This window comes from Flavobacterium notoginsengisoli, assembly GCF_042686225.1.
Lineage (GTDB): Bacteria > Bacteroidota > Bacteroidia > Flavobacteriales > Flavobacteriaceae > Flavobacterium > Flavobacterium notoginsengisoli.
In genome coordinates this window covers 519043-575859 of record NZ_JBHUOT010000002.1, presented here as the reverse complement: position 1 = coordinate 575859, position 56817 = coordinate 519043, and the positions used below count along the sequence as shown (strand labels likewise).

Here is a 56817-nt window from a genome sequence, read left to right as displayed (position 1 = left end):
GAATTAATAAAATAGATTGTAAAATTGTAATAATAGAAAGCAATATCCATAAACGGAATCTTGTTTTCGAGCATCTTATTCACTTTTTCAGAAACGTCAATAACGATTCCGATTGGCGCAAATAAAAGCAACATCACAGAGAAAGTCCCCAGATATCTTTTTAAGATGTATTTATCTATTATTGTAAGCATATAGTTTTTTGTATCAAGTTTTTTAGTTTCAGGTTTCAAGTTTTCGGATTCTAGTGAACTTGAAACCTGTAACTTGAAACTTTAAACCCTTAAAGACGCTGACTCATATTTTTAACCATCATTTCTTTCCATGGTCTAAAATCTCCGGCTAAGATATGTTTTCTTGCTTCACGAACCAACCACATATAGAATCCAAGATTATGAATTGTGGCAATTTGTTTTCCTAAATATTCATTTGCAGCGAATAAGTGACGCAGATAAGCTTTAGAGTATTCTGTATCTACAAAAGTGTGTGCCATTTCGTCGATTGGAGAAAAATCTGCTTCCCATTTTTTGTTTTTGATATTGATTGTTCCGTTTGCTGTAAACAGCATTCCGTTTCTGGCATTACGCGTTGGCATAACACAGTCGAACATATCAATTCCTAACGCAATATTTTCCAGAATATTTATTGGAGTTCCAACTCCCATTAAGTAACGAGGTTTGTCTTCAGGAAGAATTTCACAAACCACTTCTGTCATGGCATACATTTCTTCTGCAGGCTCACCAACCGAAAGTCCACCAATTGCATTTCCTTGTTGTCCGGAATTAGCAATATATTCAGCCGACTGACGACGTAAATCTTTATAAGTACTTCCTTGAACAATTGGAAAAAAGGTTTGTTCGTAACCGTATTTATAAGGTACCTTTTCCAAATGATTAATACAACGATCCAACCAACGGTGTGTCATGTGCATCGAACGCTGCGCATATCTGTAATCGCAAGGATAAGGCGTACATTCATCAAAAGCCATAATAATATCGGCTCCAATGGTACGCTGGATTTCCATTACATTTTCAGGAGTAAAAAAGTGATAAGAACCATCAATATGTGATTTGAACTTCACCCCTTCTTCTTTAATTTTTCTGTTTGAAGAAAGAGAATATACCTGATATCCTCCGGAATCGGTCAAAATATTACGATCCCAGTTCATGAATTTATGCAATCCGCCTGCTTTTTCCAAAATTTCAGTCTGCGGACGCAAATATAAATGGTAGGTATTTCCAAGAATGATATCCGGGTTTATTTCTTCTTTAAGCTCACGCTGGTGCACCCCTTTCACAGATGCAACCGTTCCAACCGGCATAAAAATAGGCGTTTCAATTACGCCGTGATCAGTAGTTATACTTCCCGCTCTTGCTTTAGACTGCGGATCTTTTTGTAATAAATCGAACTTCATTTGTTTCTTTTTTCAGTCGGCAAAGATAAGTTAATTTCAGGGAAATTTAATTAATTAGATAATTTGTGAATTAGAAAATTAGCTAATGTTTTCTTAATGCTTCATTTTCGCTTTTGAAATTAAACTTATTCAGGCGTTTCCCAATCCCGATAACTATCTGGAGGGATCCGCTATTTTCCCGATTAACAAAAACTACGACTAAAAAGCCTTGTTTTTCTAAATCGGGAGATGTCGCTTCAAACGAAGTTCACTGAACTCCAATAAAAAATAAAATATTGTGAAGTAATCTCTAACGCAAACAGTTTTCCAAGAAAATTCATCTATTAAGAGAGAATGTAAAAACTGCAACAATCCTATTAGTAAAGTATAACAAACTCATTCATTTCTTTCGTAATTTTAATATTCAACTAAAATTTTAGAAATCATGATAAACTCAGAAGATAAATTAGATGACATCAAGGACGATCAAATTGAAAAAAACCTTGAAAACATGGATTATCCGGCAAATGAAGATATTTACAATCAGGAAGAAAGACTAGAAGACATTGATCCTCAAGATATTTCCGGAGAAAGAATAGTTAACAATGACAATCACGAATGGAAACAAAACAGTGACAAAATAGGAAATGATTTAGATGTACCTGGTTCTGAGCTAGATGACACACAAGAAGATATTGGTTCTGAAGACGAAGAAAATAATTACTACAGCGAAAGCGACACAAACTAACGGTTTGTCTGATCTTTTTTTGCCACTGATTATACCGATTTAATAGATTTTAAAATCATTATATCCGTATAATCAGTGGCAAAACTTTTATATACAATTATCATATTTTTGCTTTTCTTCCGATTTTAATGAAAAAAGAACAAAAAAATTTAACAATTGGAACCAACTAAAGCAGAAAATCATTTGTCTCCCCACAAAATATCCGTTACTTTTGCTTCAGTTTAAAATTTTACATATAAAATGAAGCCTAACACACAACAATTAAGCGATTTAACGATCCAAGTAAGAAGAGATATTCTTAGAATGGTACATGCTGTAAACTCTGGACACCCAGGTGGTTCATTAGGTTGTACTGAATTTTTGGTAACACTATATCAAAATATTATGGACCGCAAAGAAGGTTTTGATATGGACGGAATTGGAGAAGATTTATTTTTTCTTTCAAACGGACACATCTCACCTGTATTCTATAGCGTATTAGCAAGAAGCGGTTATTTTCCGGTTTCAGAATTAGCGACATTCAGATTATTAGACTCTCGTTTACAAGGACACCCAACAACTCACGAAGGTTTACCTGGAGTTCGTATTGCATCTGGTTCATTAGGACAAGGTTTATCTGTAGCTCTTGGAGCAGCTCAAGCTAAAAAATTAAACAAAGACAATCATATTGTATATAGCTTACACGGAGACGGAGAATTACAAGAAGGCCAAAACTGGGAAGCTATTATGTATGCTTCTGCTAAAAAAGTAGACAATATCATCGCGACAATTGACCTTAACGGTAAACAAATTGATGGAACTACAGACGAAGTTCTTCCAATGGGAAGTATTCGCGCTAAATTTGAAGCTTTTGGCTGGGATGTTTTAGATATTGAAGAAGGAAATAATATTGATGCTATTCTTGCTGGTTTAACTGATGCTAAATCAAGAACAGGAAAAGGAAAACCAGTTTGCATCTTATTACATACAGAAATGGGTAATGGTGTAGACTTCATGATGCACACTCACGCTTGGCACGGTAAAGCACCAAACAACGATCAATTAGCTAGTGCTTTAGCTCAAAACATTTCAACTTTAGCAGACTATTAAAAAAGTGTTCAGTCTCAGTATATAGTTTTCAGTTTAGAAACTAAAACTATCAGAGACCCAACATCTCAAAAGAAATAAAATGAAAAAATACGAAAATACAGGAAGTAAAGATACTCGTTCCGGTTTTGGAGCGGGAATGACTGAACTAGGTCAAAAAAATGAAAATGTTGTAGCATTATGTGCTGACTTAATTGGATCATTAAAATTTGATGAATTCAAAAAGAATCATCCAGAACGTTTTTTCCAAATCGGAATCGCTGAAGCTAACATGATCGGAATTGCTGCAGGTTTAACAATTGGAGGAAAAATTCCTTTTACAGGAACTTTCGCTAACTTCTCTACAGGAAGAGTTTACGATCAAATTCGTCAATCTGTTGCTTATTCAGACAAAAACGTAAAAATCTGTGCTTCTCACGCTGGTTTAACTTTAGGAGAAGACGGTGCAACTCACCAAATCTTAGAAGACATCGGATTAATGAAAATGTTGCCTGGAATGACAGTAATCAATACTTGCGATTACAACCAAACTAAAGCCGCAACTTTAGCACTAGCAGATCACCATGGCCCGGCTTATTTACGTTTCGGACGTCCGGTTGTAGCTAACTTCACTCCTGCTGACGAACCATTCGTAATTGGGAAAGCAATCATGTTAAACGAAGGAACTGATGTTACTATTATTGCAACAGGTCACTTAGTTTGGGAAGCGCTTATCGCTGCTGAAAAATTAGAAGAAAAAGGAATCTCTGCTGAAGTAATCAACATTCACACTATTAAACCACTTGACGAAGAAGCTATCTTAAAATCAATTGCTAAAACTAAATGTGTTGTAACAGCAGAAGAACACAATTACCTTGGAGGTCTTGGAGAAAGCGTTTCAGGAGTATTAGCCTTAAACAATCCGGCTCCACAAGAATTTGTTGCTGTAAAAGATAGTTTTGGTGAATCCGGAACTCCGGAGCAATTAATGGAAAAATACAAATTGAACAATCAGGCAATTGTTGAAGCTGTAGAAAGAGTTATTAAAAGAAAATAATTTTTAGATTTTCTTACTTTATAAAAAACCCTCGAAATATTAATTTCGAGGGTTTTCTTTTTCCCCTTTACACAACAAACAACTTCAAAAGACAAGGATAAAATTAAATCTCTTTTATTTACACATAAAAAAAACCTCGAAAATAACTTTTTCGAGGTTTTTAATTTTATATCACCATTTTTTATTACTTAATAGCGTGATGGTCTTTATCTACATGAAGTCTTAATCTTCCTAATCTTCCCGGAGTAGTATAATCAACTGTTCCATCTGGCAAAACTGCTGGAATACCCCATGTTTCACTTTCATCTACGTTTGGCGTATCAGGGTTATCCGGAATAGGATCATAAGGATAATATTTACTAATTCCTGTAAATGTAGCGTCTGTTGGTTTTGTAATCTCAAATCTTGTAGTATAACCATCACCATCATCATCAAAATCAAGAAAATCAGGAATTCCATCCTTATCGGTATCATCAATTAAGTCTGGCGGCATATTAGGAAATCTTACCTTATCTCTATGATCATATACATAACCATCACCGTTTACATCTTCCAGATATGTTGGCACACCATCACCAACTATAACATTTGCAGAACCATTAAAACTATACTCACTATCCACTCTTCTTAAGCCGAATAATTTAAAGCTAAAAACCAATGGAGAATAGGCTGGTATATTCGCCTGAGTATTTGCATAATACCCCAATCCTGAAGGCAAAAACATTACTCCTGCCCCATAATTACTATAACTAACAGCTCCGTCTGTAGAGGACACACTACGAACTCCTGTTTTAAACTTTGGCATAATCTCTCCCCATCCATCAATAATCCCCTGATAAACATCTAAACTGAAGTCTCGCCCTAATCCATAAGAGTTATCAAACTCAGTTCCATTAAGAAGGTTTCCTTTATAAGCTACATTAATATTGTCAAAATTACATGGTGCTTCACCGGCACCTTGTCTTAATATCAAATAATACACTTTATAATTAACGTCACGGTTATATACATCTCTGTGCTGTAAAGGATAAGTCTGCTGATCCCAAATAGAAACTTGTGTTGCAGGATCTGTAATTTTCTCAAATGTTATATCAAAATCTGCCGAAACACTTTTAATGTAATTATTCTTTAAATATTTCTCAATCGAATCATTATCTGCTTTATACTGCTCTGCATAATCTCTTACAGGTGTAACCTCTATATCATCATCACCTTTTTTACTACAAGAAATGATAGCCAGACCAGCAAGTAATAAAACAAAATAATATTTAAATTTATTCATTATTATGATTTTTTTAGGTGCGCAAGATACAATATTGATTTATTTTTGTAAAGAATTTAACTTGGATTTTAGAAAAATTATGAGAGTAGATAAATACTTATGGTGCGTTCGATATTACAAAACAAGAAACATGGTTACTGAAGCCTGTAAAAAGAACCATATTACTGTCAACGGGCAAGTTGCAAAACCATCCAAAGAAGTTTTTCCTACTGACCGAATCACCTTCAGAAAAGATCAAATTACACAGATAATAACCGTATTGGATATTCCCGAAAATCGTGTCGGCGCAAAATTAGTCGATATCTATCGCAAAAATGAAACACCACCGGAAGCCTACGCACATTTAGAACTTTTAAAACTTTCAAAAGAACATTACCGAAAGAGTGGCACCGGAAGACCAACTAAAAAAGACCGTAGAGATATTGATGAATATGGAAATGAAATTTTTGATGAGGAAGAAACAGAGTAAACTTCTATTTTTCAAATTTCAAAAATCTTAGAAAAAAATCTAAACAATATAAAATCAAAAGCCAGTATTGGAATTTGATTTTTTCACATTGGACTTTAAATTAATTATATTAGCAAAAAAATTAAATCATGAGTAGCAACATCATCTTAACTAACCAGGAAGTTGAACACAAAATAAAACGTATCGCTTATCAAATTTACGAAACTTTTGTTGACGAAGAAGAAGTTGTTATTGCCGGAATCGCTTCTAACGGATATGTTTTCGCTAAAAAAATAGCTTCGGCTTTAAGCAGTATTTCTACCTTAAAAGTTTCCATCTGTGAAGTAAAAGTAAACAAACAGAATCCGCAGGATGTTATACAAACTTCATTGAGTCCAGAAGAATACTCAAACAAGGGACTAGTTCTTGTAGATGATGTATTAAATTCCGGAACTACATTAATATACGCTGTTCGTCATTTCTTAGACGTTCCGCTTAAAAAATTCAAAACAGCAGTACTAGTTGACCGAAACCATAAAAAATACCCTGTAAAGGCAGACTTTAAGGGCATTTCTCTTTCTACTTCATTACTAGAACACGTTCAGGTTGTTTTCGACTCTGAAAACGGAAACTATGCTTCTTTAAGCTAAAACCTGCAATATATCCTGAACCGTTTCTTCGACAGATCTATTGTCAACCACAACTTTATGTTTCGCTTGATTATAGTAAAAACTTCTGTCGAATAAATGTTTCGCGATAAACTCTCTCATTTCTTCTTCGTCCATATTCGCGATTAAAGGACGCTTACTCTTATTATATACCAATCTATTATATAAAGTATCAATTGATGCCTTTAAATAAATCGAATCAACATTTTCTTCTTTTAGCAATTCATGATTATTAGCATAACATGGAGTCCCTCCTCCTAATCCAATAATATTATTTTCTTCAGATTGCAATAATTCAACAAATATTTCATGTTCCAATTTTCGAAAATAGATCTCTCCATGCTTCTCAAAAATCTCATTTATGGACATTTTTGCTCTTTCTTCTATAATTTTGTCCAAATCTAAGAACGGAATATTTGTGATTTTTGACAAATTTTGGGCGATTGTCGACTTTCCGCAGCCCATATAACCTAACAATACAATTTTCTTCATACTAATAAAACCTTATAAACTAAGCAATTGGAAATTTTTCCAAAAAAAAGACAAATTTATAATAAAATTGCTTGCAAACTTCAAAATAAACTCCTTATATTTGCACCCGCATTCAAGAAATTAAATGACTCGATAGCTCAGTCGGTAGAGCACATCACTTTTAATGATGGGGTCCTGGGTTCGAGCCCCAGTCGGGTCACAAATTTTGTGATGAACAAATTAAATTTCTTGAAAGCAATGACTCGATAGCTCAGTCGGTAGAGCACATCACTTTTAATGATGGGGTCCTGGGTTCGAGCCCCAGTCGGGTCACAAAGGTCGGGTAATTTATTTTACTCGACCTTTTTTCATTTTTAGGCCATGTGGAGAAACGGTAGACTCGCCATCTTGAGGGGGTGGTGCTCGTAAGGGCGTGAGGGTTCAAATCCCTCCATGGTCACAAATTAAAAAGCGCAAACCTATAAATACAGAGGCTTGCGCTTTTTTTTATTATTACACCTTCCTTCTTTTGCCCTACAATTTCATTGCAGCATACAAAAACAGACATAATATCTCACAAAAAGATAATTTGCAGGATATTTTTTTATCTTTGAAAATCAGATTTTTTCAACCTGTACGGCTTTATCTTTGATTTGAGCCTTTGAAAAACAAACACTCAATATGGAACAGAAAATACATCAAGGAAGAAACGTAAAACGTTTTAGAGAAATGCTTAACATAAAACAAGAAGCATTGGCTTATGATTTAGGAGAAGACTGGAGTCAAAAGAAAATTTCTTTATTGGAGCAGAAAGATGTAATTGAGGACAACCTTTTGAAACAAATTTCAACGGTATTAAAAATTCCTGTAGAAGCTTTTCGAAACTTTAACGAGGAACAGGCAATAAACATTATTTCCAATACATTTCATGACACTCAAGGCTTAGTGAATTACAATCCAACTTTCAACAACAATCCAATTGACAAATTGATTCAACTGCACGAAGAAAAAATAGCTTTATATGAGCGTATGTTAAGAGAAAAAGAAGAGATGATGCAAAGACTCGAAAAGCTAATCAAATAAATAATTCAGAAAAATCAGCAGTTTTGATTCTGCGCCTTTATTATCACAAAAAAAACAAAATATATTCCACTGCAAAGTAAGCACTTACACTAACAATTGAAATTAATTTAAAATTCCTTCCCAAAAAGGCTTTGCAAACTAAATAAAGTACTTATATTTGCACCCTCATTGAAGAAAACAAAAGACTCGATAGCTCAGTCGGTAGAGCACATCACTTTTAATGATGGGGTCCTGGGTTCGAGCCCCAGTCGGGTCACAAAAAAAGCAACTCATCTTAGGAGTTGCTTTTTTTATACCTTGTAATTTGTAGATTTGTAATCAAGAAACTTAAGTTTAAAACCAGAACTACAGAAAATCACAAACAAATTATCTGCAATTCAATATAACAACCAATTTATTGATTCCCAATGAAGACATATAAAGAAAATTACCTTCTGATTAGTTTTATTGTTGGTTTTTTAGTGTGGTTTTCAGCCACTATATTATTCAGAATTGCTGGTCACTATTTTTTTATAGTTGACAATCCCTTAATAATGATTGCATTGTATATCATTCTTATACCGGCATTAGGCTTCATCTCAACCTCAGTTTTTAACAAATTTAACCTAAACAATCTTGAAAGTATAAAAGCGGCAGTCGCTCTGGTTTTACCAGGAATGCTACTGGATACATTATGCATACAGTTTTTTGAAAAGTTATTTCTCAATATGCCTGAAAACTACAGCAAAACTTTTGCTTCATGGCTAATGTTTGCATATTCTGTTGTTTTACTTTTTGGGCTTTTTAGAAAAAATAAAAATAGATTGGAATAAAACTTTTTTGTTACTGTCGAAAAAGACTCTATAGTTCATTTTCTTTTAAAATCTTTACTTTAGACACGGAAACAACATAGTAACTAAAAATCAGATTTTTAACAATTTATTTTCATACAACAATTCTAACTGTGTCTCTCTCATATCAATTCCCACAATAAAACCAAGCTTGTTCTTGTATGCAATATCCAGCAATTCAAGGAAAGTTTCTGCCCGTTCATTGTCTTCAAAATGTAAATTTTCTTTATCAAGATATAGAAGCTCAACATCTTCATGCGTAATCCAATTTGCAATTCCCATTCTGTCTTGAGACAAAAAATCATTCCAATTATCAAGCTCTCCAATAATGTTACAAGAAAGAGTTTTCATAGGAATATCAAAATTTCGGGATACTCCGCCTTTGCCCAGTCCTAAATGCGGATTATAATCGGCACAAGTCTTAAAAATATAATATTCCAGAAATTTGCAAAATTCATAATGCCCTTCGAGCTTTCCTATAAAACGAATCTGAGCATCATAATCCTTAATTTCATGAAATTCATGATGAATTTTAAAAGTCCCATCAAGTGACTTTGAGATGGAAACAATTTTTTGAATATTCTCCTCAATAAGACTATTAATTTTTTCCTCAGTGAAACGAGAAATACCTCCAACCAAATAATGTTTCAAAAATTCCCGACAAGCTTCAGTCAAATCACCAGTTTCTCCTTTGAGTTCTGGAACTACTTCACTGTAAAATTTCTTATCGTCAAATAAATGTAAGCTGCACCAATATCCCATTTTAATAATTTTATGACGAATGTATAAATAATATATTCATCCTTCTATTTCCTTTTACATCAAACATTTAAATTTTTCTACTCATAATTTAAAAAAGAAATTCTCTTACAAAATAAAAACTTTCATAAATTCGTTGAGAAATAATTATTCACTAATCCCAAATTAGTTTTATGAAAAACCTACTATTAGCATCATTTATTATGATGTCCTGCTCGATCTGGGCACAATCTGCAACTGGCTATTTTGACAAAGCCATGAAAAAAGCTGAAGCCGGAAACACCAAAGGCGCCATAGCCGATTACACCAAAGCGATCAGCATGAATTCAAAATTTGCCGAAGCCTACCAAAATAGAGGCGTGGCAAAATACAAACTAAACGATTTAAAAGGCGCTCAGGCTGATTTCAGTAAAACCATCGAATTAGACAATATGAATTCAGATGCTTTTACCGGCAGAGCTAATGTCTATTACAAACTGAAAAATTATCAGGGAGCAATTGAGGATTGCACATCATCATTAGGCTTAAATCCTAAGGATTACATCGCTTACAATCTAAGAGGTTTAGCTTACAATGATAGCGGAGATAAAAGAAATGCCTGCAAAGATTTTAATAAAGCAATCGAACTAGGAAGTCAAAGCGCTATAAAAAACAAAGCAAATTATTGCAAATAATTAAGTTTAAAAAAGAAACAGTCTTCGTTATTTTACTCGAAGGCTGTTTTTGTTTTATTATCAAAGTAATAAATTTCCTAAGAAAAAAATACCTGATTTTAGGTAAAAAATATATTTTAAATACATAAACCTCTAATCTTCTATCTTTTTAATGTGCTTTTAAGGTTGTATATTAGATTTTGTTTTACATTTGTCGACCTAATCGCGAAAAATGATAAACAATATAAAAACTGTTTTCAGCATAAAAGATCTTGAGAACTTATCTGGAATTAAAGCGCATACCATACGCATCTGGGAAAAGAGATACAATATCCTTGAACCAATGCGAACGGATACCAACATAAGATTTTACAATCTGCAAAATCTGCAGAAGCTTTTAAACATAACGTTACTGCACGAATATGGTTATAAGATTTCTAAAATAGCGACGTATCCAGATGAAAAGATACCACAGTTGGTACGCGAAATAATTTCCAAGAAAAATTCTCAGAACTACGCCATTACTTCTTTTAAAATGGCGATGATGAATTTTGATCAGGAATTGTTCTTCAATACATTCGATTGGCTTATTTCTGAAAAGACTTTTAAAGAAGTTTTCAAAGAACACTTTTTACCTCTTTTAAAAGAACTTGGATTGTTATGGCAGTCCGAAACCATAACACCAGCAAATGAACATTTCATGAGTCATTTGATCAAACAGAAAATTCTAATTTACACAGAAAGCCTCCAGATTAGAAAGCCAACCAAAACCAACAGGATTTTTGTTTTATCTCTTCCATTGAATGAAATTCACCAAATCGGATTATTGTACTTACAGTACGAAATTCTGGATCGTGGTTACAAAACTATTTATTTAGGCGAAAGCATGCCAATTGAAAATCTTCAGGATTTAACCCGACATTTTGAAAATATTACGTTTGTTTCCTTCATGACCGTTCAGCCAGATCGAAGCGTAATCAATCAATATGTAAAATCGATGGGACAGAAACTCCTTCAAAAAAACAACGAAATCTGGCTTATGGGCAAAATGGTCGAACATATTGACCAGAAACTTTTAAACGACAGAATCCGCATTTTTGATTCGATGGAGGAAACTATTAACATGATCTAGTTTTATTTTGTTTAAAGTTTTTCTATATTTGTTAAACAAATGAGAAAAACAATCAAAATAATAGGATCTGGCTTTTCCTCCCTGGCCGCCGCTTGTTATCTTGCCCAACAAGGAAACAACGTTACCATTTATGAAAAAAATGCAACCATTGGCGGAAGAGCCCGACAATTCAAAAAAGAAGGTTTTACTTTTGATATGGGACCAAGCTGGTATTGGATGCCCGATGTTTTTGAACGTTTCTTTCAGGATTTCAATAAAAAATCTTCTGACTATTACGAACTCATAAAACTAAATCCTGCTTATCGGGTTTATTTTGGCATAAATGATTTTATCAGTATTTATGACAATTTAGAAGAAATTAAATCGACATTTGAAGAAATTGAAAAAGGGAGCGGTCAAAAGCTTGAAACCTTTATCAATCAGGCCAAAAGCAATTATGATATTACCATAAAAGATTTGGTGTATCGTCCCGGAATTTCGCCGTTGGAATTAATTACAAAAGAAACCGCTTTAAAACTCAATCAGTTTTTAGGCAATGTCAGCGCTGATATTCGAAAGAAATTCAAAAACGAAAAACTAATTCAGATTCTTGAATTTCCCGTTTTATTTCTCGGAGCAAAACCCACTAAAACTCCTTCATTTTACAATTTCATGAATTACGCCGATTTCGGTCTCGGAACCTGGCATCCAAAAACGGGAATGTTTGATGTTATTCGTGGTTTAGAAAAACTGGCATTAGAACTTGGCGTAACTATTAAAACCAATTCCCCAATCGAAAAAATAATCGTTGAAGGCAAAACCGCAACGGGAATTGTAATCAATAATGAAATCATAAAAGCCGATATTATTTTAAGCGGCGCCGATTATCAGCATACTGAAACTTTACTAGAAAAAGAGCATCGCGTATACTCTGATAAATATTGGGAAAGCCGGATCTTCGCGCCTTCTTCGCTCCTGTTTTTCATTGGTTTCAACAAAAAAATCGAAAACATTTCGCATCACGCTTTATTCTTCGATACTGATTTTAACCAGCATGCCGTTGATATTTATGATCATCCTAAATGGCCTGAATCTCCCTTATTCTACGCTAACTTTCCATCCAAAACAGATTTAACCGCCGCGCCTGAAGGAATGGAAACCGGTTTTTTCTTAATTCCGCTTGCACCCGGAATTGAAGATAATGCAAAACTTAGAGAAGAATATTTCGAAAAGATAATTACTCGTTTTGAACAACTTACGCAACAAGAAATTAGAAATAACATTATCTTTAAGGAATCGTTCTGTAAAAACGATTTTGTAGCAGATTATAACGCTTACAAAGGAAATGCTTACGGAATGGCCAATACTTTATTACAAACGGCTTTTCTGCGACCGAAACTAAAAAGCAAAAAAGTTCGTAACTTATATTTTACAGGACAATTAACTGTTCCCGGCCCAGGTGTTCCGCCTGCGTTAATTTCTGGAAAACTAGCCGCTGAATTAATTCAAAAATCTTTAAGATCGTAAAAAAATGAAATCACTATTCGACGCCGTTTCTTTCAAATGCAGTAAGCTGGTTACCAAAAGCTACAGCTCCTCTTTCTCGATTGCCGTAAAAATGCTGTCGCCAAGTATACGCGATGCCATTTACAGCATTTACGGATTTGTTCGTTTTGCCGACGAAATCGTAGATTCATTTCACGACTATGAAAAAGAATATTTGATTGACGATTTCGAAAAAGAATACTATAAAGCAATGGAATTAGGAATTAGCCTGAATCCTATTTTAAACTCTTTTCAGCATACTGTCAAAGAATACAATATCACTGATGATCTCGTTCAGGCGTTTCTAAAAAGCATGAAACTCGATCTGATTAAATCAACATACAACACCCAAACAGAATATGCCGATTATATTTACGGTTCTGCCGATGTTGTGGGCTTAATGTGTTTGAAAGTTTTTGTTTCGGGGAAAGAACACAAATACGAACAGTTAAAAGAAGAAGCCATGCGTTTGGGATCAGCATTTCAGAAAGTCAATTTTTTGAGAGATTTAAAAGACGACAGCACGATTTTAAACCGCGCTTATTTTCCGGGAATCAACCTCAACAATTTCAATGAAGATTCGAAAGAACAAATCATCAAAGAGATTGAAGAAGATTTTCGCAATGCTTATCAGGGAATTGTAAAATTGCCAATCGAAGCCAAATTTGGTGTTTATACGGCTTATGTTTATTATAAAAAACTGCTCAAAAAACTAAAAAACACGCCATCACATGAAATTGGAAATTCGAGAATTCGGGTTTCTAATTATACTAAAGCGGGACTTTTAGCGCAATCTTTTGTGACTTATAAGCTGAAGCTTGTATAGTTTTTTTTTAAAACACATAGAAACATAGTTTTCATAGCTTAGAAAAGGCGTTTCACTCGCATAAATACACATAGCTATGTGTTAGAAGCTAGTTTCTTTCAATATTCTCCTTGCAAGAAAAATAAAATCTATGTTTCTATGTGTTTAAAAACTAATAAATAAAATCTTTTAGAGTCAATCTTTTATCATCTAAAGCAAAACTCAAAAGAAATAAAATCATAATTTTAATTTACAACATTTATAAAATGATTTCTTTTTTAATCTTTATAGGCGTTTTTCTGTTTATGGAATGTGTTACCTGGCTTACGCACAAATACGTAATGCACGGTTTTATGTGGTATTTTCATGCCGATCATCATCAGCCGAAATACGAGCATACGTTTGAACGTAACGACATTTTCTTTGTCATTTTTGCGATTCCGAGTATACTCTTGTTTTATTTTGGTGTTCAGGACGGGTTTAATTATTTGTTTTTCGTTGCCTGCGGGATTACACTTTATGGCGTTTGTTATTTTTTAATTCACGATGTTTTGATTCATCAGCGTTTTAAATGGTTTAAAAACACGAAAAACAAATACCTCATCGGACTCCGAAAAGCTCATAAAATACATCACAAACACCTCAACAAAGAAAAAGGAGAATGTTTCGGAATGTTGTTTGTACCATTTAAGTATTATAAAATGTAACTTGATTAGTAACATTACAACAACTGATTTATGAAATTATACAAAATAGCAACCGTTCAATATGTAAATGCCAGCGTTGAAGACTGCTGGGATTTTTTCTCCAGTCCAAAAAACCTGCAGACCATTACGCTTGACAATATGAATTTCGAAATTAAAGATTTTGACGACAAGCGAATGTACCACGGACAAATTATAACTTATACTTTAAGACCGCTTTTGGGAATCAAGATTTCATGGGTTACCGAAATTACAGCTTGCAAAGAAAACCAGTATTTTATCGACGTTCAGCGTTTTGGTCCGTATAAATTATGGCATCACAAACATTTTTTCGAACGAACTTCAGATGGGGGAACCAAAATGACAGACATCGTACATTATGCCCTTCCACTTGGATTTCTTGGAAGAATCATGAATCGCTTAGTTGTAAAAAACAAACTGAAAACCATTTTCGATTACCGTTACAACAAAATTGAAGAATTATTCAATTCCAAATCGCAACCAAAGATTATACAAATTAACGCAGAGCAAAAAAGCATATAGTTTTTTTAAACACATAGAAACATAGTTTTCATTCCATAGAAAAGGCGTTTCACTTGCATAAATACACATAGCTATGTGTTAGAAACTAGTTTCTTTCAATATTCTTTCACAAGAAAATAAAATCTATGTTTCTATGTGTTTAAAAATATTTACAATACAAAATATTCGTCAAGCGAAAATTACACAATGACAAAACAAAAAGTTTCCTTTTTCTGGTTTAGACGTGATTTACGTTTAGAAGACAACACCGGATTATTTCATGCCTTACAATCTGATTTTCCAGTAATTCCTTTATTTATTTTTGACGAAGAAATTCTGGACAATCTTCCAAAAAATGATGCAAGAGTAAGTTTTATTTACGATTCACTTCAAAAAACAAACTCAGAATTAAACACTTTTGGATCTTCAATTCTAATCAAAAAAGGAAAAACAAAAGACGTATGGAAATCACTTCTTTCGGAATTTGATATTCAAAACGTATTCTTCAATAAAGATTACGAACCGTTTGCCATCAAACGCGACACGATGATTTGTTCTCTTTTAAAAGAAAACAATATCGAATCTTTCTCTTTTAAAGATCACGTTATCTTCGAAGAAAAAGAAATCACAAAAGCCGATGGACTTCCTTATACCGTTTATACTCCATACAAAAACAAATGGCTTGAAAAATATCATTTATCAGGATCTGCTCCGGAATATGATTCGGCTTCCTTTCAATCTAATTTCGCAAAAAATCAATTTATATTTCCAGAATTATCAGAAATTGGTTTTGAAAGAAGCGCTATAAAAGTACAGCCACATAACTTAACCCAAATTGCCAATTATAAAGAAACCAGAGATTTTCCAGCTTTAGACAGTACCTCGTATCTTTCGCCACATTTGCGTTTTGGTACTGTAAGTATTCGAAAATTGGTAAATTGGGCAAACCGTAAAAATCAGACTTTTTTAAGCGAATTGATTTGGAGAGAATTCTTTATTCAGATTCTGTTTAGTTTCCCAAATTGCGTCAATCACAATTTCAAATCGGCATACGACGGAATTCAATGGCGAAACAGCGAAGAGGATTTTAAGCGCTGGTGCGAAGGAAATACAGGTTATCCGATGGTCGATGCCGGAATGCGTCAGCTGAATGAAACGGGTTATATGCACAATCGCGTGCGAATGGTTGTGGCAAGTTTTTTATGCAAACATTTATTGATCAACTGGCAGTGGGGCGAAGCTTATTTTGCCGAAAAGCTTCTCGATTTCGAATTGGCTTCAAATGTAGGAAACTGGCAATGGGCAGCAGGAACAGGTTGCGACGCTGCGCCCTATTTCAGAGTTTTTAATCCCGAAATCCAGCAAAAGAAATTTGACGAAAAAGGCGAATACATCCGCAAATGGATTCCTGAGTTTGATTTTGGTTACGCTGAACCAATGGTTGATCATGCCCTTGCGAGAGATCGTGCGATTGCGACTTATAAGGCGGGGATTTTGAAATAAGTTTTATTTTGTTTCCCGCTCCCGATAGCTATCGGGATGGCAAATCTGGCAGATTTATACTCATTTTTTGTCATCCTGAGGAACGAAGGATCACACTCGTAAATCGACAAAGATTGGCGACATTCTGTGTGGAGTTTCTTGTGTGATCCTTCGTTCCTCAGGATGACAAACAAGACGAAAAAAAACTTTGTCAAAGTTCTATACATAAAGTTGAGCCAACTTGAAACTTTAAACCTGAAACAAAACAAACAAAACCTAATACTTCAAATAATTATCAACTACAATCTTCGCTTTCAAATCGAACATTAAATTATAAAGTCCGAAGAAAGTGCGGTTCATGTAGATAAAGTGTTTTGAGCCACGATTTCCGTTCATTTTCTTCAAATTGGTATCTTCAGAGAAACGTTTTCCTAATTCAGCTATTGCGTTGAAAAAAGTTTCATCTGCAAAATCGAAAGTTTCATTTTGGAAAGGCCTTGTAAAAAGCGATAATAAATCATGAAACATATCAGTGAAATATTCTACTTCCGCAGGCGTATCGTCTGGGCGAAGGATTTCTAATTCGAATAACTTTTTATTAAACAATGCTTCATCCGTAATCACTTTTTTGTTGATTAACTCAAAATATGGTGTATAGAAATCTTCCGGAATCTGCTTCATACAGCCAAAATCCAAAGCAATTAATTGATTTTGATCATCGACCAAAAAATTCCCGGGATGTGGATCGGCGTGTACTTTTCGTAAAACATGAATTTGGTACATATAGAAATCCCAAAGCGCCTGCCCTATTTTATCACCAATTTCCTGATCGAAATTTTTAGCTGTGAATTCAGAAAGATGAATTCCCGTCATCCAATCCATCGTAATGATTTTCTCTGATGAAAACTCCGGATAATAATTCGGAAAAGTGATATTTTCAATTTTACCGCAGGCATCAACTACTTCCTGACTTTGTTTCAATTCTAACAAATAGTTAGTTTCTTCAATCAGTTTGTCTTCAACTTCCTTAAAATATTTATCAGAATCTTTTCCCTGCAGATTAAACATTCGAATTGCAATTGGTTTAACCAAAGCTAAATCCGAAGAAATACTATTGGCAACGCCTGGATATTGAATTTTAACTGCCAGTTTTTTGTCTTTCTTCTTAGCCAAATGAACCTGACCAATACTCGCGGCATTTACTGAATTTGGATTGAACTCATCAAAGATTTCATAAGGTGTTTTACCAAAATTGTTTTTGAACGTTTTTAAAACCAAAGGCGCTGAAAGCGGTGGAACAGAAAATTGCGACAATGAGAATTTCTCCACATAAGCTTGAGGCAGAAAATTCTTATCCATGCTTAACATCTGCGCGACTTTAAGCGCGCTTCCTTTTAAGCTTTTTAGTCCGTCGTAAATATCTTCGGCGTTATTTTCGTTTAGTTTATCTCGGGTCAAATCTGGATTAACTACTTTTTCAGCATAATGCTTAATGTAGTTTACTCCAATTTTTGCTCCGGTTTGAACCAGTTTTCCGGCTCTTTCTATTTTTGAAGTTGGAATATAATCGATTGTTTTCATTATCTGCTGTGTATTTTTTCTTTAAATAGAAATTTTCCAAAATCTATTAAATGATTCATTGGCGCTACATTCATCAATTCAAATGAAGCATTAACCGATTTTTCGATAAAAATATCTGTTTTCTCAAATCCAGCCGATTCGTCTTCCATCCAGAATTTAATCGTCATCATCAATTGTAACCAGGCCGATTCCTGAATGGCTTTTTCCTGAAACTTCTGGAATTTTTCCTGTTCCAGTCTGTAATCATCGGTAAGGATTTCAGAAACATAATCTTTAAAGCTTTCGCGAAGTGTAGTTAGCTGCACTAAATTTTTAAGCGGATTTCGGTCTATTTTAAGCGTCTGCAACACATAACTTCTGTTTGCCGTTAAAACTTCAAAGAAAGTAAAATAAAAACTCAGCATTTTATTTTTCATATCATATTGCTGATATTCCTCATTCTTGTGAAGCAAACCAACTGTGTTTTCAAAAAACAGTCGGAATATTTCTTTTTCTAAACCTTCAAGTGTTCCAAAAAAGGAATAAAACTCAGCTTCAGTAAAATCATTTTCTTTGGCAAAATGATAAACCGATTTTGGTTTTTGTCCTTTTTCTAAAACTTCTTCCATGTATATTGAAACGATGTCATCTTTGGTAATCACCTTTTTTTTAGTCGCCATTTTATTAAAATTTAGAATTTGCCATAAAGGTAAACATTGTTTAAGTACCTTTACTAATCCTTAAACAAGTTAGACTGTTAAATATATTATAAACTATTATGGCTCAAAATGTTCTACTAACAGGCGGAAGCGGTTTCATTGGAAAACATTTAACAGATGTTCTTCTTGAAGCTGGTTTTACTGTGTCTGTTTTGAGTCGTTCTGCAAAAGAAAATTCTCCTGCCATAACGTATTATAAATGGGATTTAAATAAAAACTACATTGACGAAAATGCGGTTTTAAATGCCGATTATATTATTCATCTTGCCGGCGAAGGAATTGTAGAAAAAAGATGGACGGATAAAAGGAAAAAAGTCATTTTGGAAAGCCGTGTAAAACCTATTGATTTAATTCTTTCGGTATTAGAAAAAAACAATAAAAAACTGGAGGCTTTTGTCTCAGCTTCTGCAGTTGGGATTTATGGCGCTGTTACCAGTCATAAAATATGTACCGAGAATACGCCTCCGGCAGATGATTTTTTAGGCACAACCTGCCAAAAATGGGAAAGCGCCGTGGATAAAATTGGCGCTTTAGAGATTAGAACTGTTAAAATAAGAACCGGAATTGTTTTTGGTAAAAATGAAGGTTTTCTAAAAAAACTGACTCCGAGTTTTAAATCCGGTTTTGGTGCAGTTTTAGGCACGGGAAAACAATATCTTCCATGGATTCATATTGATGATTTATGTCGTATTTATTTAAAAGCTATCGAAGATCCAAATTTAGAAGGTCCCTACAATGCCTGTATAACTGACAACACTACGAATTCCAGGTTTTCAAAAACATTTGCTAAATTGTTTGACTACAGCATTTGGCTGCCTAAAATCCCTCCTTTTTTACTAAAAATAGTTTTAGGTGAAATGAGTGAAGCTGTTTTAACCGGACAAAGAGTTTCTTCTGAAAAAATCCAAAAAACAGGTTTTGAATTTCAGTTTACCGATTTAGAAAAAACATTAATAAACTGCTTAAAATAAGCTCTTATTTCAAAGTAGCGTACATTCCTTCTTCATCATGAATAATTCCCGTCAGTTCTGTGTTGGCAGTCTGAGCAATTTTCGAAGCTATTTTACTTGGAATTTTGATATTGAAATCGGAAACGGTGATAGGAAAATCTGAAATAACCTGAATGCCTTCCGGAACTCTTTTGATTAAAGCATTCACGACAATTTCTTTCGACTTGCCTTTCATATTTAATTTTCCTTTGATCTCGTATTTCTTTTCAATTTCATTAATATCCTTTAAATCGAATTTTTCGATCTTACCTTTAAAAACCGCTTTTGGGTAACGGTTGCTTTCTAAATAATTTTCGTTAAAATGCTCCTGCATTAAATCTAATTTAAACCGAAAATCTTTAATCATAACAGTACAAACAAAAGTACTGGTTTTAGGTTCCAAAAGAATGATAACCTGTCTGTTTACTGCTTTGATTTCTTCAAATAAAGGTACGGAAGCTTCAAAATTTACAGTACCCGTATTAGTGAAAAATCGGTCTTGGGCTAGTACAGTAAAAGCAGTTAAAAGTAAAAATAATAAGGTAGTTGTTTTCATAATCGTCTGCATTTAAACAATTATGTCATTCAATTTGTCTTGGTTAACAGAAGGTAAAAAAATAGATTCCGACTAATCTGGAAAAATCGAACGGCAATACTCCGTGAATAAATTTCGTAACCCTAATGATTACACTTAAAGTTACGAAATTTATGCTTGTTAAGTTCTCCAGTTAATGCTAAATATTTGTGAATATTTTTAACCTAAAACCACCTTTTATCGATGTAAAATGCATTTAAACTACATTTTCTACTTCTGTACAAATTTCAATCAAAAAACCATTCAAATCTCTTGCGTAAGCAACGACTTGTCCCCATGGTTTTTCTACCGGTTCTGAAACAATTACAGCTCCAAAAGAAGTGGCTTTTTGTAAAACTTCGGGAACATTGTCTACAATAAATCCAATTTCTATAGCAAAAGGTTTGTCTTCTAAACTGCTTTCTATAAAACCATCAGCGAGATTTTGCGATGCCAGACTTTTTGATGCAAATGCCAGTGCGGTTGCACCTGTATTTAATTCTGCATAATCGTGATCAGGACTTATAAATTTCCTGTGAAACCCAAATGCGTTTTCGTAAAATGCTACTGATTCTTCGACATCTTCAACGTACAATATTGTATATCCAAACTTTATCATGATTTCTCTATTTAATATGTTTGAATTAAATATAAGAATTTTAACTGATTTCTAAAAGAACATTATATTTTTCTAAACTTGCCAAATCTTCAATCGAGTTGATATTAGCCAGTTTTTCGTGTTCTTCAATTTCTTTGCGAACTTCGATATGTTTGATTGCTTTTCTAAAACGACGTACTTCCTGTAAATTTGACAAAATTAATCCGGGAACCTGAACGCTTTTACCTTCTTTGTCTTTCGCAACCATTGTAAAATAAGATGAATTACAATGTTTGATTGCTCCTGTTTGAATATTTTCTGCTTCAACTCTAATTCCCACAATCATGGAACTTCTTCCTACATAATTTACAGAAGCTTTCATAGTAACTAATTCTCCGACTTCAATTGGTTTCAGAAAGTTTACTGTATCAACAGAAGCTGTTACACAATAATTACCACTGAATTTTGATGCCGAAGCAAATGCAATCTGATCCAGCAATTGTAAAATATATCCTCCGTGAATTTTACCGCTGAAATTGGTATGCGACGGAAGCATTAATTCTGATATACTAATTTTTGATGAAGAAACGGGTTTAAAATCTGTAGTCATGCTTTTTATTTTTTTGGAATGGTTAGTTTTTTTAAACACATAGAAACATAGCTCATTGGAATCTAAAAAAAGGCGTTTCACTTGCATAAATTCACATAGCAAACTATGTGTTAGAAACGAGTTTCTTTCTTTATTCTTTTAAAGACAAAGTAAATCTATGTCTCTATGTGTTTAAAATATTTTTCTTACTTCAATTTTTTTTTCGATGTTTAGTTTTTTAAACACATAGAAACATAGCTTATTGGAATCTAAAAAAAGGCGTTTCACTTGCATAAATTCACATAGCAAACTATGTGTTAGAAACGAGTTTCTTTCTTTATTCTTTTAAAGACAAAGTAAATCTATGTCTCTATGTGTTTAAATATTTTTAATTCAATAATTCATTTTCATCTGAATTCAAGGCTCTCGTAATAATATTTTCAGGAAGTGATTTCTTGGCTTTCGCTCCCATTTTTTTGAGTCTTTCTACGCTTGTAATCAGGTTTCCTTTTCCTTCGACTAATTTATTCATAGCGCTTTCGTATTCTGTTTTGGTATCTTTAATTTTATTTCCGATTCGGACTAAATCAGAAACAAAACCTTCAAATTTATCGTATAATGCTCCTGCCTGTCTGGCAATTTCAAAAGCATTTTCCTGTTGTTTCTGATTTGTCCACATACTGTCGATTGTTCTTAAAGTCGCCAATAATGTACTTGGGGTTACAATCACAATATTTCTGTCGAAAGCTTTTGTGTACAAAGCTGGATCTTCGTTTAAAGCAATAGCAAACGCAGGTTCCATCGGAATGAAAAGCAATACAAAATCCGGACTTTCCATTTGATACAAATCGTGGTAGTTTTTACTGCCGAGTTGTTCTACATGTCTTCTTATGGAATTGACATGTTCTTTTAAAAATTCGATTTTCAAAAGTTCTGATTCTTCGTTAATCCATTTTTCATAGGCAGCGAGTGATACTTTCGAATCAACAATCATTTTCTTTCCGTCCGGAAGATTTATCACAACATCTGGCAAAACACGATTTCCTTCGCTATTCGTAAAACTTTGCTGTACTTCGTATTCTCTTCCTTTTTCTAAACCTGATTTTTCCAGAACGCGTTCTAAAACCAATTCACCCCAATTCCCCTGCATTTTATTGTCCCCTTTTAACGCTTTGGTTAAGTTCAGGGTTTCTTTGCTCATTTGCGCGTTCATTTCGCTTAAACCTAAAATCTGCTGACGAAGCGCCGCGTGATAATCGATGCTTTCTTTGTGCGTCTGATCTACTTTTTGTTCGAAAATGTGAATTTTATCCTGAAGCGGCAACAGAATACTTTTCATATTCTCGCTATTTTGTTCGGTAAACTTTGCCGATTTTTCTTCCAGAATTTTATTGGCTAAATTTTCAAACTCTTTGGTAAATTTTTCCTGAAGTTCGTTGATTTCACTTTTTTGTTCTTTATGGCGTTCCCATAAATTTTCAAAATCAACTTCTTTTTTAGAAAGCTGAATTGCGAGACTGTCTTTTTCTGTGCGAATACTTTCTTTCTCCGAAACATGAAATTGCAATTGTTTCTGAAAATTATTTTTTTCATTTTCAAACTGCTCTTTCTGTATCTGTAATTGCGCATTTAAAGCATTCAATCTTTCTTCAAAAATGGCTTTTTCTGACTGAGTTTTTGAACCGGAAAGCATTTTGCCTACGTATATCCCGACAAACAATGCTACAACAAAACCCAATAAAAATGGTAGATAATCAGACATAACTAAGTTTATTTTACGTAAAAGTACGCAATAATACGTAGTACTTAGTTTTTAAAATAGAAATTTCACGAATTCATAATCAATCCAAACTAAACCAACATTTTAATCCGGAATAAAAAATTAAAAAAATATAAATGCATACGCAACCTTTTTTTAAAAGCGCCATCTACAAGATATAAACCTATTAAAATAAATTATGAAAAAATTAATGCTGAGCTTATTTGTAGCTTTTGGAATTAGTGCCTGCTCTCTTAACAATGGAGATAACACAAGTATAGAATGTGGTAGTTTTAATAATCTTGATTTTACCGGATTTCCTTTTTCATGTAATTACACAATAAAAACACCTCCACCAACTGCAGCTGTTGCTGTAATTGCTTCTCAGGAAAAAATGGATAATTTATTTACCAAAACCAGCAATAGCTGTCCTGTTGCAAGTGATCCTAATATCGATTTTACTAAAAATTATTTAGTTGGAATTTTTGCAGGTACAAAATCAACTAGTGGATATGCTATTAAAATTACTTCTATTGTAATGAATGGTTGTCAGGTTGTTGTTAATTATTATGAAAAATCTCCTGCAGCTGGTGAAACAGTAACTCAGACTCCAACAAATCCTTATGATTTTGTTTTAATTCCGAAAACAGAAAAAGGATTTATTTTCAATAAAACAAACGAAAATCCTGATAACATTGTAATTGGAAGTTTTTATAACCAATGTGCCGGATCAGATTGTCAAAAATTCTATCAGATCAACGATTACAATACTTTAAAATTCTTAAATGTAGTTGCTGGACAATATGAATTTGGTCAATACAAATACACTCCAACTATTAAAAGAGGAGAGTACGCTTTACTTTTAAAAACTGTTCCTGCTGAAATTTTAGCTTTAAAAGGACAAACTAAAACATACGGTTCTCCGGATGCAGCAGACCAAGGTGGTATTTATTTTGAATTACGCCAAGGAGCAACTGTAACAAAAGTTTACATTGACAACAATGATACAGCAGATCAAAGTGCTGAAATAAAAGCTTTCAAGAAAGTTATTCAGGATAAAATCACAAGTTTAAAATAATTCAATTATGAAATACCTTTTTATATCTTTTACTGCCTTTTTTCTTTTTGCCAGTTTTTACTCAGCGGATGCTTCTAAAGTATATTCGGGCTCAATTGTAAATACCTGGATTTGGGAGAAATCTGTGGGAGGATCCACGAATCCTTATCTTGCAACACCGAAAACTATTGGTTTTACCAAGAAAGTAATCTTTACTCCTAACGGAAGAGTGATTACTTATAAAAACAACATCGAAATTAGAAACAGTGTTTATCAGATAGAAAAAGGAATAGGTTATGCCGACAAAGCTGAACATGATTTGGTGACCTTTGAAGGTAAGACTTACATAATAGAAAATCTTGATAATCAAAACCTAACGATTGTAAGTAACAATCAGGATGGTTCGAGAACTATATTCAAAAGATAGTTTTGTAAGCTATTTAAAACTATTTTTGCAAAATCAAATTTGAACCATTTCTTGAAAGACGAGTTAGAAAAATACATTAAACTGTGCATGAAAAATGACAGAGAGGGACAACTGAAAATTTATCAGTTGTTCTCTCCTGTTTTGTATGGAATCTGTTTGAAGTATATGAAAAATGAAGATGATGCAAAAGATGTTTTTCAGGAGGCTTTTGTTATCGTATTTCAAAAAATAAATCAATACAAATTTGAAGGAAGTTTTGAAGGATGGCTTAAGCGGATCTTCATCAATAAACTGATCGAAACTTTAAATAAAAAGAAAAAAGAGAGTTTCTTCTTAGACGTTTTTGATCCTGATACCGATTTTATAGAAGAAGAGGAATTAGAAGTGATTCCGATGGAACAAGAAAAACTTTTAGAATACATTCGGGATTTACCAGATCAATACAGGACAGTTTTCAACTTGTATGTTTTTGAGAAAATGAAACACAAAGAAATTGCCGAATTACTAAAAATCTCCGAAGGAACATCCAAATCAAATTTAAATCGCGCTAAACATATTTTACAGAAGCGAATTTTGAGCATAAAAAATTTTAAGACAGCATGAAGAAGCAAAAAATAGAAGATATTTTTTCATCAATGGAAGACTTTAGTAGTGTTCCGCCTCCTGAATTGTGGGCACAAATTGAGGAAAAATTAGACAAACCTAAAAAGAAGAAGAGAGTTATTCTTTGGTGGTCGGCTGCTGCATGCTTATTATTAGGGTTGCTTCTGCCTTCAATTTTACATTTTACTTCTCCTGAAAATAAAAACTTTGAACATAATGGACTTGATACAAACAGCATAGTCCTTGACGGAAATGTTAATGATGGATCTAAAAATAAAAACGCGAACCAAAATAAAAACACTTCTGATGCTAAAGACTCTCTAAAAAATATTGCACCATCAGAAAAACAATTTAATACTTCTAACCCTAAAGGGATTCAGGAGCAGGAAACAGCAGTGGTTCATTCAGATTCAAAAAATAAAACCAACAAAAATGGTTTAGAATCTAAAATGCAAAACAATACGAATGCTCCAAATCAATCTTTGGCTATTCAGACTTATAATACATCCGGAGACAAATCTAAAACCGGGGTTTCGAAAAAACCTGCTCCAGGAATCATCAAAGAGTCAAATAGCAAAGGAATTTCAGAAGAAAGAATTGCTTTTGGAAAAGAAAGCAAATTTAATTCGAATGCTAAAAAACAGCTTTCTAATTCGATTTTTGAAGATTTATCACCTTCCAAAAACAATAATAATTTAGCTTTCTCAAAACAAAGCGGAACATCAAACAATTCAGAATTTAAGCAAAATTCAGTTAAAGTAACAGGTGAAAATACTTCAACAGAGTTAGCTTATAAGAGCAATACAAAGGAGAATTCGAAATTTAATACTAATGCTTTAAGCAAAATAGATTCTGTTCAACTTGCAGAGCTTGAAAATCTGGAAAAAGGAATTTTGACTCCTGAAGCTAAAAAAGAAGAAAAAGAGAAAAAAGACAAATTAATCGACAAAAAAGAAAGATGGGCAGTAGCAGTTTTTGCAGGAGTTGCCAGTTCTGAAAACACAAAAAACGAAAAAACTCTTGGAAATGCTGTAGATTCTAAACAATCTAATTCTTATGGAGTTAGAACAAAATATGCTATTAATAAAAAATGGGCTGTAGGTTCTGGATTAAAAATTAATGAACTGGGACAGAGCGTAGCACATGTTTCTTATGTAAGTGCTAAAAACAATGCCCTTTTTATTCCTGGCGTAGCTCTGTCAAATATGGCCTCCTCACCTGTAGTAAGCAATAATGCAGATTATCTTTTTGTTTCTAATAGTACAAAAGAAGCTCTAAAAAATGACAACAGCATACAAACCGGAAAATTGGATCAAAACCTTCGATACATTGAAATGCCTCTTGAAGTTTCTTATTCTGTTTTCAATAGAAACAAAGCCAGCATTAATTTGAATACCGGAGGATTTGTAGGGAAACTGATTTCAAACAACGTAGCTCTGGACGGACAATCAATTGGACAAAATGTAAGTGCAAATGATTACGTTTACGGTTCTACTCTAAGTAGTACGGTACAATATCGTGTTTACAAAAAAACGAATGTGTTTGTTGAACCTGCTATGAATTATTATATCAATCCGTTAAACAGTCAGTCTTTCAATCAGTTTCAATGGGGATTAAATTTTGGTTTGAATGTTTCATTCTAAACTTAGTTTAGCGTAATTTTCAGGAAAAATAATTCTTGTTTTTATGGATTTTACAACTTCTTCAATCAATTTAATTCCAACCGATTTACAATTAGCAAAAGAAAATATTTTTAAAAAAGCCGGTTTAGAAATTATATCTCTTCAAAAAGAAGACGAAAGTCAGGAATATAGCGCTTATCGTTTTCTCCTGAACAATAAAAAAATCTGCTATAGAGAAGCCAAAATTACTCCAACCAAAACAGGGCAATTTGTTACTTTGTGGAAACGAAATGAATCAGGAATTATTGAACCTTTTGATTATTCTGACCCAATTGATTTTGTAATTATAAGTGTTCGAAGGGATTTAAACTGGGGACATTTTATATTTCCAAAAAAAATACTCTTAGAGAAAGGGATTTTTTCGACAAATAATAAAGAAGGAATTCGAGCGACAAGAGTTTATCCGCCATGGGACGAAACTACGAGCAAACAAGCTCAAAAAAGTCAAAAATGGCAATTAGATTATTTTATGATGCTTACTAATTCAAATAAAATTGATTTCGATCAATTGAGAAAATCCTTCGCATAGATTTTCAATAAAAAAGGCTTCCAAAATTTGGAAGCCTTTTTTTGCTTTTTTAGTTTTTAATAACCTTGTCTTTAAAAATCACTTTGTTGTTTTCGCTGACAGTATAGAAATAAACTCCTGAAGTTAGATTATTAACAGAAACAACTGCTGTGCTAATTTCAGATTCATTTTTAACGCTTATCGGACTTCCGATGGCACGTCCATTAAAATCATACAATCTAATTTTCAAATCTCTTCCCTGTGTAGTTTTCACATCAAAATTTAAAACATCTGTTGCCGGGTTTGGATATGCTTTTACATAATATTTATTTTTTCCAAAATCTGGCGTAGAAAGCACGTCTTGTTTCAATTGGAAACGAGCAATAACCGGCCCGTGATCTGAAGTTGTAGTCGTGTAGTTGGTAATATCATTACGAGGATCATACACCACCGTTGAATTTGCAATATAATCATCCAGTAATTCATTAGAAATTGTAATATGATCCAGGAATCCGCCTGAACTTAAAAAACTATAAGCACCAGCTTGACTAATTTCTAATGTAAGTGCTTTGTAATTGTTTGTGTCTGTCACAAATGCTTCATAAGAAGACGGCTGTCCGGCGATTACAGATGCTTTTACATCATCATTATAATCTCCCAAAAGAATAATATTTGAGTCTGCATAATGAGCATCTAAGCTGTCTTTTAAAACTTGTGTATCATACTTACGCATGTTATAACGAGAAATATCAGTACCGCTGTTAGCACGTGCGTGAAGATCTATAAGGTTAATTTCATTTTTAATTCCATTAACATTTGTTTCTATTGTTACCATATAAGGCAGACGGCCTGAAGAGAAAAAGTTACTGTCGCTGGTTCCTGGATAATTATTCAGCGTTTTAGTGCCATTACGCAATTCAGTATAGAACTTATCAAACATAACACGTGTTTTTTTAACTGTTACCGTTTGTGTATTATAAAGCACTACTAGTTTCTGAGGCGGGAAATTTGGATCTGAAGGCGGATTTTGCCAAGAATAAGACCAGACATTAGAAATGCTTTTTTCAAATGTTTTTCCGTTTACATTTATTTTCTGAATTAAAGCATCAATCTGAGCGTCACTAGAAACCTCTTGTACTACATACACGTCTGCATCTAGTTTATTCATTACTTTGGCAACATTTTCCAATTGTAAAGGCTTGTCTGAAGGACCATAAGCTGAAGTCGGAGCACCAAAAAACTCTAAATTGTATGTTACTACATCAAAAGTATCTGTTTTTGGTAAAGAAGAACCAGTCAATGAACCAATTTGCTTGTTTAACGAAGTTCCCGTTACGGTTAAAGCCCCTGATATTTTAAATTCTTTTACTGTTGGTGCAAATTTTGCATAAAGCGTTTTTCCTGCTAAAGCATCGGCAGCAGTAATTATTATACTCGATACAAACGAGATATTATCTGCTGAAATTTGATAAGAAGATGGAGCTGTAATTGTAATATCTCCATATCCTTCTGCCTTAAAATTAAAGGACTGAGAGTCTGAAACTGTATTTGGAAGTACAACTCCAAAATCTAAAACAGGATTTGAGTCTACATAACCGATATCATTTGTTATAGCAAAATCATCAAAAGACCATTCTGATGCATTGTTATTACCTCCCGCAGTAGTTTCATAAACCCAAGCTAAATAGGTATGACTTGTCTTATAATCATTTAACTTAATATATTGAGATTGCGCATAAGTACCTGTAACAGTCGGAAATGAACCATTAATTTCTGTCCAAGTAGCTGTAGCAGGATTGCTTATTCCGTCATAATCTGTAGAAACCATCAATTTTAAAGATGGACCAGCATAAAATTTACGGGAATAAAAAGACAGCAATGGAAGTGCTCCAAAATTATCTAAACGTAATTTAGGTGAAATCAGCCAATCTTTACTTGGTCCATTATCTGAATAACCATTGATAAGAACCGCACCAATTCCTGAATTTACATTTCTGGCTACTGAAGTATAAGACCATTTATTTACTGGTCCGGCTTCGTTATATTGTGTCCATCCGCTGTTTGTTAAAACATTTGGATCGTTGAAATCCTGTTTATAAGGATTGATTCCTATTCCTGTCAAAGTAACCGTTTTTGTTACAGCTCCAGTCGATTCGTGTGTTATCTGTCCTGTAAAATCAGTTAGTGCGTTTGGAATAAATTTCACATATACTGTTGGGGTTGCATTTGATGCAAAATCAGCAGCAGCAAATGTTATAGAAGATGCAAATGTGCTGTTATCTTTAGAAATTGTAAAATTAGCAGTCGAAGTTAAAACAACATTTTGAGTTAAATCACTTGCCCCAACTTGGTAGCTTAAAACTTTCGCTTCATAATTTGCTTCCGAAAATCCTAAATCTAAACTTGCTGCAGAAGTTGTTAAAACTGGAACTGCAGCACTAGCAGTAGTAACATCTACTTTATTTACAATTGTCTGAATATTATTTGAAGTATCTTCCGAAACAGAAAAAACAGAATAACTTGTATTTAAAATAAGTCCGGAAAAAGTTTTGGTATATTCCAGAGCAGGATCTGTAATATCTATACTTCCTGCCTGCAAAGCTGCTATACCATTTGAGTCTTGACCAGCTTTTACCTGCGCAGCAGTTGGTGCAGTACTTCCACCTGGAAGCAGTACAAAATAGGTTTTTCCAGTTTCATCCAATTTATTGATAAAATCGAAACTTGCTGTTAAAACATTATTTGCTTTAGGAAAACCAGAAACATCAACTGGAGCTGTAATATCTCTTCCTACTTTTATGTTATCAATTGCAAAAGATGGACGTGAACCTCCCCCGCTAACTTGTCTGGAAATCCATCTAATCTGCACTACAGGCTGATTATCACAGTCCGCTGGTAAAATGATATTTATCGTCTTAGCATTTTGAGGTGTTGTATTTCCTGTACCAATTTGAGTTGTGGTATTATTAGAATATAATGTCGCAGCTATTGATGTAAAATTGGCTGTTGTTCCAACTCTATACTGTAATATCATTTCATTGATACGATTATTTGTTCCATCACCATAAGGATTACGGATTGTCATGGCATCATATTCTACAGGAATAGCAGATTGCCCTGTTGCATCAAATGCAAAACCAATAGTCAAGTCTAATGAACCTGTAGTTAAGAATCCAATTTTTCCGTTGTAATTATGAAAATTACCGCTGTTCGTACTGGCAGAACTATTAGCCACTAAAGCTCTATCGGCACCAAAAGTGCCAGATGTAGCAAATTGACTTTCACCTGGTGGATTTGAAGTTCCTGCAGTCCATCCCTGATAACCTGCTGGATAAGAAGTATCTGTTACTAACAGCGTATTAAAATTCTGTGAGTGCGGCAATTTTTGAGGAGCTGGCATTGTCTGGGCAAAAAGATTTCCAGAAACAAAACCAAAAAAACATAGTACAGCCAAAAATAGACGTGATAAGTAAAGTTTTTTCATACGTTAAAGAATAGAGTTTTTAGAAGTCAAATTTATCTCCTTTAAAGTTAAGCTAATATTATAAAACCATAAACTTAATGTTGACTTTTTTATCAATAAAACTCAATAATAAATAACACAAAATCAATTTTATTATATTTTAAACAACCAAAAACTAATTATTTAAAATATAATTCAAAAACAAAAAGTTACTTCCAACTACTTAAACCCTCCATGTTTCCTACAAACAAAGCTGTTATTTAAAACAAAAAAGCAGTAAACTTTCGCTTACCGCTTTCCATAATTCAAAATATTATTCTCTAAAAAAATATTATACCGCTGTATAACCTCCATCGGCAATAATATAACTTCCTGTTGTAAATGATGATTTATCAGAGTTTAAGAAAACTACCAATTCTGCAATTTCTTCGGCTGTTCCCAAACGATTCATTGCCGATTTCGCTGCAACAGCATTCATCATATCTTTATTCAAATTGTCTTTTAAAAGCGCTGTTTCAATATAACCTGGTCCAACAGCATTACATCGAATGTTTTTCTGAGCATATTCTACAGCAATGTTTTTAGTTAAACCCACAACGCCATGTTTACTTGCGGTATAGGCTACGCTGTTTGGAGCTGCAACTTGTCCATGAATAGAGGCAATGTTTACAATACTTCCTCCTCCATTTTTTTCCATTTGTTCCAATTGATATCTGCAGGCATAAAAAACGCCGCTTAGATTCAAGGCAATGACTTTATCCCATGCTTCCGGTTCGTATTCTCCGGTTGGTTTTGCCGGTCCGCCCATTCCGGCGTTGTTGCAGGCAATGTCAAGTCTTCCGTATTTTGAAACCGCAACCTCAACTATATGTTTATTATCACTTGCACTCGACGAATCTCCTTTTACGAAAAAAGCTTCTCCACCCTTTTCTTTTATAATTTTTACGGTTTCTTCACCGTGCTCCACATTAATATCAGACAATACTACTTTTGCTCCTTCCCGAGCGTAAGCTTCTGCAACTGCACGACCGATTCCTGAACCGCCCCCGGATACATAAGCTACTTTGTTTTCTAAAAGTGACATATTCTTAAAATTTAAATTTGTACCTCCAATTTACGAAGATATCCCTTCATATTGAAGGTTTTAAAGCAGTTTACAATAAGATTAACGCTAAGCGCTAATCTTATGTTATTTGATATTAAAATGACTTTTATTTCCTCAAAATTTCGTATTACTTATTACTCGTCTTCATCCAGTTTCATATTCCCTCTGTCTTTATGACTTTCCGGATTTGAATTAGGGTATCGATTTGGTGTGATATCAGAATTACGGTCTTTATTTTCTACCGTTTTTTTTGCTTCTTCATCAGAAGTTACTCCCCGATTTGCATTTGGATTATCTGGTGTTATATTCGAAAGCTTGGTTTTAATTTCTTCGTTTTCATTTCTCGCTCTTTCAACAATCTTTTTATTTCCATCTTCGTCTGTAACAAGTTCTCTGTTCAATTTGGCATCTTTCAAATCATCGTCGTGTGAAATATTTTTCCCTTTGGATTCATCTGTATTTTTTTGAGTACCGTTTATCTTTTTTGTTCCTAAATTATTCGTTTCCATGGCTTTATTCTTTTTAGTTTCTATATTAATATTACGAATTTCAGCTCTTAAAACTAAGTAGTTTAACATTGCTTTAGGCTTATAAGGCACTATCTTTCATAATTTAGTATCTTAGTTTACAACATTTTAAGGTTTAACTAATTTTAGCTACTATGAATTTCTTCAAAATCAAAACCAGTTGGTCAAATGTCGAATTCATTCTTATCAAACTTTGTATGGCTTCTATTTATATTCTGGTCGGAAGTTATTTCCATGATTTTTTTGCTAATTATTACTCAATTTTAATTGGCGTATTTATTATCACTGCAATTTGGTTTGTTTTCCAATGGTTAAAAAAGATAAAATCTGAAAGAAACTTATAAAGCTAAAGATTCGTTTTTAGTTTTATGAAAGAACTATCTTTGCAAAAAATTAAAAATGCACAGACACTTCATTCTTTTTAAACCTTACGGCTATTTAAGCCAATTTATCTATGAATTAAAAAGAAAGAAAAAGCTTTTGGGCGAATTGCATGATTTCCCGGAAGGAACAATGGCAATTGGAAGATTAGACGAAGATTCTGAAGGTTTGCTCCTCCTAACCACCGACGGAAATATGAGTGAACTCGTGCGAAGTAAAAAAGTCGACAAAGAATATTACGTTCAGGTTGATGGATTAATTACTCCTGAAGCCATTGAACAACTCCAAAAAGGTGTAGAAATTGGACTCGACGGAGGCAAATACAAAACCAAACCCTGCAAAGCTTTCATAGTAAATGAAATTCCTGATTTTGGAATTAGAGCTAAAAAAATCCGAGACGAACGTCATGGACCGACTTCGTGGGCTTCCATCACGGTTAGAGAAGGAAAATTTCGTCAGGTTAGAAAAATGACTGCTGCTGTTGGTTTTCCGACCTTGCGTTTGGTTCGTGTTCGAATAGGAAATGTATATTTGCAAAACTTAAAAGCGGGAGAAGTTCTTGAGGTTTCCGATTTTGAATTAGATAATTAGGAAATAGGACAATTAGATAATTTTTGAAAACTCATAACTCATAACCCTTAACTTATAACTCAAAAAAAATGCTAAACGTAGTTCTCGTAGAACCAGAAATACCTAATAATACCGGAAACATTGGAAGATTGTGTGTTGGTACAGAAAGCCGACTTCATCTAATTCATCCCTTTGGATTTGTCATTAATGATAAAAACCTAAAACGTTCGGGATTGGATTATTGGGTACATCTTGATGTTACGGAATACCAAAATGCCGAAGAATGGATTGCTCAGATTCCCGATCATTCCCGTGTGTTTTTAATGAGTTCTCATTCTGATAAATCGTATTTGGAAAATGAATTTCAGGATGGCGACTGGCTCGTTTTTGGAAAAGAGAGCGTTGGTTTGAGCAAGGAATTTATGGCGAGATTCGAAAATCATTTGACAATTCCGATGTCACCGCTTATTCGTTCTTTTAATATTGCAAATTCTGTGGCTTTTGTCGTTGGTGAGGCGAAGAGGCAAATTGGATTGAAAATCTAGTTCTATGTTCCTGCAAGGTTTTTCAAACCTTGTAGGTATTGGTTATTTCCATCAAAATCTAAAATTTAAACCTACAAGGTTTGGAAAACCTTGCAGGAAGAGTTGAAAATCAATTCACAATAAACTTCCCTTTTTCAGCATCAAAAATAATATGTTCGTCTTTGAACAAATTATTAAAACTACCATTCGAAATTAAATTACACGGCTGGTCCTGTACAATGTTTTCCGGTGTCATAATAATCATTTCGTCACTCAGTTGAATAGCCAAATCAATATCGTGAGTAGAAAACAAAATACATTTCTGGGTTTCGTGCGTTAGGTTTTTCAGCAATTTGAATAATGAAACTTTATGCAATAAATCCAAATGTGTTGTGGGTTCATCTAAAATAATCAGCGGTGTATCTTGTGCCAAAGCTCTTGCAATTAAAACTTTCTGCAATTGTCCGTCACTGATTTCGAAATGTTTTTTTGAAGCTAAGTGTTCAATCTGAGTTAAACGCAATGCTTCCTGAACTTTCTCAATATCCTCTTTCGACAAACTATCCACCCAATTAGTGTAAGGCTGACGACCAAGTGCAACTAATTCAAAAACCGAAAGATTACTCGGAGGCAGTTTTTCTGTTAAAACTAAACTTAGATTTTGCGCCAGTTCTAAAGGTTTATAATGTGAAATTTCTTTTTCATTCAAATAAACATTTCCTGATAAAGGTTTTTGAATTCCAGTTATAGTCCGAAGTAAAGTCGATTTTCCAATTCCGTTTGCTCCTATTAAAGTAATCAGCTTTCCTAAGTCCAGATTTAAATTCAGATCTTTAGCAATGGTCGTAACACCTTTCTTGGATTTATATCCAATATTTAAGTTTGATGTATTTAAGATACTTCTAATCATTGTGGTTATTTTTTAAACACATAGAAACATAGGTTTTTTCCTTTTTCTGAGAGTTGATTTGAAAATTTACTAGTAAATTAACACATAGCTTTGAGTTTAAATCTTTGGGAGTAATTTGTAATATTCGTTTACGAATGTTTTTTGACCTTCTTTAAAAATATTAAAGCAATTAAAGTTAATCAAAATGCCTTTTGGCGCTTTTAAGAGTTTCATATAAGTCATTAACTGTGCTTCACAAATAGGATTTAATTCTAATGTTGCTTTTAATTCTACAACTAAACAATTTTCAATAAATAAATCGCATTTTAAATTAGCATTTAATTCTTTATCTCTGTAAATCAAAGGCACATTCATTTCTGTGAAAAAATTAATTTTACGATAACTCAATTCCTCTTTTAAACATTCATGGTAAACACTTTCCAATAATCCTCTTCCAATCGTTTTATGCACTTGAATACAAGCCCCTATAACACTGAAAGTCAATTCATCTAAATATTTCTGAGTAATCATTATCTTAATTTTTAAAAGAACATGTTTCGTTTTCGCAAAGTCTATGTTTTAATTTACTAGTAAATTTTCAAATCAACTTTCAGAAAAAATAGAAATCTATGTTTCTATGTGTTTTAAAAAACTAAGATATTAAAATTTTGTAATCTTTTACTTAAAATTTCTTTTCCTTACTAAAAGCCAGATTACAACCGGAGCTCCAATAATAGACGTAATAGCATTTATTGGAAGCGTAACCTCAAATCCTGGCATTTGTGAAACAATATCGCAAAACAACATTATAATCGAACCAAAAAATAAAGTACTCCAAAATAATACGGTGTGATTACTGGTTTGAAACGTCAGTTTTGCAATATGAGGAACTGCCAAGCCTATAAAAGCAATTGGGCCTGCAAATGCTGTAATTGCTCCAGATAATATACTCGTGGCAAATATGATTATTAATCTTGCTTGTTTAAAATTCAGTCCCATGCTTTTAGCGTAGTTTTCTCCAAGAAGCAATGCATTTAAAGGTTTTATACTTTTGGCACTTAAAAGCAACCCGATTCCAACGCAAATTGTCAAAATGCCAATCGTTGGCCATGAAAGATTTCCTAAACTTCCCATTGACCAAAAAGTGAATTTCTGAAGCTGTTCGGCTGTGCTGAAATAAGTCAGAACGCTTACAATAGCTGTGGTAAAACTTCCAAACATTAACCCCACAATCAGAATGGCCATAGTGTCGCGCAATCTTTGAGAAACTACTAAAACCAAAAGCAAAACCAATGTACTTCCGGCAGTAGAAGCTAAAACAATTCCGTACGAAGACAAGGCAATCACACTTAAAAAAGAAGGCAGAAATCCTGCTCCTAAAATCACAAAAGCAACTCCTAAACTTGCACCAGAACTTAATCCCAAAACATAAGGACCAGCAAGCGGGTTTCTAAATAAAGTCTGCATCAAAAGTCCGCTGATTGAAAGACCGCTTCCAACCAAAACCGCAGTAATCGCTTTGGGCAGACGATAATTTATAATAATATATTCCCACGTTGATTTTGTTGCATGTCCACCCGTTAAACTACTAAAGACATCTTTTACAGGAATCAGGACAGAACCTAAACTAATGCTTGCAAAAAACATCAGAAAAAGTCCTAACGCCAAAATGACAAATAAAATGGTATTTCGTTTTTTATTTGCCAATTTAATTCAGTTTTGATGCGAAAGTAAATTCGTAACCTGATAATAAATCAGGATGAAAAATTTTGATATAATCTTTTAAAACTAAGTCTGGACGGCTTGGTGCCAATTCGTAATAAACAGTACCTCCGGTCGCTCCCAATTTACCTTCAAAATTGTAAACACTTTTGTTTTTAAAAGCATCAAACTCTCCGTAATGCGGATTTGCCTTCTGTAATTCTTCTAAACTTTTGAAGGATCCTGAAGCAATCCAGACATTTGCATCTTTGGCTTTGTCTAAAACCTTTTCAAAAGACAAACCTTCACTTCCGCTTCCTTTTAAATCTGACCATAAATAATTGGCTTTTGCATCTTTCATAAACTCGGCCACCCAGCTGTTTCCTTTGGCCACATACCAAACATCTTCGTACATCGAACCATATAAAACTTTTGACGTTGCCGGTTTATCAGCCACCAGTTTTTTTGCCTGGTTATAACTTTGAACAATTTTATCAAAAAGTTCTTTTGCCTGCTCTTCCTTACCAAATAAAGCGCCGTAAAGTTTAATCCACTCTGCTTTTCCTAGCGGAGATTGTTCCATCCAGTCGCCTTGAATTAAAACATTTAATCCACTTTTTTTCAAATTATCCAGCATCGGATTATTATTATCCACTCCAAAAGTGACAATCAAATCTGGAGACAACTCGATTAATTGCTCCATATTTAGTTTTTCATTTTGTCCAACGTTTTTCACAGAACCTTTGTCAATTAAAGCTCTGGTTTTTTCTGAAGAAATATAATCAGTGTGTGGAAAACCAACTAAATTATTTTCTACTTCCAACATTTCTAAAAAAGGAATATTAGTAGTTGAAGTTACCACAACAGAAGTTAACGGAACCTGAATTGTAGTATAACTTTGAAGGCTGTCCGGAACTTTTGCTCCTTTTTCTTTTAAAATATATTTGAAATCTTTATTGGCATTTGGCCATGGATTTGAGACAGTTACAAGGGAATAGTCATCATATTTTACGATTGAAAGTCCGCTCGCATATTCAATACTGTTTTTTGCATCTTCAGTTTTTACAGTTTCCGTTTTTTCATTCTTCTTACAACCTGTCAGGATAAAAAAAGAAGCTATAAAAATCATTTTTGGTAATAAATGTCTCATATTTCATGTTTTGGATGGTGACAAAGGTAAAGTATTTTCTATTTTTTTTGTTTACCTTTATTCTTACAAATTTAAACAATTGTATCTTTACAACATGAATACCACAAAAATGAAAATTTGCTCAAGCTGTGAATCTGAATTCAGCTGTGGAGATATATCTGTAGAAAAAAAATGCTGGTGCAACGATTACCCGCCCATTTTTAATTTATCTGAAGGAGGAGACTGTCTTTGTCCTGTTTGTTTTAAAGAAGCTTGTGAAGATAAGATAGATGCTTATGTAGAAACAATTACACCTTTGAACGCTCCAAAAAATAAAGCAATTGCTTTACCCAAAACAGAAATAATAGTTGAAGGCATTGATTATTATCTTGAAAATGGTAATATGGTTTTTAAAACCTGGTACCATTTAAAAAGAGGAACCTGCTGTGGTAATAACTGCCGACATTGCCCTTATTAAAAGTAATTTAGGTTAAGAGTTATATGTTATGAGTTGAAAAACTCTTCGTTATCTTTGTCTCACAGTGCAACACTTAACCCATAACTTTTAACTTATAACTTCCCTAAAAAAATGATTTATCTAATTACTGGTGGCGAACGCTCTGGAAAAAGCAGTTATGCACAAAACTTAGCCTTAACACTTTCTGATAATCCAATATATGTTGCCACGGCTAGAAAATGGGATTCTGATTTTCAAAACCGAATTGACAGACACCAGCACGAAAGAGACGAACGCTGGACGAATATCGAAGAGGAAAAATATTTAAGTAAAATTGATTTCTCCGGAAAAACAGCTTTAATTGATTGTGTTACACTTTGGCTTACCAACTTTTTTGTGGATACTAAAAATGATGTTCAATTAAGTCTTGAAGAAGCGAAAAACGAATTCTTATCTATTACCAATCAAAAAAACACCAATATCATTATTGTAACCAATGAAATCGGAATGGGTGTTCACGCAGAAACTCATATCGGAAGAAAATTTGTAGAACTGCAAGGCTGGATGAATCAGTTTTTGGCTTCATATGCTGACGAAGTGGTTTTAATGGTTTCCGGAATTCCGGTCAAAATAAAGGGTTGATAAAATTCAATGGCAAAAAGCAATGGCAATATCAAAAAACAAATTCTAAACTTTTAAATTTCAAATTCCAATATCGTGGAGTATCTTTACATAAAGTGAAAATTGATATTGATTTTTGAAATTTGAAATTTGAAATTTGAAATTTATGAGCAATCTGGACGACATACTAAAATCACGCCGTGACACCCGACATTTTACAACTGATAAAGTTCCTGATCAAGTAATTCAGAAAGCTTTGCAGGCTGGTCATTGGGCGCCTTCTGTTGGACTGACTGATGCGACTAGATATTATCTCATTAAATCTGAGGAAGTAAAAACTTCAATCAAAAAGCTGTTTTTAGATTACAACAAAAAAGCAGCTGAATTGACCGATAACCAAGAACAAAAAGAGCTTTATAATTCGCTGAAGTTGGAAGCGATTGAAGAAGCGCCAATCGGACTTATTATTGCTTATGACCGCTCAGTTTTGAATCAATTTACTATTGGGACTATTGGCAGTAATGAAGCGGTTAAATTTAGTTCGGTTTGTGCAGCGCAGAATATTTGGCTTTCGCTGACAGAACAAGGTTATGGAATGGGCTGGGTTTCGATTTTAAATTATTATCAATTTAAAAAGATTCTCGATTTACCTGATAATATAGAACCTCTTGGTTATTTCTGTATCGGAAAACCAGCGACGAATTATAATAATCAGCCAATGTTACAGCAATTGCATTGGAAACAAAAATCGGAAGCTCCTATTTGCAAAGAGATTTTAGAAATTCATAAAATAAACATTGCTGATTCTAAGGTAAATTCTAAAATTGAAACAGAAAACAAAACTAACTTCCATAAACTTTTACAGGAAAAAATAGATTCCAAAACAAAACCTCTTGGAGCTTTAGGGACTTTAGAATCTTTAGCTTTTCAGATTGCGACTGTTTTTGAAACTTTAAATCCTAAAATTACAAATCCTAACATTGTTGTTTTCGCTGCAGATCACGGAATTGCCAATCATGGTGTGAGTGATTATCCGCAAGATGTAACCCGTCAAATGGTTACTAATTTTCTGAATGGAGGAGCAGCAATAAATGTTTTTTGTAAACAAAATAATATTGAATTGTCTATTGTAGATGCTGGCATTAATTACGATTTCCCAACAAATACAAAATTAATAGATTGTAAAATTGCTAAAGGAACTCAGTCTTTTCTTCACGTTCCTGCAATGAGTGAAACCGAAGTACAATTGTGTTTTGAAAAAGGAAAATCGATAGTTAAAACTATTGCTAAATCTGGTTCGAATTGCATTGGTTTTGGTGAAATGGGAATTGGCAATACTTCTACAGCTTCTGTTTTAATGAGTCTTTTAACAGGTTTTCCCATCGAAGAATGTGTTGGAAAAGGAACAGGAGTTTCAGACGAAAAATTAATTCAGAAACAAAATATTCTTAAAAAAGCTATTGATAGTTATTCCGGTCAGACCGAATTACTATTACAGCTTTCTTATTTCGGCGGTTTTGAAATTCTTCAAATGGTCGGCGGAATGCTTTCTGCTTACGAAAATAAAATGCTGATTTTGGTCGATGGTTTCATTTGTACGGTTGCATTTTTAATTGCTTCAAAAATCAATCCTGACATTAAAGACAATGCTGTTTTCTGTCATTGTTCTGCTGAAAAAGCACATATAAAGTTGCTAGAATATCTTGAAGCAAAACCTATTTTAAATCTTGATTTACGTTTGGGAGAAGGAACTGGCTGTGCTGTAGCTTTTCCTATTTTAAAATCGGCTGAGGCTTTTTTGAATGAAATGGCTAGTTTTGAGAGCGCTGGAATAAGTAGGAAATAAACTCCATGTTTGTCATTTCGACTGAAAGGAGAAATCGCACTAGAAACTCCACAAAGTTTATCTCCAATCTTTGTCGAATCCCGTGTGTGATTTCTCCTTTCAGTCGAAACGACAAAAACAAACTAAAATTTAATTTATTAATGAAAAAAGAACTCCGCATCTTCTTTACCTGTTTAATGTTTTACACCCGAATTCCATGTCCAAAAAACATTAAACATCATCCGGATTATTTAAACAAAGCCACAAGATATTTTCCTTTTATCGGATGGATTGTGGGGAGTATTTCCTTTCTCGCTTTTTATCTTTTTTCATTTTTTCTTTCTATTGAAACTGCTGTTATTTTTGCCCTAATTATTTCTGTTTTAACAACAGGGGCTTTTCATGAAGACGGTTTTGCAGATGTGTGCGATGGTTTTGGCGGAGGCTGGACTAAAGAAAAAATCCTAATCATTATGAAAGACAGTGCAATCGGCGCGTATGGAGCAATTGGATTAGTTTTACTTTTTCTACTAAAATTCAAACTGCTTTCAGAATCCATCTTGTTGTTTCAAGTTTATGATTCGATGGAAATATTCAAAATTTGGCTCTTGTTTATTTCTGCGCACTCTTTAAGTCGTTTAGGTGCAATCAGTATCATTTTTACACATGAATATTCTCGTGAAGATGCTTCAAGCAAAAGTAAACCCATTGCTAAACAATTTACATGGAAAGAAGTTGTGGGTTCATTCTTTTTTGGATTGACTCCCTTAATTGTATCCTCTTATTTTGATCTTAAAATACTATTGGCTATCATTCCTGTTTTCATAACCAGATATTTTTTAGCACGTTATTTCAAAAAATGGATTGACGGATACACAGGGGATTGTCTTGGAGCCACGCAGCAAGTTTGTGAAGTTATTTTTTACTTAAGTATTTTATTTTTATGGAAATGTATCTAGTTCGCCATACTGAAACCATTTGTGAAAAAGGAATTTGTTACGGACAATCTGATGTAAACATTGCAGAACCTTTTGACGAAATATTCCACAGAATTATTTCTGAACTTCCATCCAAAGCTGTAATTTTCTCCAGTCCTTTAAAACGTTGTGTAATTCTTGCCAAGCACATTCAAAAAAACATAAACACTATTTCTTATCAGGAAGACGAGCGACTAAAAGAAATGAATTTTGGTGACTGGGAATTGAAAAACTGGAACGAAATTGCCCCCGAAGAACTCAATCCCTGGATGGAAGATTTTGTTAATATCAAAGTTACAAATGGTGAAGCATTTACAGAATTACATGAAAGAGTTGGTGATTTCTTATCAAATGAATTTTCAAAAATAAAAGAGCCTGTTATTATTGTAACTCATGCCGGGATTATTAGAAGTATTTTGTGTCATCAAACTTCACTTCCTTTAAAAGATGCATTTAACAATAAAGTTGATTTCGGAGAAGTTATCAGAATTCAATTATAAATATTTTGTTTGTTTGACTATTATGCCTTAAAAATGAAACAAATTTGATTAATCCATATTTTTAACTTTATCTTTGCAGAAAATTAAGGTTGTGTTTTGATTAACACATTAAAAGGGAATCAAGTAATTTCTTGAGCTGTACCCGCAACTGTAAGCTAAGTTCTTAAACGAATGCTTGTTGTAAACTACAAAGCCACTGATCGCTACAACGAATGGGAAGGAAAACAACAAGACGCAAGCCAGGAGACCTGCCTTTATAACAAAATTATCGAGCTCTCGGGAAAAAGAGTGTAGAAATTATGACTAAAAAACTAAGGTTTGCTTTTTGTTTACTGTTGTTGTGCCAGATTACTGTAGCGCAGAACGATTCTATTAATAAGCTTAAAGAAGTTGTTGTTTCTGATACCAATCTTAAAAAATATTCCAATTCACAATCTGTTCAGGTACTAAATGACTCTATACTAGAAAAAAACCAGCCTTCTTTAACTTCTTTACTTAATTATAATGCGGTAATTTATTTTAAAGAAAATGGATTAGGAATGACTTCTGCTCCATCTTTTAGAGGAACTACAGGTGCTCAGACCGCTGTAATCTGGAATGGTTTAAATATTAATTCTCAATTCTTAGGACAGGCAGATTTTAATACTATCGGAACCCGAGATTTTAATTCAATCACCGTAAAAGCAGGAGGAGGAAGTGTTTTGTATGGAAGCAGTGCCATTGGCGGAAGTATCCACTTAAATAATGATTTAAAATTTAAAAAAGAGTTTTCCAACCATGTCTTTTTTAGCGGAGGAAGCTACAATACGTACAGTGCCAATTATAAAACTATAGTTTCATCTGATAAATATAGCCTTCAGTTAAGTATTTCAAGAAATAGTTCTGATAACGATTTTAAATATCCCGGAAACAAAAACGAGAGAAATCTAAATGGACAGTACTATAACACAAGTATGAATACTACTTTTGGTTACAAACTTAATTCTAATAATACTTTAAAAATTTATAGTCAGTTCTATGATTCCGAACGTCATTTTTCTTTGACCTCTCCAAATGCTTCCAAAACCAAGTATAATGATTTTAATACTCGAAATTTAGTAGAATGGGAAAGTATTTTTGATCGTTTTACTTCTAAACTAAAAGTCGCGCATATTGGTGAATCTTATAAATATTTTCCAAACATAACCTCTGATTTTTTTACGTACGGAAAGGTGGAAACTTCCATAATAAAATACGATTTGGCTTTTGATATTAATGACAAAATCAAATTAAATTCAATTGTAGATTATAATCGAAATAAAGGATATGGTTCCAGTATCAACAATGTCAATCGGGAAATTGGCTCTGGGAGTTTATTACTGAGTCATATTTTAAATAAAAAATGGGATTACAACATCAGTATCCGTCAGGAAATAACCGATAATTATGGCAATCCGTTTTTGTTTTCATTTGGATCAAGATATGAACTAACCGATTTTTATCGTTTGAAATTAAATGCTTCCAAAAATTTCAGAATGCCAACCTACAACGATTTATTTTGGGAAGGAAGCGGTAATCCTAATTTAAGACCTGAAACCTCTTATCAGGCAGAAGTAGGGAATGAATTTTTCAGAAAAAACTTTACGTTGTCAGTAACAGCTTATTATAATTCTATCAAGGATTTACTTCGCTGGATTCCTTCGCAAGACGGCACAGATAATTGGTCACCGGAAAATACTTCAAAAGTAAGAGCGTATGGAGCTGAAGTTCTTTTGGAATGGAAACCAAAAATCAACAATCATAATTTCACTGTTAATAGCACTTACGCTTACACTGTTTCTGAAAGTCAACAATTAATTAAAAACCAATTACTGTACAAACAGTTAATATATGTTCCTTATCATAAACTGACAGGATCGCTTTCATACAATTACAAAAAACTATCCTCCTACTTTCAATATTTATATACTGGAGAAGTTTACAGTACTCCTTTTAATAATCCTGCCACAAAAGTAAAAGATTACAATGTTGGAAATATTGGTATTGATTATGATTTTGGAAAAAAGAGTATTTACAAACTTGGTTTTCAAATCTTAAATATCTGGAACGAAAATTATCAGCCGGTCATTAGCAGACAAATGCCCGGAAGAAATTACACTATATACATAAACCTTAATTTTTAAACAACATGAAAAACTTTAAACGAATATTTTTAACGGTCATTATAAGCTCGGCATTTTTCGTGTCCTGTAGTGATAATGATGATGATAATAATGAACCACGCGGAAATTATGATGGTGGTGTAATTATTTTGAATGAAGGTAACAATGGAACTCCAAATGCAACCGTTTCCTATTTATCTACTGATTTACAAATTGAGAACAATGTATTTTCTACCATTAATCCGGATAAAGTTACTGGTGACACAGCTCAGAACATTGGCTTTAACGGAGACAATGCTTACCTTGTATTAAACGGATCTAATAAAATTGAAGTTGTTAATCGTTATACTTTTAAAAGCGTTGCAACCATTACTGCAAAATTAGAAAATCCGAGATATATCACTTTTGCCAATGGAAAAGGATATATTACGAACTGGGGAGCTCCGGGAAATCCTGACGATGATTATGTAGCGGTACTAAATCTTTCATCTAACACTATTACTTCTACTATTTCTGTAAAAGAAGGTCCTGAAAAGATCCTGGAAAATAACGGTAAACTGTATGTTACTCACAAAGGAGGCTGGAATTTTGGAAATTCACTTACAATAATCAATTCTGCAACTAATACTGTTGTTACTAACTTTGTTGTTGGAGACATTCCTAGTTCATTAGTAGAAGATAATGGTACTTTGTATGTTTTATGTGACGGTATGCCTTATTATGCTCCGACTGAAACTCCTGGAAAAATAGTTAAAATCAATTTAAACACTAATGCTATAACTTCAACAATCAATTTCTCCGGTATTACACACCCTGGATTTTTAGATATTGAAGACGGCAAACTATATTACACTATTGGTAACAGTGTTTATACCGCAGCTACAAGTGCTACAACATTGCCTGCAACTGCATTATTTCAGGTAAAAGAAATCAGTACTTTATACGGTTTTGCAGTAGAAGACGATAAAATCTATCTTGCTGATGCAGTAAACTACCAGGATCCGGGTGATATTTACATTTATTCAACTGCCGGAGTATTTACTAAAACATTTGGAGTGGGAATATTACCTAACGGATTCTATTTCAACGATTAATATTCTTTTTAGAATTGTTTTTGTTTTTTTATAAAAAAAGGGCTTTCATTTCTGAAAGCCCTTTTTATTATTTAGAATTTATTTAAAACCCTTTTGGTACCGTTTTAAGATACATACCGTGTTTCAATCCATTTATGATTTTAGAATCTGTAAGATACGGATGATTTGGTTCTGAATTATCAGGAACTCTTTTGGATGTTGCTCCTGTAATTTTTGAAATCGCAAGACTCAATAAAGGCTCAGACGCGTCTCCCAGAACTCCATAAGTTGATATTCTTTCAAATTGCTCATATGTTGGTTGTAAACCTTGTGTATAATCTCCAAAATTAGCAGAATTGGTAATTTTTAAAACCAAGGGTTGCATCGCATATTTATGGTTCGGATTCACATTCTTTTTCGTCAAAGTTTCAGAATCATAAACCGTAAATGATCCTACGTTTTTACCCGTTGTCGTTTCACCAATTTGAACCACATTAATATAAGGTTTTAATCCGTTAATGATTAACTCACTGGCAGATGCCGTACTTGAAGTTGTTAATATATAAACAGTAGTCATGTTTAAACTGTTTAAATTCTTAACAAATCTTACATTTAAATCTTCTAAATCGGCAGCAGAAAGTCCTTGCATTTGTTTGGCATTAAAAGTCATTTTTGAAAAAATCTGCGTATCAAACTGTCCGGTAATCATACTGGCAAGCTTAGCTGCAGAAGTTATAGCTCCGCCGCCATTATAACGAAGATCCAGAACTAAATCTGTGGTTCCCTGCGCTTTTAATTCACCAAAAGCCTGATTAAGTTTATCATCATACTCATCATAAAAACCATTATACATTAAATAACCTATTTTATGACTTCCGGAAGTAATTACTTTATTGATAAAAATTGGATTTTCTTCTAAAACCGTTTTCGTTAAAGCCACTGATTTTCCATTCGAAACAAAAGTAGTTCCATTATAATCTGCCAAATTCAAAGTATAGCTATCCTGATTTAATAGTAATGCCTGATAATTAGAGACAGTCAATTTTGTTCCATTTACACTGGTAAATATATCACCACGCTTAATGGCTTTTGTAGAAGCATCTGAATTTGGAATAATATAACGAACATAACCAAAAACATCATTGGATCCCGAAGCAATAAGACTTAGTCTAAAATCAACTCCATTATTTTTTGTAATACCGCTTAGCTCCTGCTCAAGCACTGTATAATCATCAACAATCCAGCTGAAACGGTCAACAGCGCCTCCATTTGGGTATTTACTCTCCGGTTTGTATAATAAATCTTCAAACAAATCTTCCGGTTTAGAATAACCTCTTAAAAAAGAATTGAAATCAGATTGAAGATTACGTCCATCAGCTAAATTAGGAACATCGGACTGCCACAAATAAACTTCATTTAAACCTCTCCAGACAAAACTATTAATCTGTACATCAGCCGGAGCTGCAACATCGTCATTATCTTCGCAGGAATGCAAAGAAAAAGCAAGTAAAAAAAGAAAAAGAATACTTTTTAAAGGTGTTTTCATATCGTAAAGGTTTCTATAATAGAATAAACGTAAAAGTAGTATCTTTAGTTTTAGCTTCGTTAAAAAGCAGTATTTTTTTTACGTGAAAAAATATTTACTTTTTGTTGTAACAAATAGAATTGTACCTCGTCTTGACTATATAAGCTAACGATTAACCATCAAATTAATGAACCAGACAGTATTTATAGAATTAATAAATCCTTTTAAAGACAAAGTTTTTCGTCTGGCAAAAAGATTGCTTACCAGTACTGAAGAAGCAGAAGATGCTACTCAGGAAGTTATCGTGAAATTATGGAATAAAAAGGAAAATCTGGAAAATTATAATAGCGTAGAAGCCCTTGCCATGACTATGACCAAAAATTATTGTCTGGATCAGTTAAAATCAAAAAGAGCCAGTAACCTGCAAATTGTACACAATAATTTTACAGACCGTGAACCAAGATTAGATAAAAAAATTGAAGACCAAGACAGCTTGGAATGGGTTGAAAAAATTATAAACGAAATGCCGGAACAAATGCAGCTATTAATTCAGCTTCGGGACGTTGAACAATATGAATTTGAAGAAATAGCAAAAATTGTCAATATGAATGAAACGGCGATACGGGTTGCACTGTCGAGAGCAAGAAAAAAAATTAGAGAATCAATGATTAATACACACCTTTATGGAACTAAATAAAATAGAAGAGATATTAGAAAAATACTTTCAGGGAGAAACTTCTATTGCCGAAGAAAATCAATTAAAAGAATATTTTTCTTCATCCAATGTTGCGCAGCATTTGGAGCAATACAAACCTATGTTTGGCTATTTCTCTCAAGCAAAAGAACAGAAGTCGACATATGAGATTCCACTACAAACTAAAAAACGAAATGTGGCGTGGTTATCGATTGCAGCTTCTGCTGTTGTTTTGCTGGGTATCGGGTCTTACTTTTTTGTTAGCGAAAAAAATGATACTACTGCAGTAGCTTCACAAACAGAATTAGGAACTTACGATGATCCCGAAGAAGCGCTAAAAGCAACTCAAAAAGCTTTGGCATTACTATCCAACAATGTTAATGTAGGTATTGAAAGTGTACAGTACATTAAAGAATATGAACAATCAAAAAACAAAATTTTTAAACAGTAATTAAACAAAAACAGACATGAAAAATTTCATTATAACATTAGTATTCGCATTCGTAACAAGTACTTTCTATGCCCAAGGTGCTTTTGACAAATTTGATGGTCAGGACGATGTGACCTCTGTAATTGTAAACAAGAAAATGTTCGATTTAATGAGCAAAGTAAAAGTTGATGCTTCAGATAAAGAAACACAACAATATATTGCCCTTATTAAAAAACTGGATTACCTAAAAGTATTTACTACTAAAAATCCAAAAATCGAGGCCGATATGAAAGCAACAGCCGACAAATACGTAAAGACATCCGGTTTAGAAGAATTAATGCGAGTAAATGATAGTGGCAAAAACGTCAAAATAATGGTAAAATCTGGCGCAACTGATACTCAAATTAAAGAATTACTGATGTTTGTTGACGGTGCCAAAAACGACGAGACTGTATTATTATCTCTTACAGGTAATTTTGACTTAAACGAAATCTCAGTATTAACGGATAAAATGCAACTTCCCGGAGGTTCTGACTTAAAGAAAGCTTCTAAAGGCAAAAAATAAAAAATGAAAGCTACTATTTTCACCTTAGCACTAACAGCTTTACTAACCTTGGTAAGTTGTAATTCTGAACCTTCACTTCAAAAATATTTTGTTGAGAATTCGGAAAAGAAAGATTTTATCGCCTTAGATGTTTCGCCAAACATTTTAAATGTAGACAAAACGAAATTATCAACTGAACAAAATGAGGCTTTAAATTCTTTTGATAAAATGAATATTCTGGCTTTTAAAGCTGACCAAAACAATCAGACTCAGTTTGAGACAGAAAGAAACAAGGTAAAAGCCATATTAAAAGATCCAAAATATCAGGAATTAATGAAATTTGGTTCCGGTAAAGACGGTGCCTCTGTAAGCTATGTCGGAAGTGACGATAACATTAAAGAGTTTGTCATTTTTGCCAATCGAAAAGAAAATGGGTTTGCAGTAGTTCGCGTGCTAGGAGAAAATATGAACCCGAATAATATTATGACTTTAATGTCTGTTTTGCAAAAATCTAAAATAGATATGGAACAATTAAAGCCATTAGAGCAATTACTCAAAAAATAATACATCTTACTACCTAAATTCAAGAAAGCACCTTTATTTGGTGCTTTTCTTTTTTAATAACAAGAAAGATAATACTTACTAATTTAGTCTGGTTTTTATTTTGCCGTTAATCAAAATTAATTACATTTACGAAATGAGATTCTTTATAAGCCAAAAAATCAAATCTCAAAACCTAATTAAACCAGAATTAATATGATACAAAAAACATCAAATGCCTTTATCGCGGCATCTTGGGTTGCTCTTGGAGCAGGAACCATCGGATTTATTGTTGGACTTGCCAGAGCTGAAATGCTTTTGAATGAAAAAGGATATTATTTTACTGTTCTAATGTTCGGACTTTTTGCTGTAGTTTCATTGCAAAAAAGTGTCAGGGACCGTCTTGAAAAACTTCCTGTAACTGATATCTATTACGGAATCTGCTGGTTCGGAACTTTGCTTTCAATCGTACTTTTAGTGGTGGGGCTTTGGAACGCAACTATCCTTCCAAGTGAAAAAGGTTTCTATGCCTTTGCGTTTTTATTAGCATTGTTTGGTGCTATTTCAGTACAAAAAAATACTAGAGACAATATGAATTTTGGTCAAGGAGAATAAATTCAGAAATAGATAGATAAAGAGCTTCAAATTATTGAAGCTCTATTTAATTTCTAAATAACCGTTTTATGGGACAAATAATTTGTGCAATTGTAACAGATAAAAAATGTCAATACGATAAAAACTTAATTCATTTCTTAGAAAATGATGTGGTAATTATACCTCTTAAAATTGATGGTAATACAATTCAATATTTTATCAGCGAAGCCGATAATTTTGATAACATTATCGACTATATAAAACACCTAAAATCACTTCCATTTTATGATATATTAGGAGCTTCATCAGAGAGCGAGCAAAATATCAATTCAATAATTGAAATTATTAAAACATATAGTTTGGAAAATTTTTCAATTGAATATTACACAGAATGGGCAGATATCCCAGATGATAATTTTTATATTGCAATAATCAATGGAAAAATAAAAAAAGATTCTATTGTACTTGAAGAAGAAAAATTTTTCGGTAATTACAACAATAAGAAAAAATACAATGAAATTATAGGTTTAAATTTTTCGTGGGTAGCAAATGAAGAAAGATATTTTGATTATGAAAATGCGAAAGAAGCTTATCATAAAAACATCTAATTTAAATTTTTCCAAATAAAAAAGCTCCAATTTTCATTGGAGCTTTTCTTTTATACTAGAATCTGAGATTATTTACTCAAATACATTTTTCTTCTAGAGTACAATTCGTAGAATTGATCATCTTTCAAGTCATCAATAAACAAGATACTTTCTCCTGTTGATTTCATTTCTGGTCCTAACGCTTTGTTTACGTTCGGGAATTTGCTGAAAGAGAAAACTGGTTGTTTGATTGCGTATCCTTTTAATTGTGGATTGAAATCAAAGTCAGTTACTTTATTGTGACCTAACATTACTTTTGTAGCGTAGTTCACATACGGTTCTCCGTAAGCTTTCGCAATAAACGGAACCGTTCTTGAAGCTCTTGGGTTTGCCTCGATAATATAAACGGTATCATCTTTAATCGCAAACTGAATATTGATTAAACCAACAGTTTTTAAAGCTCTGGCAATTTTATGCGTATGATCTTTAATTTGCTGCATTACGAATTCTCCTAAGTTGAAAGGAGGCAATGTTGCGTTACTATCTCCAGAGTGAACACCGCAAGGCTCAATGTGCTCCATAATTCCGATGATGTAAACATTTCCATCAGCATCACAGATTGCATCAGCTTCAGCTTCGATTGCTCCCGCTAAATAGTGATCTAGTAATAATTTGTTTCCTGGAATTGCTTTCAACAAATCGATAACGTGCTCTTCAAGCTCTTTTTTGTTGATTACAATTTTCATTCCCTGACCTCCTAATACATAAGAAGGACGAATTAAAAGTGGGAAATCTAAAGTATCCGCTAATTTTGAAGCTTCATCAGCCGTTTCAGCGATTCCGAATCTTGGGAAAGGGATATGTAATTCAGTTAATAAATCTGAGAAACGTCCTCTGTCTTCTGCCAAGTCAAGTGCGTCGAAACTAGTTCCTATGATTTTTACACCGTATTTAGATAATTTATCTGCTAATTTAAGTGCTGTTTGCCCACCTAACTGAACGATTACACCTTCTGGTTTTTCGTGTTGGATGATGTCATAAATGTGCTCCCAGAAAACTGGTTCGAAGTATAATTTATCAGCTGTATCAAAGTCAGTAGAAACCGTTTCAGGATTACAGTTAATCATGATCGTTTCATAACCGCATTCTTTAGCTGCCAAAACTCCGTGTACACAAGAATAATCAAACTCGATTCCTTGACCAATTCTGTTCGGTCCCGAACCTAGAACGATTACTTTCTTTTTATCTGTCAGGATACTTTCGTTATCTACATAACGCTCTCCATTTGCTTTTTCGATTTCAGCTTCAAATGTTGAGTAGTAATAAGGTGTTTTTGCTTTAAACTCAGCAGCACAAGTATCAACCAGTTTGAACACACGGTTGATGTTCATGTCTGTACGTAAAGTGTGTACTTCACTTTCCAGACAGCTCATCATGTGAGCGATTTGTCTGTCTGCAAAACCTTTTTGTTTCGCCTCAAGCAATAATTCTTTAGGAAGATTAGAAACCTTGTAGTTTGAAATTTCTTTCTCTAAAGTATAAAGCTCTTCGTATTGTTTCAAGAACCACATGTCGATTCTTGTAATTTCATGAATGGTACTCAATGGAATTCCCATTGCGATTGCATCATAAATTACGAAAACACGATCCCAGCTTGCATAAGTTAGTTTTTCGATAATTTGTTCGTAATTTTTGTATCCTTTTCCGTCAGCTCCTAAACCATTTCTCTTAATCTCCAAAGATTGAGTTGCTTTATGAAGTGCTTCCTGGAAAGAACGTCCGATTCCCATAACTTCACCAACAGATTTCATCTGAAGACCTAAAGTTCTGTCTGAACCTTCAAATTTATCGAAGTTCCAACGTGGTATTTTTACGATTACATAATCTAAAGTTGGTTCGAAAAGAGCCGAAGTCGATTTTGTAATTTGGTTTTGCAATTCATCTAAGTTGTATCCTAAAGCTAATTTCGAAGCAATTTTAGCAATTGGGTAACCAGTTGCTTTTGATGCTAATGCAGAAGAACGAGATACACGAGGGTTAATTTCGATTGCTACGATATCTTCTTTTTCGTCTGGCGAAACTGCGAATTGTACGTTACAACCTCCAGCAAAATTCCCGATACTTCTCATCATTAAGATAGCGTAGTCACGTAATTTTTGGAAAGTGGTATCCGATAATGTCATTGCAGGTGCAACTGTAATCGAATCTCCAGTATGGATTCCCATTGGATCCATGTTTTCGATAGAACAGATAATAACAACGTTATCATTTTTATCTCTTAAAAGCTCTAATTCGTATTCTTTCCATCCCATCAAAGCTTTATCAATCAAAACTTCGTGAATTGGAGAAGCTTCAAGACCTCTTGTTAAAAGCTCATCAAAATCTTCTTTTTTGTAAACCACAGCTGCTCCGGTTCCTCCAAGCGTGAACGAAGGACGAATTACAAGCGGGAAACCAAATTCTTGTGCAATTTCTTTTCCTTCTAAGTAAGAAGTAGCTGTTTTTGCAGGTGCAGTTGGTACATTAATTCTTTCTAAAAGCTGTTTAAACTGCTCTCTGTCTTCAGTAATATTAATCGCATTTACATCAACACCGATTAATCTTACACCGAAATCCTGCCAGATTCCTTTTTCCTCAGCTTCCAAACACAAGTTTAAAGCTGTTTGTCCTCCCATTGTTGGCAAAACAGCATCAATTTGTGGATGTTCCTTAAGAATTTCAATAATCGATTTTGTAGTTAAAGGTTTCAAATAAATATGATCGGCCATAGATGGGTCGGTCATAATCGTCGCTGGATTTGAGTTTATCAGGATAACCTCAATTCCTTCTTCACGAATCGAACGTGCAGATTGAGATCCTGCATAATCGAATTCGCAAGCTTGACCAATAACAATAGGTCCCGAACCTATTATTAAAACGGATTTAATTGATGTGTCTTTAGGCATTTTTTTTGTATTGTGTAGTTATATAAAGTACTTAAAAAAAACATTCGTAGTGTATTCTAAACTAGAATGTTGCGAAAATTTTTACCGACAAGGTATAAAAAAAGGCGATACTAAAAAAGTAATCGCCTTATGTATGTTTATACAAACATTATTTTTTGTGTCTAGGCTCGCTAGAAACAGTTAATTTATGTCTTCCTTTTGCTCTTCTACGCGCTAGAACTTTTCTTCCATTCGCAGAAGCCATTCTGTCCATAAATCCGTGCTTATTTCTTCTTTTTCTTTTCGATGGTTGAAACGTTCTTTTGCTCATTGCTTTGTATCTTTAAAAATGGTATCTATTAACTCTTTTCTGGTTTTGGATATCGTTGTTCAAAAACCGAGTGCAAATATACAAAGACTTTTTTTTCTGGCAAGCACTTTTATAAAAATATTTTTAATTCCTTTTACTATCTTTGCAATCACAAATTTACAATAATTATGTTTCACAAGAATATTAAACTTATTTTGGCCGGACTTCTAGTCGTAGCGGGCATTTGGCAATTTACAGAGAGTAATATTGGGAATGGTATATTTCTTATTTTATTAACTGCGATTCCAATTTTTCTTTATTTTAAAAACGAATTTATCCTTTTAGCCTTCCTTAAATTAAGAAAACAAGACTTCGAAGGTGCAAATAAATGGTTGTCATATATCAAAAATCCGGAAGGTGCATTAGTAAGAAAACAACAAGGATACTTAAATTATTTACAAGGTATCATGTTATCTCAAACCAATATCAACCAGGCAGAGAAACATTTCAAAAAAGCGATCGAACTTGGACTATCAATGGATATGGACTTAGCTGTAGCTAAATTAAACCTTGCAGGAGTTGCCATGTCACGCAGAAGAAAACTGGAAGCGACTAATTTATTGAACGAAGCTAAAAAATTAGACAAACAAGGTATGCTGAAAGAGCAAATCTCTATGATGAAAGAACAAATGAAGAAAATCTAAATTTTCTTTAAACTCCAAAATATTAAAATCCCAAATTCCAAATAGAGTTTGGGATTTTTTATTTTAGATTGCTGTCATCCCGAGGAACGAGGATCACACAAGTAAATCGACAAAGATTGGCGATATTCTGTGTGGAGTTTCCAGTGTGATCCTTCGTTCCTCAGGATGACAAAACTACATAAGTAAAGAATTGGAATTTGGAATTTTACTCCAATATAATCGAAGGCAGATTTTCATTCAGCCATTTATACTTATTCAAGATCATAATATGGGTTCCTCCTTTTACCAAAATGCATTTATCAATATATTTAATTGGAAAAACTTCGTCTTGATCTCCATGAATATGTACTACATTTTCATCAATTTGATCTCGATCCCATAAAATCACAGTTTCTACTGCCCATTGTAGATAACCCAAATCACGAACAGCTAAAAATTTCTCATATAACTTAATTCTTTTATTGACTTTTTCTCCAAATGAAAATTTAGCTAATTTCTCCACATTCAGAATTAACTGCATCGGAATTAGCTTGTATGCTTTCGTTCTCTTTCCTATTTTCATTCTTCTAGGAAATTCAAGATTACTTCTGACACTTGAAATAATAATTACTTTTTGTGCATTTATTTGTTTTGCAATTTCCTGAACCAAAATCCCTCCAAAAGAAACACCAATTAAAACAGGATTTTCATGTTTGATATTTTTACTGATTCGAAGTGCATAATCCGACAATGATTCTTTAGGATTTGGAATTTCCCATTCCAAAAGACATATTTCAAAAACATTTTCATCCAATTTGATTCTTTCAAAAATAGATGAACTTGCTGCCAGACCAGGCATAAAATAAACTGGAATTTTACTCATAACATTAAAATGAAATTACCATTAAGACATTTATTCTAAAAAATAAAGTTACTTTTTTTACTAGCATAACAATCAAATTTCAGACCTAATTTATCTTCAAATTCAAAAAAAGTACACTTCGAAACAATGCCATAAGGTTTACATCTTTAAAAAATAATTTAATATTGAAAATCAAATGATTACCTTTGTATTCAAAATATTTTAGAAGCCAAAACCTTATAAGGAATTTTCTTTCATAAATATTTCACTTCCCAAATTCGCTATTTACCAATAACCTAAAAAAAGTAATTACTATGGAAACGTTCGTAACTATGGAAATCAAAGACAACACTTTTGCACGCCAATTTGAAACTGTCGTACCCGAAGGAATGCTGGCAGTTGAATACTCATTTCAAGAGAAAAAAATCTTCTTAACCAAAATCAACACTCCTGATTCTTATGAAAATGAAGAAGCAATTAACGCTTTACTTAAAAATGTTTTAGAATTAAGTTCTGAGAAAAATTACAGAGTCGTTCCGATACATCCAAAAATTGTCTCATTCTTCAAAAAAAATCCCAGATATAAAGAATTACTTCCTCCGGGAATCAGAATCTAAAAATATCCAATAATTCGGAGCCACAATCCTCCAATTACCATATAAATAAAGAGCATTACCAAACCGGTCACTAAACCTTTGACCCACCAGCTCTTTAAATCAACATAGCCGCTCCCAAAAAATACGGGTGCCGGACCGTGACCATAATGCGTTAAAGTTCCGTAAAGCGAACCTATAAATCCTAACATAAAAGCTAATAATAATCCTGGAATTCCTAACGAAACACCAACACCGAGTAGCGCAGCATACATAGCCGCTACGTGCGCTGTTGCACTGGCAAAAAGATAATGACTAAAAAAGTAAACCAGAACAATAATCGGAAAAGCCATCTGCCAGCTTAATCCCCCAATTTCTGCTTTTACCAGATCACTAAACCAGGCAATAAAACCTAATTCGTTGAGCGAACTGGCCATCATTACTAAAACCGAAAACCAAACTATAGTATCCCAGGCCCCTTTTTCGGCTTTGACATCATCCCAGGTTAAAACGGAAGTTAAAAGCAAAATTACCAAACCAATAAAGGCGGTTGTTGTAGCATCGATTGAAAATAAATCGCCTGTCATCCACAGAAACAGCAGAATAAAAAACGTTAAAAGCATCATCCATTCGTTTCTAGTTATGGCTCCCATTTCTTTTAATTTCTGAGCTGCAATCTGCGGAGCATCACCCGTTTTCTTTAATTCTGGTGGATAAATTTTATACAACACAAACGGAATCACAAAAAAAGCACACAATCCCGGAACTATTGCTGCGGCTGCCCAGGACATCCAGGTAATTTTTATTCCCAAATTAAGAGCGAACTTTTGACACATCGGATTACTTGCCGTCCCTGTCAAAAACATAGACGACGCTATCAAATTCATATTATAACTATTTAAAGTCAAATAAGAACCTAATTTTCTATGCGTTTCAGGTTGATCCGGCATTGAACCAAAA

General features: G+C 33.5%; 60 protein-coding genes, 4 tRNA genes and 1 riboswitch (2 of these 65 cut by a window edge). Of the genes, 41 read left to right on the top strand and 23 right to left on the bottom strand.

Features of this window, described 5'->3' with window-relative positions:
* Together ACFS3A_RS07965 and tgt are read right to left on the bottom strand one after the other, a co-directional pair.
* Positions 1-191, bottom strand: the 5' portion of a protein-coding gene (locus ACFS3A_RS07965) for an LptF/LptG family permease (RefSeq protein WP_379824830.1). It extends 898 nt beyond the left edge of the window; the window shows 191 of its 1089 coding nt (coding positions 1-191); the start codon lies at positions 189-191; its stop codon lies off the left edge, out of view.
* Between the two features lie 89 nt (positions 192-280).
* On the bottom strand, positions 281-1411 hold the full coding sequence (gene tgt / locus ACFS3A_RS07960) for a tRNA guanosine(34) transglycosylase Tgt (RefSeq protein ID WP_179006428.1): 1131 nt from the start codon (positions 1409-1411) through the stop codon (positions 281-283).
* Positions 1412-1835: 424 nt separating this feature from the next.
* Here tgt and ACFS3A_RS07955 point away from each other — a divergent pair, with 424 nt between their 5' ends.
* The 3 genes from ACFS3A_RS07955 (at position 1836) to ACFS3A_RS07945 (ending at position 4260) form a co-directional block, all read left to right on the top strand.
* A complete protein-coding gene (locus tag ACFS3A_RS07955) occupies positions 1836-2138 on the top strand; it encodes a hypothetical protein (protein ID WP_379824829.1) in 303 nt (100 codons plus the stop codon).
* 240 nt (positions 2139-2378) lie between these two features.
* Positions 2379-3227, top strand: coding sequence for a transketolase (locus ACFS3A_RS07950; protein ID WP_379824828.1), 849 nt, complete (start codon positions 2379-2381; stop codon positions 3225-3227).
* 79 nt (positions 3228-3306) lie between these two features.
* Entirely contained in the window at positions 3307-4260 is a 954-nt protein-coding gene (locus ACFS3A_RS07945; RefSeq protein WP_379824827.1) for a transketolase family protein, read from the top strand.
* Positions 4261-4444: 184 nt separating this feature from the next.
* Here the strand turns inward: ACFS3A_RS07945 and ACFS3A_RS07940 are convergent, their stop codons facing one another.
* Positions 4445-5542, bottom strand: a complete 1098-nt coding sequence (locus ACFS3A_RS07940) for an FKBP-type peptidyl-prolyl cis-trans isomerase (protein WP_379824825.1) — start codon at positions 5540-5542, stop codon at positions 4445-4447.
* Positions 5543-5621: 79 nt separating this feature from the next.
* Here ACFS3A_RS07940 and ACFS3A_RS07935 point away from each other — a divergent pair, with 79 nt between their 5' ends.
* Both ACFS3A_RS07935 and ACFS3A_RS07930 read left to right on the top strand, forming a co-directional pair.
* The gene (locus tag ACFS3A_RS07935; protein WP_379824824.1) at positions 5622-6011 is read left to right on the top strand and encodes an RNA-binding S4 domain-containing protein; all 390 of its coding nucleotides are present in this window, start codon (positions 5622-5624) and stop codon (positions 6009-6011) included.
* 128 nt (positions 6012-6139) lie between these two features.
* The gene (locus ACFS3A_RS07930) at positions 6140-6640 is read left to right on the top strand and encodes a phosphoribosyltransferase domain-containing protein (RefSeq protein ID WP_379824823.1); all 501 of its coding nucleotides are present in this window, start codon (positions 6140-6142) and stop codon (positions 6638-6640) included.
* Here the strand turns inward: ACFS3A_RS07930 and ACFS3A_RS07925 are convergent.
* Entirely contained in the window at positions 6632-7150 is a 519-nt protein-coding gene (locus ACFS3A_RS07925) for a shikimate kinase (RefSeq protein WP_379824821.1), read from the bottom strand. The two genes, ACFS3A_RS07930 and ACFS3A_RS07925, sit on opposite strands and share 9 nt — an antisense overlap.
* A gap of 126 nt (positions 7151-7276) precedes the next feature.
* Here ACFS3A_RS07925 and ACFS3A_RS07920 point away from each other — a divergent pair.
* The 6 genes from ACFS3A_RS07920 (at position 7277) to ACFS3A_RS07895 (ending at position 9024) form a co-directional block, all read left to right on the top strand.
* A tRNA-Lys gene (locus ACFS3A_RS07920) sits at positions 7277-7349 on the top strand.
* A gap of 40 nt (positions 7350-7389) precedes the next feature.
* Positions 7390-7462: transfer RNA gene (locus tag ACFS3A_RS07915), tRNA-Lys, on the top strand.
* 44 nt (positions 7463-7506) lie between these two features.
* Positions 7507-7589 (top strand) — tRNA-Leu (locus tag ACFS3A_RS07910).
* Positions 7590-7810: 221 nt separating this feature from the next.
* Positions 7811-8212: a helix-turn-helix domain-containing protein gene (locus ACFS3A_RS07905; RefSeq protein WP_379824820.1), complete on the top strand. Its 402-nt coding sequence runs from the start codon at positions 7811-7813 to the stop codon at positions 8210-8212.
* A gap of 183 nt (positions 8213-8395) precedes the next feature.
* Positions 8396-8468 (top strand) — tRNA-Lys (locus ACFS3A_RS07900).
* Between the two features lie 151 nt (positions 8469-8619).
* Positions 8620-9024, top strand: a complete 405-nt coding sequence (locus tag ACFS3A_RS07895; protein ID WP_379824818.1) for a DUF5367 domain-containing protein — start codon at positions 8620-8622, stop codon at positions 9022-9024.
* Between the two features lie 90 nt (positions 9025-9114).
* On the opposite strand, the gene ACFS3A_RS07890 is transcribed toward ACFS3A_RS07895, so the two are convergent.
* Complete coding sequence (locus tag ACFS3A_RS07890; protein ID WP_379824817.1) at positions 9115-9804, bottom strand: hypothetical protein; 690 nt, start codon at positions 9802-9804, stop codon at positions 9115-9117.
* A gap of 170 nt (positions 9805-9974) precedes the next feature.
* Here ACFS3A_RS07890 and ACFS3A_RS07885 point away from each other — a divergent pair, with 170 nt between their 5' ends.
* The 7 genes from ACFS3A_RS07885 to ACFS3A_RS07855 all read left to right on the top strand — a co-directional run bounded on the left by ACFS3A_RS07885 (position 9975) and on the right by ACFS3A_RS07855 (position 16644).
* A complete protein-coding gene (locus ACFS3A_RS07885; protein ID WP_379824816.1) occupies positions 9975-10475 on the top strand; it encodes a tetratricopeptide repeat protein in 501 nt (166 codons plus the stop codon).
* Between the two features lie 211 nt (positions 10476-10686).
* Positions 10687-11586 carry a MerR family transcriptional regulator gene (locus ACFS3A_RS07880; RefSeq protein ID WP_379824815.1) on the top strand — a complete coding sequence of 300 codons (900 nt, stop codon included), beginning with the start codon at positions 10687-10689 and terminating at the stop codon, positions 11584-11586.
* A 39-nt stretch (positions 11587-11625) separates the two neighbouring features.
* Positions 11626-13092, top strand: coding sequence for a phytoene desaturase family protein (locus ACFS3A_RS07875; protein ID WP_379824813.1), 1467 nt, complete (start codon positions 11626-11628; stop codon positions 13090-13092).
* Between the two features lie 4 nt (positions 13093-13096).
* Positions 13097-13936, top strand: coding sequence for a phytoene/squalene synthase family protein (locus tag ACFS3A_RS07870; protein ID WP_179006459.1), 840 nt, complete (start codon positions 13097-13099; stop codon positions 13934-13936).
* 245 nt (positions 13937-14181) lie between these two features.
* Positions 14182-14622, top strand: a complete 441-nt coding sequence (locus tag ACFS3A_RS07865) for a carotene hydroxylase (protein WP_379824812.1) — start codon at positions 14182-14184, stop codon at positions 14620-14622.
* A gap of 30 nt (positions 14623-14652) precedes the next feature.
* On the top strand, positions 14653-15162 hold the full coding sequence (locus tag ACFS3A_RS07860) for an SRPBCC family protein (RefSeq protein WP_379824811.1): 510 nt from the start codon (positions 14653-14655) through the stop codon (positions 15160-15162).
* Between the two features lie 186 nt (positions 15163-15348).
* Entirely contained in the window at positions 15349-16644 is a 1296-nt protein-coding gene (locus ACFS3A_RS07855; RefSeq protein WP_379824810.1) for a cryptochrome/photolyase family protein, read from the top strand.
* A gap of 255 nt (positions 16645-16899) precedes the next feature.
* On the opposite strand, the gene ACFS3A_RS07850 is transcribed toward ACFS3A_RS07855, so the two are convergent.
* Both ACFS3A_RS07850 and ACFS3A_RS07845 read right to left on the bottom strand, forming a co-directional pair.
* Positions 16900-18204, bottom strand: coding sequence for an ABC1 kinase family protein (locus tag ACFS3A_RS07850; protein WP_379824809.1), 1305 nt, complete (start codon positions 18202-18204; stop codon positions 16900-16902).
* Entirely contained in the window at positions 18204-18863 is a 660-nt protein-coding gene (locus ACFS3A_RS07845; RefSeq protein WP_179006480.1) for a TetR family transcriptional regulator C-terminal domain-containing protein, read from the bottom strand. The genes ACFS3A_RS07850 and ACFS3A_RS07845 overlap by 1 nt, the downstream gene beginning before the upstream one ends.
* 98 nt (positions 18864-18961) lie before the next feature.
* Between ACFS3A_RS07845 and ACFS3A_RS07840 the strand changes: the two genes are divergently transcribed.
* A complete protein-coding gene (locus ACFS3A_RS07840; protein WP_379824808.1) occupies positions 18962-19873 on the top strand; it encodes a TIGR01777 family oxidoreductase in 912 nt (303 codons plus the stop codon).
* A 4-nt stretch (positions 19874-19877) separates the two neighbouring features.
* On the opposite strand, the gene ACFS3A_RS07835 is transcribed toward ACFS3A_RS07840, so the two are convergent.
* The 4 genes from ACFS3A_RS07835 to rmuC all read right to left on the bottom strand — a co-directional run bounded on the left by ACFS3A_RS07835 (position 19878) and on the right by rmuC (position 23414).
* Positions 19878-20447, bottom strand: a complete 570-nt coding sequence (locus ACFS3A_RS07835; protein WP_379824807.1) for a YceI family protein — start codon at positions 20445-20447, stop codon at positions 19878-19880.
* 235 nt (positions 20448-20682) lie between these two features.
* Complete coding sequence (locus tag ACFS3A_RS07830; protein ID WP_379824806.1) at positions 20683-21084, bottom strand: VOC family protein; 402 nt, start codon at positions 21082-21084, stop codon at positions 20683-20685.
* Positions 21085-21124: 40 nt separating this feature from the next.
* Positions 21125-21673: an acyl-CoA thioesterase gene (locus ACFS3A_RS07825; protein ID WP_379824805.1), complete on the bottom strand. Its 549-nt coding sequence runs from the start codon at positions 21671-21673 to the stop codon at positions 21125-21127.
* A gap of 367 nt (positions 21674-22040) precedes the next feature.
* Positions 22041-23414 (bottom strand): DNA recombination protein RmuC, encoded by a 1374-nt coding sequence (gene rmuC, locus ACFS3A_RS07820; RefSeq protein ID WP_379824804.1) that lies wholly within the window; start codon positions 23412-23414, stop codon positions 22041-22043.
* Positions 23415-23610: 196 nt separating this feature from the next.
* On the opposite strand from rmuC, the gene ACFS3A_RS07815 reads away from it, so the two are divergent.
* Genes ACFS3A_RS07815 through ACFS3A_RS07795 form a run of 5 tightly spaced genes read left to right on the top strand, consistent with a single transcriptional unit; the run spans position 23611 to position 27709 of the window.
* Positions 23611-24489: a protease complex subunit PrcB family protein gene (locus ACFS3A_RS07815; RefSeq protein ID WP_379824802.1), complete on the top strand. Its 879-nt coding sequence runs from the start codon at positions 23611-23613 to the stop codon at positions 24487-24489.
* Positions 24490-24496: 7 nt separating this feature from the next.
* A complete protein-coding gene (locus ACFS3A_RS07810; RefSeq protein ID WP_379824801.1) occupies positions 24497-24895 on the top strand; it encodes a hypothetical protein in 399 nt (132 codons plus the stop codon).
* Positions 24896-24946: 51 nt separating this feature from the next.
* Positions 24947-25498, top strand: a complete 552-nt coding sequence (locus ACFS3A_RS07805; protein WP_379824800.1) for an RNA polymerase sigma factor — start codon at positions 24947-24949, stop codon at positions 25496-25498.
* Positions 25495-27141, top strand: a complete 1647-nt coding sequence (locus ACFS3A_RS07800; RefSeq protein WP_379824799.1) for a hypothetical protein — start codon at positions 25495-25497, stop codon at positions 27139-27141. Before ACFS3A_RS07805 ends, ACFS3A_RS07800 begins: the two co-directional genes overlap by 4 nt.
* Positions 27142-27184: 43 nt before the next feature.
* Positions 27185-27709 carry a MepB family protein gene (locus ACFS3A_RS07795; RefSeq protein WP_379824797.1) on the top strand — a complete coding sequence of 175 codons (525 nt, stop codon included), beginning with the start codon at positions 27185-27187 and terminating at the stop codon, positions 27707-27709.
* A 49-nt stretch (positions 27710-27758) separates the two neighbouring features.
* Here the strand turns inward: ACFS3A_RS07795 and ACFS3A_RS07790 are convergent, their stop codons facing one another.
* From ACFS3A_RS07790 to ACFS3A_RS07780, 3 genes are all read right to left on the bottom strand, one after another.
* Positions 27759-31172: a T9SS type A sorting domain-containing protein gene (locus ACFS3A_RS07790; protein WP_379824796.1), complete on the bottom strand. Its 3414-nt coding sequence runs from the start codon at positions 31170-31172 to the stop codon at positions 27759-27761.
* 310 nt (positions 31173-31482) lie between these two features.
* Positions 31483-32235: an SDR family NAD(P)-dependent oxidoreductase gene (locus tag ACFS3A_RS07785; RefSeq protein WP_379824794.1), complete on the bottom strand. Its 753-nt coding sequence runs from the start codon at positions 32233-32235 to the stop codon at positions 31483-31485.
* A gap of 155 nt (positions 32236-32390) precedes the next feature.
* Complete coding sequence (locus tag ACFS3A_RS07780; protein WP_379824793.1) at positions 32391-32834, bottom strand: hypothetical protein; 444 nt, start codon at positions 32832-32834, stop codon at positions 32391-32393.
* A gap of 348 nt (positions 32835-33182) precedes the next feature.
* Between ACFS3A_RS07780 and ACFS3A_RS07775 the strand changes: the two genes are divergently transcribed.
* Both ACFS3A_RS07775 and ACFS3A_RS07770 read left to right on the top strand, forming a co-directional pair.
* Entirely contained in the window at positions 33183-33755 is a 573-nt protein-coding gene (locus ACFS3A_RS07775) for a pseudouridine synthase (protein WP_379824792.1), read from the top strand.
* 68 nt (positions 33756-33823) lie between these two features.
* On the top strand, positions 33824-34279 hold the full coding sequence (locus ACFS3A_RS07770; protein WP_379824791.1) for a tRNA (cytidine(34)-2'-O)-methyltransferase: 456 nt from the start codon (positions 33824-33826) through the stop codon (positions 34277-34279).
* Positions 34280-34388: 109 nt separating this feature from the next.
* Here the strand turns inward: ACFS3A_RS07770 and ACFS3A_RS07765 are convergent, their stop codons facing one another.
* The 4 genes from ACFS3A_RS07765 to ACFS3A_RS07750 all read right to left on the bottom strand — a co-directional run bounded on the left by ACFS3A_RS07765 (position 34389) and on the right by ACFS3A_RS07750 (position 37998).
* Positions 34389-35165, bottom strand: coding sequence for an ABC transporter ATP-binding protein (locus ACFS3A_RS07765; protein WP_379824852.1), 777 nt, complete (start codon positions 35163-35165; stop codon positions 34389-34391).
* Positions 35166-35264: 99 nt separating this feature from the next.
* Positions 35265-35678 (bottom strand): GxxExxY protein, encoded by a 414-nt coding sequence (locus ACFS3A_RS07760; RefSeq protein WP_289662728.1) that lies wholly within the window; start codon positions 35676-35678, stop codon positions 35265-35267.
* Between the two features lie 147 nt (positions 35679-35825).
* On the bottom strand, positions 35826-36854 hold the full coding sequence (locus ACFS3A_RS07755) for a FecCD family ABC transporter permease (protein WP_379824790.1): 1029 nt from the start codon (positions 36852-36854) through the stop codon (positions 35826-35828).
* A gap of 1 nt (position 36855) precedes the next feature.
* On the bottom strand, positions 36856-37998 hold the full coding sequence (locus ACFS3A_RS07750; protein ID WP_379824789.1) for an ABC transporter substrate-binding protein: 1143 nt from the start codon (positions 37996-37998) through the stop codon (positions 36856-36858).
* 94 nt (positions 37999-38092) lie between these two features.
* Here ACFS3A_RS07750 and ACFS3A_RS07745 point away from each other — a divergent pair, with 94 nt between their 5' ends.
* The 7 genes from ACFS3A_RS07745 to ACFS3A_RS07715 all read left to right on the top strand — a co-directional run bounded on the left by ACFS3A_RS07745 (position 38093) and on the right by ACFS3A_RS07715 (position 45592).
* Positions 38093-38455: a DUF5522 domain-containing protein gene (locus tag ACFS3A_RS07745; RefSeq protein WP_379824788.1), complete on the top strand. Its 363-nt coding sequence runs from the start codon at positions 38093-38095 to the stop codon at positions 38453-38455.
* A gap of 111 nt (positions 38456-38566) precedes the next feature.
* Positions 38567-39076 carry a bifunctional adenosylcobinamide kinase/adenosylcobinamide-phosphate guanylyltransferase gene (gene cobU / locus ACFS3A_RS07740; protein ID WP_379824786.1) on the top strand — a complete coding sequence of 170 codons (510 nt, stop codon included), beginning with the start codon at positions 38567-38569 and terminating at the stop codon, positions 39074-39076.
* A gap of 145 nt (positions 39077-39221) precedes the next feature.
* Positions 39222-40901 (top strand): nicotinate-nucleotide--dimethylbenzimidazole phosphoribosyltransferase, encoded by a 1680-nt coding sequence (gene cobT / locus ACFS3A_RS07735; RefSeq protein ID WP_379824785.1) that lies wholly within the window; start codon positions 39222-39224, stop codon positions 40899-40901.
* Between the two features lie 140 nt (positions 40902-41041).
* Positions 41042-41839: an adenosylcobinamide-GDP ribazoletransferase gene (locus ACFS3A_RS07730; RefSeq protein WP_379824784.1), complete on the top strand. Its 798-nt coding sequence runs from the start codon at positions 41042-41044 to the stop codon at positions 41837-41839.
* Positions 41824-42357 carry an alpha-ribazole phosphatase gene (gene cobC, locus ACFS3A_RS07725; RefSeq protein ID WP_379824783.1) on the top strand — a complete coding sequence of 178 codons (534 nt, stop codon included), beginning with the start codon at positions 41824-41826 and terminating at the stop codon, positions 42355-42357. The genes ACFS3A_RS07730 and cobC overlap by 16 nt, the downstream gene beginning before the upstream one ends.
* A 69-nt stretch (positions 42358-42426) precedes the next feature.
* A riboswitch (cobalamin riboswitch) is annotated at positions 42427-42627 on the top strand.
* A gap of 29 nt (positions 42628-42656) precedes the next feature.
* On the top strand, positions 42657-44519 hold the full coding sequence (locus ACFS3A_RS07720) for a TonB-dependent receptor plug domain-containing protein (protein WP_379824782.1): 1863 nt from the start codon (positions 42657-42659) through the stop codon (positions 44517-44519).
* 5 nt (positions 44520-44524) lie between these two features.
* Positions 44525-45592, top strand: a complete 1068-nt coding sequence (locus ACFS3A_RS07715) for a YncE family protein (protein WP_379824781.1) — start codon at positions 44525-44527, stop codon at positions 45590-45592.
* An 82-nt stretch (positions 45593-45674) separates the two neighbouring features.
* Here ACFS3A_RS07715 and ACFS3A_RS07710 read toward each other — a convergent pair whose 3' ends face one another.
* Positions 45675-47117, bottom strand: coding sequence for a S41 family peptidase (locus tag ACFS3A_RS07710; protein WP_379824780.1), 1443 nt, complete (start codon positions 47115-47117; stop codon positions 45675-45677).
* Between the two features lie 166 nt (positions 47118-47283).
* On the opposite strand from ACFS3A_RS07710, the gene ACFS3A_RS07705 reads away from it, so the two are divergent.
* The 6 genes from ACFS3A_RS07705 (at position 47284) to ACFS3A_RS07680 (ending at position 50506) form a co-directional block, all read left to right on the top strand.
* Positions 47284-47793 carry an RNA polymerase sigma factor gene (locus tag ACFS3A_RS07705; RefSeq protein ID WP_379824779.1) on the top strand — a complete coding sequence of 170 codons (510 nt, stop codon included), beginning with the start codon at positions 47284-47286 and terminating at the stop codon, positions 47791-47793.
* Complete coding sequence (locus ACFS3A_RS07700) at positions 47780-48241, top strand: hypothetical protein (protein ID WP_379824778.1); 462 nt, start codon at positions 47780-47782, stop codon at positions 48239-48241. Before ACFS3A_RS07705 ends, ACFS3A_RS07700 begins: the two co-directional genes overlap by 14 nt.
* A 16-nt stretch (positions 48242-48257) precedes the next feature.
* The gene (locus tag ACFS3A_RS07695; protein WP_379824777.1) at positions 48258-48785 is read left to right on the top strand and encodes a DUF4252 domain-containing protein; all 528 of its coding nucleotides are present in this window, start codon (positions 48258-48260) and stop codon (positions 48783-48785) included.
* Between the two features lie 3 nt (positions 48786-48788).
* A complete protein-coding gene (locus ACFS3A_RS07690) occupies positions 48789-49328 on the top strand; it encodes a DUF4252 domain-containing protein (RefSeq protein ID WP_379824776.1) in 540 nt (179 codons plus the stop codon).
* 192 nt (positions 49329-49520) lie between these two features.
* Positions 49521-49919: an inner membrane protein YiaA gene (gene yiaA / locus ACFS3A_RS07685; protein WP_379824774.1), complete on the top strand. Its 399-nt coding sequence runs from the start codon at positions 49521-49523 to the stop codon at positions 49917-49919.
* Positions 49920-49987: 68 nt separating this feature from the next.
* Positions 49988-50506 carry a hypothetical protein gene (locus ACFS3A_RS07680; protein WP_379824773.1) on the top strand — a complete coding sequence of 173 codons (519 nt, stop codon included), beginning with the start codon at positions 49988-49990 and terminating at the stop codon, positions 50504-50506.
* Positions 50507-50574: 68 nt separating this feature from the next.
* On the opposite strand, the gene carB is transcribed toward ACFS3A_RS07680, so the two are convergent.
* Complete coding sequence (gene carB, locus ACFS3A_RS07675; protein ID WP_379824772.1) at positions 50575-53430, bottom strand: carbamoyl-phosphate synthase large subunit; 2856 nt, start codon at positions 53428-53430, stop codon at positions 50575-50577.
* 148 nt (positions 53431-53578) lie between these two features.
* Positions 53579-53740 (bottom strand): 50S ribosomal protein L34, encoded by a 162-nt coding sequence (gene rpmH, locus ACFS3A_RS07670; protein ID WP_008464848.1) that lies wholly within the window; start codon positions 53738-53740, stop codon positions 53579-53581.
* A 167-nt stretch (positions 53741-53907) separates the two neighbouring features.
* Between rpmH and ACFS3A_RS07665 the strand changes: the two genes are divergently transcribed.
* Positions 53908-54423 carry a hypothetical protein gene (locus tag ACFS3A_RS07665; protein ID WP_011921618.1) on the top strand — a complete coding sequence of 172 codons (516 nt, stop codon included), beginning with the start codon at positions 53908-53910 and terminating at the stop codon, positions 54421-54423.
* Between the two features lie 205 nt (positions 54424-54628).
* Here ACFS3A_RS07665 and ACFS3A_RS07660 read toward each other — a convergent pair whose 3' ends face one another.
* A complete protein-coding gene (locus ACFS3A_RS07660; protein ID WP_379824771.1) occupies positions 54629-55285 on the bottom strand; it encodes an alpha/beta hydrolase in 657 nt (218 codons plus the stop codon).
* Between the two features lie 293 nt (positions 55286-55578).
* Between ACFS3A_RS07660 and ACFS3A_RS07655 the strand changes: the two genes are divergently transcribed.
* Positions 55579-55881, top strand: coding sequence for a GNAT family N-acetyltransferase (locus ACFS3A_RS07655; RefSeq protein ID WP_244165434.1), 303 nt, complete (start codon positions 55579-55581; stop codon positions 55879-55881).
* On the opposite strand, the gene ACFS3A_RS07650 is transcribed toward ACFS3A_RS07655, so the two are convergent.
* Positions 55878-56817, bottom strand: the 3' portion of a protein-coding gene (locus tag ACFS3A_RS07650; protein ID WP_379824769.1) for an anion permease. It continues 491 nt past the right edge of the window; 940 of the gene's 1431 nt are visible here — the last part of the coding sequence; its start codon lies beyond the right edge, outside the window; it ends in the stop codon at positions 55878-55880. The two genes, ACFS3A_RS07655 and ACFS3A_RS07650, sit on opposite strands and share 4 nt — an antisense overlap.

Bases quoted from the DNA above. Each gene is read 5' to 3' on its own strand.
- ACFS3A_RS07730 (WP_379824784.1), top strand. From the start codon at position 41,042: ATGAAAAAAGAACTCCGCATCTTCTTTACCTGTTTAATGTTTTACACC.
- carB (WP_379824772.1), bottom strand. From the start codon at position 53,430: ATGCCTAAAGACACATCAATTAAATCCGTTTTAATAATAGGTTCGGGA.
- ACFS3A_RS07705 (WP_379824779.1), top strand. From the start codon at position 47,284: ATGAACCAGACAGTATTTATAGAATTAATAAATCCTTTTAAAGACAAA.
- ACFS3A_RS07710 (WP_379824780.1), bottom strand. From the start codon at position 47,117: ATGAAAACACCTTTAAAAAGTATTCTTTTTCTTTTTTTACTTGCTTTT.
- ACFS3A_RS07935 (WP_379824824.1), top strand. From the start codon at position 5,622: ATGAGAGTAGATAAATACTTATGGTGCGTTCGATATTACAAAACAAGA.
- ACFS3A_RS07885 (WP_379824816.1), top strand. From the start codon at position 9,975: ATGAAAAACCTACTATTAGCATCATTTATTATGATGTCCTGCTCGATC.
- cobU (WP_379824786.1), top strand. From the start codon at position 38,567: ATGATTTATCTAATTACTGGTGGCGAACGCTCTGGAAAAAGCAGTTAT.
- ACFS3A_RS07860 (WP_379824811.1), top strand. From the start codon at position 14,653: ATGAAATTATACAAAATAGCAACCGTTCAATATGTAAATGCCAGCGTT.
- ACFS3A_RS07850 (WP_379824809.1), bottom strand. From the start codon at position 18,204: ATGAAAACAATCGATTATATTCCAACTTCAAAAATAGAAAGAGCCGGA.
- ACFS3A_RS07660 (WP_379824771.1), bottom strand. From the start codon at position 55,285: ATGAGTAAAATTCCAGTTTATTTTATGCCTGGTCTGGCAGCAAGTTCA.
- ACFS3A_RS07865 (WP_379824812.1), top strand. From the start codon at position 14,182: ATGATTTCTTTTTTAATCTTTATAGGCGTTTTTCTGTTTATGGAATGT.
- ACFS3A_RS07770 (WP_379824791.1), top strand. From the start codon at position 33,824: ATGCTAAACGTAGTTCTCGTAGAACCAGAAATACCTAATAATACCGGA.
- ACFS3A_RS07810 (WP_379824801.1), top strand. From the start codon at position 24,497: ATGAAATACCTTTTTATATCTTTTACTGCCTTTTTTCTTTTTGCCAGT.
- rmuC (WP_379824804.1), bottom strand. From the start codon at position 23,414: ATGTCTGATTATCTACCATTTTTATTGGGTTTTGTTGTAGCATTGTTT.
- ACFS3A_RS07665 (WP_011921618.1), top strand. From the start codon at position 53,908: ATGTTTCACAAGAATATTAAACTTATTTTGGCCGGACTTCTAGTCGTA.
- ACFS3A_RS07760 (WP_289662728.1), bottom strand. From the start codon at position 35,678: ATGATTACTCAGAAATATTTAGATGAATTGACTTTCAGTGTTATAGGG.
- ACFS3A_RS07785 (WP_379824794.1), bottom strand. From the start codon at position 32,235: ATGTCACTTTTAGAAAACAAAGTAGCTTATGTATCCGGGGGCGGTTCA.
- yiaA (WP_379824774.1), top strand. From the start codon at position 49,521: ATGATACAAAAAACATCAAATGCCTTTATCGCGGCATCTTGGGTTGCT.
- ACFS3A_RS07750 (WP_379824789.1), bottom strand. From the start codon at position 37,998: ATGAGACATTTATTACCAAAAATGATTTTTATAGCTTCTTTTTTTATC.
- ACFS3A_RS07700 (WP_379824778.1), top strand. From the start codon at position 47,780: ATGGAACTAAATAAAATAGAAGAGATATTAGAAAAATACTTTCAGGGA.
- ACFS3A_RS07945 (WP_379824827.1), top strand. From the start codon at position 3,307: ATGAAAAAATACGAAAATACAGGAAGTAAAGATACTCGTTCCGGTTTT.
- rpmH (WP_008464848.1), bottom strand. From the start codon at position 53,740: ATGAGCAAAAGAACGTTTCAACCATCGAAAAGAAAAAGAAGAAATAAG.
- ACFS3A_RS07870 (WP_179006459.1), top strand. From the start codon at position 13,097: ATGAAATCACTATTCGACGCCGTTTCTTTCAAATGCAGTAAGCTGGTT.
- ACFS3A_RS07790 (WP_379824796.1), bottom strand. From the start codon at position 31,172: ATGAAAAAACTTTACTTATCACGTCTATTTTTGGCTGTACTATGTTTT.
- ACFS3A_RS07745 (WP_379824788.1), top strand. From the start codon at position 38,093: ATGAATACCACAAAAATGAAAATTTGCTCAAGCTGTGAATCTGAATTC.
- ACFS3A_RS07830 (WP_379824806.1), bottom strand. From the start codon at position 21,084: ATGATAAAGTTTGGATATACAATATTGTACGTTGAAGATGTCGAAGAA.
- ACFS3A_RS07925 (WP_379824821.1), bottom strand. From the start codon at position 7,150: ATGAAGAAAATTGTATTGTTAGGTTATATGGGCTGCGGAAAGTCGACA.
- ACFS3A_RS07940 (WP_379824825.1), bottom strand. From the start codon at position 5,542: ATGAATAAATTTAAATATTATTTTGTTTTATTACTTGCTGGTCTGGCT.
- ACFS3A_RS07905 (WP_379824820.1), top strand. From the start codon at position 7,811: ATGGAACAGAAAATACATCAAGGAAGAAACGTAAAACGTTTTAGAGAA.
- ACFS3A_RS07845 (WP_179006480.1), bottom strand. From the start codon at position 18,863: ATGGCGACTAAAAAAAAGGTGATTACCAAAGATGACATCGTTTCAATA.
- ACFS3A_RS07895 (WP_379824818.1), top strand. From the start codon at position 8,620: ATGAAGACATATAAAGAAAATTACCTTCTGATTAGTTTTATTGTTGGT.
- ACFS3A_RS07950 (WP_379824828.1), top strand. From the start codon at position 2,379: ATGAAGCCTAACACACAACAATTAAGCGATTTAACGATCCAAGTAAGA.
- ACFS3A_RS07825 (WP_379824805.1), bottom strand. From the start codon at position 21,673: ATGACTACAGATTTTAAACCCGTTTCTTCATCAAAAATTAGTATATCA.
- ACFS3A_RS07690 (WP_379824776.1), top strand. From the start codon at position 48,789: ATGAAAGCTACTATTTTCACCTTAGCACTAACAGCTTTACTAACCTTG.
- ACFS3A_RS07840 (WP_379824808.1), top strand. From the start codon at position 18,962: ATGGCTCAAAATGTTCTACTAACAGGCGGAAGCGGTTTCATTGGAAAA.
- tgt (WP_179006428.1), bottom strand. From the start codon at position 1,411: ATGAAGTTCGATTTATTACAAAAAGATCCGCAGTCTAAAGCAAGAGCG.
- ACFS3A_RS07795 (WP_379824797.1), top strand. From the start codon at position 27,185: ATGGATTTTACAACTTCTTCAATCAATTTAATTCCAACCGATTTACAA.
- ACFS3A_RS07720 (WP_379824782.1), top strand. From the start codon at position 42,657: ATGACTAAAAAACTAAGGTTTGCTTTTTGTTTACTGTTGTTGTGCCAG.
- ACFS3A_RS07835 (WP_379824807.1), bottom strand. From the start codon at position 20,447: ATGAAAACAACTACCTTATTATTTTTACTTTTAACTGCTTTTACTGTA.
- ACFS3A_RS07715 (WP_379824781.1), top strand. From the start codon at position 44,525: ATGAAAAACTTTAAACGAATATTTTTAACGGTCATTATAAGCTCGGCA.
- ACFS3A_RS07890 (WP_379824817.1), bottom strand. From the start codon at position 9,804: ATGGGATATTGGTGCAGCTTACATTTATTTGACGATAAGAAATTTTAC.
- cobC (WP_379824783.1), top strand. From the start codon at position 41,824: ATGGAAATGTATCTAGTTCGCCATACTGAAACCATTTGTGAAAAAGGA.
- ACFS3A_RS07680 (WP_379824773.1), top strand. From the start codon at position 49,988: ATGGGACAAATAATTTGTGCAATTGTAACAGATAAAAAATGTCAATAC.
- ACFS3A_RS07800 (WP_379824799.1), top strand. From the start codon at position 25,495: ATGAAGAAGCAAAAAATAGAAGATATTTTTTCATCAATGGAAGACTTT.
- ACFS3A_RS07930 (WP_379824823.1), top strand. From the start codon at position 6,140: ATGAGTAGCAACATCATCTTAACTAACCAGGAAGTTGAACACAAAATA.
- ACFS3A_RS07880 (WP_379824815.1), top strand. From the start codon at position 10,687: ATGATAAACAATATAAAAACTGTTTTCAGCATAAAAGATCTTGAGAAC.
- ACFS3A_RS07655 (WP_244165434.1), top strand. From the start codon at position 55,579: ATGGAAACGTTCGTAACTATGGAAATCAAAGACAACACTTTTGCACGC.
- ACFS3A_RS07955 (WP_379824829.1), top strand. From the start codon at position 1,836: ATGATAAACTCAGAAGATAAATTAGATGACATCAAGGACGATCAAATT.
- ACFS3A_RS07695 (WP_379824777.1), top strand. From the start codon at position 48,258: ATGAAAAATTTCATTATAACATTAGTATTCGCATTCGTAACAAGTACT.
- ACFS3A_RS07775 (WP_379824792.1), top strand. From the start codon at position 33,183: ATGCACAGACACTTCATTCTTTTTAAACCTTACGGCTATTTAAGCCAA.
- ACFS3A_RS07815 (WP_379824802.1), top strand. From the start codon at position 23,611: ATGAAAAAATTAATGCTGAGCTTATTTGTAGCTTTTGGAATTAGTGCC.
- cobT (WP_379824785.1), top strand. From the start codon at position 39,222: ATGAGCAATCTGGACGACATACTAAAATCACGCCGTGACACCCGACAT.
- ACFS3A_RS07855 (WP_379824810.1), top strand. From the start codon at position 15,349: ATGACAAAACAAAAAGTTTCCTTTTTCTGGTTTAGACGTGATTTACGT.
- ACFS3A_RS07875 (WP_379824813.1), top strand. From the start codon at position 11,626: ATGAGAAAAACAATCAAAATAATAGGATCTGGCTTTTCCTCCCTGGCC.
- ACFS3A_RS07780 (WP_379824793.1), bottom strand. From the start codon at position 32,834: ATGTTAAACTACTTAGTTTTAAGAGCTGAAATTCGTAATATTAATATA.